At 51.0% G+C, this 57,671-nt stretch carries 46 protein-coding genes, 1 pseudogene and 1 other annotated feature (2 of these 48 running past the window's edge); of the genes and pseudogenes, 28 read left to right on the top strand and 19 right to left on the bottom strand.

The window, feature by feature from the left end; genetic code table 11:
* Positions 1-181 carry the 5' end (the start) of an energy-dependent translational throttle protein EttA gene (gene ettA, locus BIY29_RS00730; protein ID WP_121572826.1) on the bottom strand. The gene continues 1,487 nt to the left of window position 1, outside the view, so the window shows 181 of its 1,668 coding nt (coding positions 1-181); the start codon lies at positions 179-181; its stop codon lies beyond the left edge, outside the window.
* A gap of 403 nt (positions 182-584) precedes the next feature.
* On the opposite strand from ettA, the gene sltY reads away from it, so the two are divergent.
* Positions 585-2,513 carry a murein transglycosylase gene (gene sltY / locus BIY29_RS00725; RefSeq protein ID WP_121572825.1) on the top strand — a complete coding sequence of 643 codons (1,929 nt, stop codon included), beginning with the start codon at positions 585-587 and terminating at the stop codon, positions 2,511-2,513.
* Between the two features lie 72 nt (positions 2,514-2,585).
* Positions 2,586-2,933: a trp operon repressor gene (gene trpR, locus BIY29_RS00720; protein WP_121572823.1), complete on the top strand. Its 348-nt coding sequence runs from the start codon at positions 2,586-2,588 to the stop codon at positions 2,931-2,933.
* Here trpR and yjjX read toward each other — a convergent pair.
* Positions 2,930-3,466: an inosine/xanthosine triphosphatase gene (gene yjjX / locus BIY29_RS00715; protein WP_121572821.1), complete on the bottom strand. Its 537-nt coding sequence runs from the start codon at positions 3,464-3,466 to the stop codon at positions 2,930-2,932. The two genes, trpR and yjjX, sit on opposite strands and share 4 nt — an antisense overlap.
* Positions 3,467-3,517: 51 nt before the next feature.
* Here yjjX and gpmB point away from each other — a divergent pair, with 51 nt between their 5' ends.
* The gene (gpmB, locus tag BIY29_RS00710) at positions 3,518-4,168 is read left to right on the top strand and encodes a 2,3-diphosphoglycerate-dependent phosphoglycerate mutase GpmB (protein WP_121572819.1); all 651 of its coding nucleotides are present in this window, start codon (positions 3,518-3,520) and stop codon (positions 4,166-4,168) included.
* Here gpmB and robA read toward each other — a convergent pair.
* Positions 4,157-5,053: an MDR efflux pump AcrAB transcriptional activator RobA gene (gene robA / locus BIY29_RS00705; RefSeq protein ID WP_121572818.1), complete on the bottom strand. Its 897-nt coding sequence runs from the start codon at positions 5,051-5,053 to the stop codon at positions 4,157-4,159. The two genes, gpmB and robA, sit on opposite strands and share 12 nt — an antisense overlap.
* A gap of 210 nt (positions 5,054-5,263) precedes the next feature.
* On the opposite strand from robA, the gene creA reads away from it, so the two are divergent.
* Entirely contained in the window at positions 5,264-5,752 is a 489-nt protein-coding gene (creA, locus tag BIY29_RS00700) for a protein CreA (protein WP_121572816.1), read from the top strand.
* 69 nt (positions 5,753-5,821) lie between these two features.
* Here the strand turns inward: creA and arcA are convergent, their stop codons facing one another.
* The gene (gene arcA, locus BIY29_RS00695; RefSeq protein ID WP_121572814.1) at positions 5,822-6,538 is read right to left on the bottom strand and encodes a two-component system response regulator ArcA; all 717 of its coding nucleotides are present in this window, start codon (positions 6,536-6,538) and stop codon (positions 5,822-5,824) included.
* A gap of 625 nt (positions 6,539-7,163) precedes the next feature.
* Between arcA and BIY29_RS00690 the strand changes: the two genes are divergently transcribed.
* The 4 genes from BIY29_RS00690 (at position 7,164) to thrC (ending at position 12,895) form a co-directional block, all read left to right on the top strand.
* Positions 7,164-7,850, top strand: coding sequence for a tRNA/rRNA methyltransferase (locus BIY29_RS00690; RefSeq protein WP_121572812.1), 687 nt, complete (start codon positions 7,164-7,166; stop codon positions 7,848-7,850).
* Between the two features lie 218 nt (positions 7,851-8,068).
* Positions 8,069-8,184, top strand: a sequence feature (Thr leader region).
* Between the two features lie 26 nt (positions 8,185-8,210).
* Positions 8,211-10,670: a bifunctional aspartate kinase/homoserine dehydrogenase I gene (gene thrA / locus BIY29_RS00680; protein WP_121572810.1), complete on the top strand. Its 2,460-nt coding sequence runs from the start codon at positions 8,211-8,213 to the stop codon at positions 10,668-10,670.
* A gap of 2 nt (positions 10,671-10,672) precedes the next feature.
* On the top strand, positions 10,673-11,602 hold the full coding sequence (gene thrB, locus BIY29_RS00675) for a homoserine kinase (RefSeq protein WP_121572808.1): 930 nt from the start codon (positions 10,673-10,675) through the stop codon (positions 11,600-11,602).
* A 3-nt stretch (positions 11,603-11,605) separates the two neighbouring features.
* The gene (thrC, locus tag BIY29_RS00670) at positions 11,606-12,895 is read left to right on the top strand and encodes a threonine synthase (protein ID WP_121572806.1); all 1,290 of its coding nucleotides are present in this window, start codon (positions 11,606-11,608) and stop codon (positions 12,893-12,895) included.
* Between the two features lie 34 nt (positions 12,896-12,929).
* On the opposite strand, the gene yaaA is transcribed toward thrC, so the two are convergent.
* Complete coding sequence (yaaA, locus tag BIY29_RS00665) at positions 12,930-13,703, bottom strand: peroxide stress protein YaaA (RefSeq protein ID WP_121572804.1); 774 nt, start codon at positions 13,701-13,703, stop codon at positions 12,930-12,932.
* Positions 13,704-13,962: 259 nt separating this feature from the next.
* On the opposite strand from yaaA, the gene tal reads away from it, so the two are divergent.
* On the top strand, positions 13,963-14,916 hold the full coding sequence (tal, locus tag BIY29_RS00660) for a transaldolase (RefSeq protein WP_121572802.1): 954 nt from the start codon (positions 13,963-13,965) through the stop codon (positions 14,914-14,916).
* Between the two features lie 49 nt (positions 14,917-14,965).
* Here the strand turns inward: tal and BIY29_RS00655 are convergent, their stop codons facing one another.
* Positions 14,966-16,054, bottom strand: a complete 1,089-nt coding sequence (locus BIY29_RS00655) for a GGDEF domain-containing protein (protein ID WP_121572800.1) — start codon at positions 16,052-16,054, stop codon at positions 14,966-14,968.
* Positions 16,055-16,388: 334 nt separating this feature from the next.
* Between BIY29_RS00655 and mog the strand changes: the two genes are divergently transcribed.
* A complete protein-coding gene (mog, locus tag BIY29_RS00650) occupies positions 16,389-16,976 on the top strand; it encodes a molybdopterin adenylyltransferase (RefSeq protein ID WP_121572798.1) in 588 nt (195 codons plus the stop codon).
* Between the two features lie 127 nt (positions 16,977-17,103).
* Positions 17,104-18,450, top strand: a complete 1,347-nt coding sequence (locus BIY29_RS00645; RefSeq protein ID WP_121572796.1) for an MFS transporter — start codon at positions 17,104-17,106, stop codon at positions 18,448-18,450.
* A 78-nt stretch (positions 18,451-18,528) separates the two neighbouring features.
* On the opposite strand, the gene satP is transcribed toward BIY29_RS00645, so the two are convergent.
* Positions 18,529-19,101: an acetate uptake transporter gene (gene satP, locus BIY29_RS00640; RefSeq protein ID WP_121572982.1), complete on the bottom strand. Its 573-nt coding sequence runs from the start codon at positions 19,099-19,101 to the stop codon at positions 18,529-18,531.
* Between the two features lie 489 nt (positions 19,102-19,590).
* Here satP and dnaK point away from each other — a divergent pair, with 489 nt between their 5' ends.
* The 3 genes from dnaK to nhaA all read left to right on the top strand — a co-directional run bounded on the left by dnaK (position 19,591) and on the right by nhaA (position 24,251).
* Positions 19,591-21,504 (top strand): molecular chaperone DnaK, encoded by a 1,914-nt coding sequence (gene dnaK, locus BIY29_RS00635; RefSeq protein WP_121572794.1) that lies wholly within the window; start codon positions 19,591-19,593, stop codon positions 21,502-21,504.
* A 111-nt stretch (positions 21,505-21,615) separates the two neighbouring features.
* Positions 21,616-22,749: a molecular chaperone DnaJ gene (gene dnaJ / locus BIY29_RS00630; RefSeq protein WP_121572792.1), complete on the top strand. Its 1,134-nt coding sequence runs from the start codon at positions 21,616-21,618 to the stop codon at positions 22,747-22,749.
* A gap of 299 nt (positions 22,750-23,048) precedes the next feature.
* On the top strand, positions 23,049-24,251 hold the full coding sequence (gene nhaA / locus BIY29_RS00625) for a Na+/H+ antiporter NhaA (protein WP_121572790.1): 1,203 nt from the start codon (positions 23,049-23,051) through the stop codon (positions 24,249-24,251).
* A 79-nt stretch (positions 24,252-24,330) separates the two neighbouring features.
* Here nhaA and rpsT read toward each other — a convergent pair whose 3' ends face one another.
* The gene (gene rpsT / locus BIY29_RS00620) at positions 24,331-24,594 is read right to left on the bottom strand and encodes a 30S ribosomal protein S20 (protein WP_009111382.1); all 264 of its coding nucleotides are present in this window, start codon (positions 24,592-24,594) and stop codon (positions 24,331-24,333) included.
* Positions 24,595-24,895: 301 nt separating this feature from the next.
* Here rpsT and ribF point away from each other — a divergent pair, with 301 nt between their 5' ends.
* The 9 genes from ribF to BIY29_RS00575 all read left to right on the top strand — a co-directional run bounded on the left by ribF (position 24,896) and on the right by BIY29_RS00575 (position 37,698).
* Entirely contained in the window at positions 24,896-25,837 is a 942-nt protein-coding gene (gene ribF, locus BIY29_RS00615) for a bifunctional riboflavin kinase/FAD synthetase (RefSeq protein ID WP_121572788.1), read from the top strand.
* Between the two features lie 32 nt (positions 25,838-25,869).
* Positions 25,870-28,683, top strand: coding sequence for an isoleucine--tRNA ligase (gene ileS / locus BIY29_RS00610; protein WP_121572786.1), 2,814 nt, complete (start codon positions 25,870-25,872; stop codon positions 28,681-28,683).
* On the top strand, positions 28,683-29,192 hold the full coding sequence (gene lspA / locus BIY29_RS00605) for a signal peptidase II (RefSeq protein ID WP_121572784.1): 510 nt from the start codon (positions 28,683-28,685) through the stop codon (positions 29,190-29,192). The genes ileS and lspA overlap by 1 nt, the downstream gene beginning before the upstream one ends.
* Positions 29,192-29,665, top strand: coding sequence for an FKBP-type peptidyl-prolyl cis-trans isomerase (gene fkpB, locus BIY29_RS00600; protein ID WP_121572782.1), 474 nt, complete (start codon positions 29,192-29,194; stop codon positions 29,663-29,665). Before lspA ends, fkpB begins: the two co-directional genes overlap by 1 nt.
* Positions 29,646-30,596 (top strand): 4-hydroxy-3-methylbut-2-enyl diphosphate reductase, encoded by a 951-nt coding sequence (ispH, locus tag BIY29_RS00595; protein WP_121572780.1) that lies wholly within the window; start codon positions 29,646-29,648, stop codon positions 30,594-30,596. Before fkpB ends, ispH begins: the two co-directional genes overlap by 20 nt.
* A 283-nt stretch (positions 30,597-30,879) precedes the next feature.
* Positions 30,880-31,701 (top strand): 4-hydroxy-tetrahydrodipicolinate reductase, encoded by an 822-nt coding sequence (gene dapB / locus BIY29_RS00590; RefSeq protein ID WP_121572778.1) that lies wholly within the window; start codon positions 30,880-30,882, stop codon positions 31,699-31,701.
* 444 nt (positions 31,702-32,145) lie between these two features.
* Positions 32,146-33,294 (top strand): glutamine-hydrolyzing carbamoyl-phosphate synthase small subunit, encoded by a 1,149-nt coding sequence (gene carA, locus BIY29_RS00585; protein ID WP_420808396.1) that lies wholly within the window; start codon positions 32,146-32,148, stop codon positions 33,292-33,294.
* Positions 33,295-33,308: 14 nt separating this feature from the next.
* Complete coding sequence (gene carB / locus BIY29_RS00580; RefSeq protein ID WP_121572774.1) at positions 33,309-36,536, top strand: carbamoyl-phosphate synthase large subunit; 3,228 nt, start codon at positions 33,309-33,311, stop codon at positions 36,534-36,536.
* A 262-nt stretch (positions 36,537-36,798) separates the two neighbouring features.
* Positions 36,799-37,698 carry an SDR family oxidoreductase gene (locus tag BIY29_RS00575; protein ID WP_121572772.1) on the top strand — a complete coding sequence of 300 codons (900 nt, stop codon included), beginning with the start codon at positions 36,799-36,801 and terminating at the stop codon, positions 37,696-37,698.
* Positions 37,699-37,738: 40 nt separating this feature from the next.
* Here the strand turns inward: BIY29_RS00575 and BIY29_RS00570 are convergent, their stop codons facing one another.
* A complete protein-coding gene (locus BIY29_RS00570) occupies positions 37,739-38,353 on the bottom strand; it encodes a LysE family translocator (RefSeq protein ID WP_121572980.1) in 615 nt (204 codons plus the stop codon).
* Between the two features lie 163 nt (positions 38,354-38,516).
* Between BIY29_RS00570 and BIY29_RS00565 the strand changes: the two genes are divergently transcribed.
* The 3 genes from BIY29_RS00565 to folA all read left to right on the top strand — a co-directional run bounded on the left by BIY29_RS00565 (position 38,517) and on the right by folA (position 40,335).
* Positions 38,517-39,293 carry a threonine/serine exporter family protein gene (locus tag BIY29_RS00565; RefSeq protein WP_121572770.1) on the top strand — a complete coding sequence of 259 codons (777 nt, stop codon included), beginning with the start codon at positions 38,517-38,519 and terminating at the stop codon, positions 39,291-39,293.
* Positions 39,284-39,754 carry a threonine/serine exporter gene (locus tag BIY29_RS00560; RefSeq protein ID WP_121572768.1) on the top strand — a complete coding sequence of 157 codons (471 nt, stop codon included), beginning with the start codon at positions 39,284-39,286 and terminating at the stop codon, positions 39,752-39,754. The genes BIY29_RS00565 and BIY29_RS00560 overlap by 10 nt, the downstream gene beginning before the upstream one ends.
* Positions 39,755-39,852: 98 nt before the next feature.
* A complete protein-coding gene (gene folA / locus BIY29_RS00555) occupies positions 39,853-40,335 on the top strand; it encodes a type 3 dihydrofolate reductase (protein ID WP_121572766.1) in 483 nt (160 codons plus the stop codon).
* Between the two features lie 52 nt (positions 40,336-40,387).
* Here folA and apaH read toward each other — a convergent pair whose 3' ends face one another.
* The 6 genes and pseudogenes from apaH to lptD form a co-directional block, all read right to left on the bottom strand.
* Positions 40,388-41,224: a bis(5'-nucleosyl)-tetraphosphatase (symmetrical) ApaH gene (gene apaH, locus BIY29_RS00550; protein ID WP_121572764.1), complete on the bottom strand. Its 837-nt coding sequence runs from the start codon at positions 41,222-41,224 to the stop codon at positions 40,388-40,390.
* A gap of 8 nt (positions 41,225-41,232) precedes the next feature.
* Positions 41,233-41,610, bottom strand: coding sequence for a Co2+/Mg2+ efflux protein ApaG (gene apaG, locus BIY29_RS00545; RefSeq protein ID WP_121572762.1), 378 nt, complete (start codon positions 41,608-41,610; stop codon positions 41,233-41,235).
* 14 nt (positions 41,611-41,624) lie between these two features.
* On the bottom strand, positions 41,625-42,443 hold the full coding sequence (gene rsmA, locus BIY29_RS00540; RefSeq protein WP_121572760.1) for a 16S rRNA (adenine(1518)-N(6)/adenine(1519)-N(6))-dimethyltransferase RsmA: 819 nt from the start codon (positions 42,441-42,443) through the stop codon (positions 41,625-41,627).
* A gap of 136 nt (positions 42,444-42,579) precedes the next feature.
* Positions 42,580-43,563, bottom strand: a pseudogene (gene pdxA / locus BIY29_RS00535) (4-hydroxythreonine-4-phosphate dehydrogenase PdxA); the annotation flags it as partial.
* Entirely contained in the window at positions 43,563-44,858 is a 1,296-nt protein-coding gene (gene surA / locus BIY29_RS00530) for a peptidylprolyl isomerase SurA (protein WP_121572978.1), read from the bottom strand. The pseudogene pdxA and the gene surA, both read right to left, overlap by 1 nt.
* 97 nt (positions 44,859-44,955) lie before the next feature.
* Positions 44,956-47,352: an LPS assembly protein LptD gene (gene lptD, locus BIY29_RS00525; protein ID WP_205680288.1), complete on the bottom strand. Its 2,397-nt coding sequence runs from the start codon at positions 47,350-47,352 to the stop codon at positions 44,956-44,958.
* Between the two features lie 150 nt (positions 47,353-47,502).
* On the opposite strand from lptD, the gene djlA reads away from it, so the two are divergent.
* Positions 47,503-48,357, top strand: coding sequence for a co-chaperone DjlA (gene djlA / locus BIY29_RS00520; RefSeq protein ID WP_121572756.1), 855 nt, complete (start codon positions 47,503-47,505; stop codon positions 48,355-48,357).
* 85 nt (positions 48,358-48,442) lie between these two features.
* Here the strand turns inward: djlA and rluA are convergent, their stop codons facing one another.
* The 4 genes from rluA to BIY29_RS00500 form a co-directional block, all read right to left on the bottom strand.
* Positions 48,443-49,096, bottom strand: coding sequence for a bifunctional tRNA pseudouridine(32) synthase/23S rRNA pseudouridine(746) synthase RluA (gene rluA, locus BIY29_RS00515; RefSeq protein WP_121572754.1), 654 nt, complete (start codon positions 49,094-49,096; stop codon positions 48,443-48,445).
* A gap of 105 nt (positions 49,097-49,201) precedes the next feature.
* Entirely contained in the window at positions 49,202-52,105 is a 2,904-nt protein-coding gene (gene rapA, locus BIY29_RS00510) for an RNA polymerase-associated protein RapA (RefSeq protein WP_121572752.1), read from the bottom strand.
* 177 nt (positions 52,106-52,282) lie between these two features.
* Entirely contained in the window at positions 52,283-54,649 is a 2,367-nt protein-coding gene (locus BIY29_RS00505) for a DNA polymerase II (protein WP_121572750.1), read from the bottom strand.
* 147 nt (positions 54,650-54,796) lie between these two features.
* Positions 54,797-56,374, bottom strand: a complete 1,578-nt coding sequence (locus BIY29_RS00500; protein WP_121572749.1) for a sensor domain-containing diguanylate cyclase — start codon at positions 56,372-56,374, stop codon at positions 54,797-54,799.
* 744 nt (positions 56,375-57,118) lie between these two features.
* Between BIY29_RS00500 and BIY29_RS00495 the strand changes: the two genes are divergently transcribed.
* A protein-coding gene (locus BIY29_RS00495; RefSeq protein WP_205680289.1) for an ABC transporter substrate-binding protein crosses the window boundary here: on the top strand, positions 57,119-57,671 show its 5' end (the start). The gene runs 563 nt beyond the window's last position; 553 of the gene's 1,116 nt are visible here — the first part of the coding sequence; the start codon lies at positions 57,119-57,121; its stop codon lies beyond the right edge, outside the window.

The following is a 57,671-nucleotide window of genomic DNA, read 5'->3' as shown; positions in this document are numbered from 1 at the left end:
CTTCAATGTCCTTATCAATGCCGGCCATAATGCGCAGCAGGGTAGATTTACCGGCTCCGTTCAGGCCCAGTACGCCAATCTTGGCGCCGGGGAAAAAGCTGAGGGAGATGTTTTTCAGAATATGACGTTTCGGCGGAACGACTTTGCCGACGCGATGCATGGTGTAAACATATTGAGCCACGTTGCGACTTCGCCTCTCTCTGTCTGTGTTGTTATTGATATGATTGTTTATGCGCCACACGCGTGGCGGGCACGTTGGGAACTGATTGCCGCAGAGGATAAACCACCTGCGGCAGATCGATCATTCTGATTCTGGAGTGTAGCTGGTTTCCTTGCCCGATCCCAGCTATCCGGCTATTTGCCGTTACCAGCATGTGGGCAGATACCGTTGTTGAGGAAAAGATGCGCTTGATTCGGCATTCGTCCCGATTGGCATGTCGCTGTCTTGTATCATGTGCCACACTTAATCGATGCATACAGGATCATAATGACGTACATGATGTTCGGCGCGAGTGGTCTGATGGTGTCGGTATTTTGAGTCGTATTGATAAAAAAATTAAAAACGGATGAGGTTAACGCAGGTTATGGTTAAAGCGGGTCATTGGTGGTACGCCCTGGCGGCGGTATGCCTGGCGGGGGCTTCGGGTCATGTGCTGGCGGATTCTCTGGATGAACAGCGTCAGCGCTATCAGCAGGTTAAGCAGGCATGGGATAGTAACCAGTTGGACACCGTGGCGCAGATTATGCCGACGTTGCGTAACTATCCGCTTTATCCTTATCTGGAATATCGTGCGCTGACGCAGGATCTGAGTCAGGTCAGCGCTTCACAGGTTAAACAATTTATTGCCGCACATCCCACGTTGCCGCCGGCACGTAATTTGAATACCAGCTTTGTCAATGAGTTGGCACGGCGGCAGGATTGGCAAGGATTATTAGCTTTCAGCCCACAACCGCCGAAGCCGGTAACGGCACGTTGTAATTTTTATTATGCACAATGGGCTACCGGACAGCGTCAGGGCGTATGGGATGCCACCCGCGATATTTGGCTGACGGGACGTTCACTGCCTTCAGTCTGCGATAAACTGTTTGCCGTTTGGCAACAGGCAGGCGAACAGACCCCATTGACCACGCTGGAGCGGATCCGGCTGGCAATGAAGGAAGGCAGCACCGGGTTGGTGACGTATCTGGCCAGGCAGCTTACCGATGATTACAAAACCATCAGTGATGCGCTGGTAAGGTTACACAGCGAGCCGAATACGCTCGAAAGTTTCGCCCGCTCGGTGGGCCCGACCGACTTTACCCGTAAGGTGACATTGTCTGCATTCAGCCGAGTGGCCCGCCAGGACGCTGATAATGCCCGTTCAATGCTGCCGGTGATTGTCCGTTTGCAAAAGATGAGCGCGGCAGAACGCCAGGAGATGGAAGAAATCATAGCCTGGCGTCTGATGGGCAATGATGCCACCCCGGAACAGGCGAGTTGGCGTGACGGTGTGGTGCAGCGCAGCGCTTCCGCAACATTGCTGGAGCGGAGAGTGCGTATGGCGCTGGGAACGGGGGATCGTCAAGGGCTGGCGACCTGGCTGGCGCGATTGCCGGCAGAGGTTCGGCAGAAAGATGAGTGGCGTTATTGGCGGGCTGCTTTGCTGCTGGATCAAGGAAAACGTCAGGAAGGAGAAGCGTTGTTGCGCGAACTGATGGTAGTGCGTGGTTTTTATCCGATGGCGGCGGCACAGAAGCTGAATGAACCCTATCCGATAACGATAAAAACCGCCGTCAGACCGGACCGTTTATTATCACAACTGCCGGAAGTTGTCCGCGTCCGGGAATTGATGTTCTGGCGGATGGACAATCTGGCGCGCAGTGAGTGGGTCGGTCTGGTGACCAACAGCAGTCCGCCACAGCAGGAAGCACTCGCCCGCTATGCGTTTGAGCAGCGCTGGCCGGACTTAAGCGTTCAGGCCACGATCGTCGCCAAGTTGTGGGATCATCTGGAAGAACGTTTCCCGTTGGCCTGGAATGATGAATTCCTGCGCGCCACACAGGATAAAGGTATCAGCCAGAGTTATGCGATGGCGATAGCGCGGCAGGAGAGCGCCTGGAATCCGCAGGCCCGCTCCCCGGTTGGGGCCTCGGGGCTGATGCAACTGATGCCGGCAACAGCGCAGCATACGGCGCAGATGAGTAATGTCCCTGGATACAGTAATAGCGGCCAACTGTTTGACCCACAGACTAACATCCTCTTGGGAACCCATTATCTGGAGTATGTTTATCAGACGTTTGGCCGTAACCGTATTTTGGCCTCAGCCGCCTATAATGCCGGGCCATCCCGTGTGAATACCTGGCTGAGAAACAGTGCCGGGCGTATTGACGCGGTGGCGTTTATTGAGAGTATTCCGTTCTCTGAAACGCGTGGATACGTGAAAAATGTTTTGGCCTATGACGTTTTTTATCGTCACTTCCTGCATCAGCCCGACAAGGTGCTGACCGATGCAGAATGGCAGCGGCGCTATTGAGGCTGCCCGAGCGATCATTTTTCACAACTTGTGCTATGCTGCTGTACTAGTTAAATAGTATGGCAGCCTGCTATGACCCCGTTATCGCTTATCGATCCCGCGCTCTCCGAGCAGGGTAATAAAGACTGGCTACGCTTTGTGGCGCTGTTGCAACAGTCAGTGAACGAAGATCTTCATCAGCCGTTATTACAACTGCTGCTGACTGCGGATGAACGTACCGCGCTGGGTACTCGGGTACGTATTATTCAGGAACTGATACGTGGTGAAATGAGCCAGCGCGAATTGAAGAACGAATTGGGCGCAGGGATCGCGACCATCACCCGTGGTTCGAATAGCCTGAAAGCCGCGCCTCCCGCACTGAAAAGCTGGCTGGAAGCGCAATTACTGCCCGAAGATAAAGGTCGGGGCAATGAGGGTTAATTTACAATCTGTACCGGCGTCTGGTAGATAGGGTTATGAAAAGGCACGAGCGCCAACAGCAGTGCCTGATGATAGACGCTGGTGCGCGACAGTTTTCCGTCAGTGAAAACACCTATGGCGCCGCCCTGATGCTTAATGTCCTGTATACCTGTCAGTCGTGCCATCTCATCGCCTAATTCTCTCCCTTCACGGATACCTTGTAATATACTTTCTGGTAGAATCAGGCTGGCAGAGCGTGATTCACCGCGCAGGTGAGTGTTTTCAATCACCATCCAGGCGAATGTCATGTGCTCTTCTATTCCTGCTTCAACGCCAACCCAAAAGTCAGCTTCCGGGCGCACTTGACGGGCCATCATCACCCGGTTTCTGGCGCCGGTGCGGGTTTCAACCGATCCGAGCGGTTGGCGTGGAACGCCGCTGTCGACATCAACACCCTCTATGCGGCAATTGTCTGCACCAAAGACATCTGTGAATGCTAAAGTAATAGCCTCAATTTTTGCCGGGTTGGTGGTTGCTGCTACAACGTGATACATAACGGTTTTATACTCTTTAGTTAATTTGACGCAGTATAACGGAAAATAACCATGTTACAGGTATATCTTGTTCGCCACGGCGAAACGGAATGGAATATGACGCGGCGTATTCAAGGGCACTCTGACAGTGCGCTAACGCCTCGGGGTGAACATCAGGCGCATCAGGTTGCGGAGCGCGTAAAAAAATTGGGCATTACACATATCTTTACCAGTGACTTAGGGCGAACACGCCGCACTACGGAAATTATCGCCCAGGCGTGCGGTGATTGTCAGATAATCATTGAGCCAGGTTTACGTGAGCTTAATATGGGGATCCTTGAGAAACGCGATATTGACTTGCTGAGTGTAGAAGAAGAAGGGTGGCGTAAACAACTGGTGGATGGCACGCCTGACGGGAGGATCCCAGAGGGTGAATCGATGGTGGAAATGGCGGCGCGTATGCACGGTGTGCTGGAACGTTGCCTGGCGCTGCCTGAAGGAAGCCGCCCCCTGTTAGTCAGTCATGGTATGGCGCTGGGATGTCTGCTCAGTACGATACTGGGTTTACCTGCCTGGGCCGAGCGCCGCCTGCGGCTGCGCAACTGTTCCCTGTCACGCATTGATTATCAACAGAGTCCGTGGCTGGCTTCCGGATGGGTTGTTGAAACAGCCGGTGATGTATCGCATCTGGATACCCCGGCATTGGATGAGCTACAGCGCTGATTCTTGTTCAGCATGCAGCAGTATGGGAATAAAAAATTCACAGCGGATGGTTTTGGGCATTGTGTCGGAATTAGCAGATTCAGCGTTGGGATGGAAGCGCTCTACGTTAAACCCTTTCCGGCGGGTGAGTTGGAATGTCGGCATACTGGTGTCATATAACGTGATAATGAAATCCTGTAGTCCATCAGACGGTCCTTCATAGATAAACATGGCGTAATCACCGCTTGGTAAGGTGATCGGCTCGCCGGTATGTACGTCATCCGGCAAGTATTGTGTCTCCAGTGCGGTGGTGTAGAGCACCTCATGCTCGTCGTCTTTCTCCTTGCTCGGCTGCGAATGATGCAGTCCATACAGCACTGGCGGGATCGTTTTGGTTTCGCCCAGGAACTGGCGCCAGTAATGAATACGGATTTCAGTCCTGAAATTACAAATCTGTTCCAGACGACAGCTATAGGTTTGTGTCAGTCCGATAAAGTGCATTTCCGGCAACGTAACGAACTGAGGTTGTGGCAATGTGAATTCGCCTAAACGGATAGGCGGATGGATGCCGTAAGTATTCCAGTTATCCGAACGCCGATAAGACGCAGGTGTTTGTGCAAACTGTTTTTTAAAAGCGCGAGTGAAAGTTTGTTGAGAATCGAAGCGATATTGCAGGGCAATATCAAGGATCGGTCTGCTGGTCAGACACAGCGCCACAGCAGCTTTGGTTAGCCGACGAGCGCGAATGTATGAACCAATCGCATGTCCGGTCACCTCCTTGAACATCCTCTGTAAATGCCATTTTGAGTAGCCTGCTTTTGCTGACACATTATCGAGGGATAAAGGCTGATCGAGATGGCTTTCCAGCCAGTCAAGGAGGTCACGTATTATACTGGCTTGATCCATAGATCTTCCTCATAAAACACACTGAGCACTAAGTACATAGATGGGTAGCATCATAGCAATTTTTTTACATTGGTACTGCTTAAGATTTTAAAGATGTTCTGTTCGGTATTCGGATAATACAATGTGGGCACTGTGGCGATTTATCTGACATGACGCTGTCCCCTCACGCAGATGTTAATAATTGGTGATAAATAATTTGAGAGTCGGAATATGAATAAAAAGTTCATGATGAGTGTTGGCTTACTGGTGTTGTCTGTGGGTTCCGTTCAGGCTGAAGAGATTGGTTCCGTCGATACGACGTTTAAGCTATTGGGCCCGGACCATAAAATTGTGGTGGAGGCGTTTGACGATCCTGATGTGGATAACGTGACCTGTTACATCAGCCGGGCGAAAACCGGAGGAATCAAAGGTGGGCTAGGGCTGGCAGAAGATACGTCAGATGCCGCGATTTCTTGTCAGCAGGTTGGGCCAATCGTACTGAACGACAAAATTAAAAATGGCGGCAAAAAAGGGGAAGTGGTATTCCAGAAACGCACATCGTTGGTGTTTAAAAAGTTACAGGTAGTGCGATTCTACGATCAGAAGCGCAATGCGCTTATCTATCTGACCTATTCCGATCGTCTGGTTGAGGGATCGCCAAAAAATGCATTAAGTGCTGTGCCGGTGATGCCATGGGTAAAGGGCAGTAGCGCAGAGTAGAAGGAAAACCATCAGTATGCTGAAAGGTGTGGCCGAAGCAGGGAACTGAGCTGCTTCGGCTGAGTGGAATCAGTCTTCCAGATCGCCACAGAAGCGGTAACCTTCACCGTGAATGGTGGCAATAATTTCAGGGGTATCGGCCGTAGATTCAAAGTGTTTACGGATACGGCGGATGGTAACGTCGACCGTGCGGTCATGAGGCTTCAACTCGCGCCCGGTCATTTTCTTCAACAGTTCCGCACGGGACTGAATCTTGCCGGGGTTTTCACAGAAATGCAGCATGGCGCGGAATTCACTGCGTGGCAGCTTGTATTGCTCACCAGCGGGGCTGATCAATGAACGGCTGTTAATGTCCAGTTCCCAGCCATTAAAGCGATAGCTTTCAACCAAACGACGTTCTTCTGTGCCGCCACCCAGATTCATGGTGCGTGACAGCAGGTTTCGGGCCCGGATGGTTAATTCACGCGGATTGAATGGTTTAGTGATGTAGTCATCGGCGCCAATTTCCAAACCAAGGATCTTGTCCACTTCGTTGTCGCGACCGGTAAGGAACATCAGAGCGACGCTGGCTTGTTCACGCAGCTCACGTGCTAACAGTAAACCATTTTTACCTGGCAGATTGATATCCATGATCACCAGATTAATGTCGTTCTCAGACAGGATGTGATGCATTTCTGCGCCATCTGTGGCTTCGTGAACAAGATATCCTTCCGCCTCAAAAATACTTTTGAGGGTATTGCGAGTTACCAACTCGTCTTCAACAATAAGAATGTGCGGCGTCTGCATGTTTGCTACCTAAGATTGCCAACTAAAATAATAGAGATCGGAAGTACATAAGTCGCTGTTATCATTGGAGTTTCATAGGCAAGTAGCGCCATCTCACTCAACATTGGACTAAAGTACGTAAATGCGTTCTTGATGCATATTTCACCTGCACGCATACGACGACGGCAAATGATAACAGCACTGGTTTAACAGCGCTCAAAGTGGCGCATAGTTTAACCTTATTAACAGCAACATAACAGTAAGCATGGATTTTGCTTACTGATAAATCTACGGTTCCGTTGACATATATCAAATTTCATTGTAGCACGGTAACTATTTTGTGAAAAACACTTACAAGATTGCCAGGTTAAGTCACAATTTAGCACTTTTTATGAACGATTCAGCATAACAAATGTTGATGGTGGAAATATAAAAAGTTGTTGCGGAATATTATTTTAATGTATTGATATTTAATATATTATTTTTATTTTTATGATAAATAATCCCGGCTGATCGACGATTTTTCCATTAGGCTGCATCTCTTTTTACTCATGGTTAACGACGCGATATTTTGTTGTTCTCTTGTTAATTTACAAAATAACATCTGCCTGGCGTTTCCTCTTTTAGTGTTACTTATGGAGTGTTGATGCAGTTTCATATTATTTTGGTTGAACCCGCACGAGCCGAGAATGTGGGAGCCGCCGCGAGGGCGATGAAAACGATGGGTTTTGATGAGTTGCGCATTGTCGGCAGCAACGTTCATCAGGAGCAAGCCGCACGTTGGGTCGCTCATGGTTCAGTGGATATTCTGGATGCGGCAACGACGTTTCCTACGCTGGCGGATGCGTTGGCAGATATTGATTTTACTATTGCAACCACGGCACGCAGCCGTGCCCGATTTCGTTATTATTGCACGCCCGCCGAATTGTTAGGGGTGGTGCAGGAAAAACAGCACTGGGTAGGATCTGCTGCGCTGGTGTTCGGGCGTGAAGACGCTGGCCTGACAAATGAAGAACTCGAACTGGCGGATATTTTAACCGGCGTACCGATGAAAGCTGACTATCCGTCGCTGAATCTTGGTCAGGCAGTGATGGTGTATTGCTATCAACTGGCGGAGTTAATGCGGGTCAAACACGACGAAGCCATACCGCCACAATCCGGGCAGTTGTCGGCGTTACGTCAGCGATTAGAGAGGCTGCTAATCAATTTAGCGGTAGATGATGATGAAAAATTACGCGACTGGATTCATCAACGACTGGGTCGATTAGAGCAGAGGGATACGGCAATGTTGCATATGTTGCTGCATGATGTCGAGAAAGCGATATCAAGATAAAAAATTGATAAGTTATTTATTTTTGGTTAGATATATTGATTTGTTATTTTTGATAAAAAATAATATCATTGATTGAAATTTTTGTGGCTTATTCCACTTTTTTTACTCTCTATCTGACGCCATGAAAAAAAAGAAATCCATTGACTTCAAGGGGCGATTGTCCTAACTAATAGGGCAGTCAGATCTCAATTTAATAAGATAATATTTTATAATGCGCACTGTCAGCCTGATCACCACGATTATTACCATCACCGGTACAACCAGTAACGGTGCGGGCTGACGCATACAGAAGAATCAAAAAAAGCCCGCACCGAACAGTGCGGGTTTTTTTATGACAGAAATTCAGGAGAAAAGAAAAAAATGAGAGTGTTGAAATTTGGCGGGACTTCAGTGGCAAATGCGGAGCGTTTTATGCGCGTTGCCGACATTATTGAAAACAATGCGCGCCAGGGACAGGTTGCCACCGTACTGTCAGCCCCGGCAAAAATTACCAACCATTTGGTCGCGATGATTGATAAAACCGTCGCCGGACAGGATATACTGCCGCATCTACACGATGCTGAAGCTATTTTCTTTTCTTTACTGCAAGGCCTCGTACAGTCTCAGCCAGGATTTGATATTGCCCGGCTGAAAGCGCTGGTGGATCAGGAATTTGCGCAATTAAAACAGGTTCTGCATGGTATCGCTTTGCTGGGGCAATGCCCTGATAGTGTGAATGCATCCATCATCTGCCGTGGTGAAAAACTGTCCATCGCTATTATGGAGGCGGTGTTTCAGGCGCGAGGTTATTCTGTCTCCGTGATTAATCCGGTAGAAAAATTGCTGGCTCAGGGTCATTACCTCGAATCTACCGTAGATATCGCCGAGTCTACCCGCCGTATTGCCGAGAGCGCTATTCCCGCCGAACATATGATCCTGATGGCGGGTTTCACCGCAGGGAATGATAAAGGAGAACTGGTGGTACTGGGTCGTAATGGTTCGGATTACTCCGCCGCCGTGCTGGCAGCCTGCCTGCGTGCGGACTGTTGTGAAATCTGGACGGATGTCGATGGGGTGTATACCTGCGATCCGCGCCAGGTGCCGGATGCCAGGCTATTGAAATCGATGTCCTATCAGGAGGCGATGGAGCTATCCTACTTTGGTGCCAAAGTCCTTCACCCCCGCACCATCGCTCCTATCGCCCAGTTCCAGATCCCCTGCCTTATCAAAAACACCGAAAACCCTCAGGCTCCCGGCACGCTTATCGGGATGGACAGCACCGATACGCAATATCCGGTCAAGGGCATCACCAATCTGAATAACATGGCGATGTTTAACGTCTCCGGCCCCGGTATGAAAGGCATGGTCGGCATGGCGGCCCGTGTGTTTGCCGCCATGTCGCGGGCCGGTATCTCCGTGGTTCTGATTACGCAGTCGTCTTCTGAATACAGTATCAGTTTTTGCGTGTCGCAAAATGAACTGGCTCGCGCCAGAAAAACGCTGGAAGAGGAGTTCTATCTGGAACTAAAAGAAGGCGTGTTGGATCCGCTGGATGTGATGCAGCGCCTGGCCATCATCTCTGTGGTTGGTGACGGTATGCGCACGCTGCGTGGTCTTTCTGCCCGTCTATTCTCCGCACTGGCAAGTGCCAATATCAATATCGTCGCGATTGCTCAGGGTTCCTCTGAGCGTTCAATTTCCGTTGTCGTCAATAATGACGTGGCGACGACCGGCGTTCGTGTGGCGCATCAGATGCTGTTTAATACCGATCAGGTTATTGACGTGTTCGTTATCGGTGTCGGCGGTGTGGGCGGCGCACTGCTGGAGCAGATCCATCGTCAGCAACCGTGGCTTAAGCAGAAGCATATCGATCTGCGGGTGTGTGGTATCGCCAATTCAAAAGCGTTACTGACCAACATAAACGGTATCCCGATGGATAACTGGCGTGATGAGCTGGGGAAAGCCCGTGAGCCTTTTAATCTGGGGCGTTTGATCCGTCTGGTAAAAGAATATCACTTGCTGAATCCGGTGATTGTGGACTGTACGTCAAGCCAGGCCGTTGCCGATCAGTATGCAGATTTCCTGGCCGATGGTTTTCACGTGGTGACGCCGAACAAGAAAGCCAACACCGGATCGATGAACTACTACCAGCAATTGCGTAGTGCGGCTGCGAAATCACGCCGCCGGTTCCTGTATGACACCAACGTAGGTGCTGGTCTGCCGGTTATCGAGAACCTGCAAAATCTGTTGAACGCCGGTGATGAACTGATCCGTTTTACCGGTATTCTGTCCGGTTCGCTGTCCTTTATTTTCGGCAAGCTGGATGAAGGTATGTCATTGTCCGAAGCCACGCTGCAAGCTAAAGAAAAAGGGTATACCGAGCCTGATCCGCGTGATGATCTATCCGGTATGGATGTGGCGCGCAAACTGCTGATTCTGGCCCGTGAAGCCGGTTATCAACTGGAGCTGGATGACATTGACGTGGAATCCGTACTGCCGGTCGGTTTTGATGCCTCAGGCGATGTGGCCAGTTTCATGAGACGTTTGCCGTCAGTGGATGATGAGTTTGCCAGCCGTATCGAGCAGGCGCGTAATCAAGGCAAAGTGCTGCGTTATGTCGGTATGATCGAAGACGGGCGCTGTAAAGTTCACATCAGCGCCGTGGGGGGAAATGACCCGCTGTTTAAAGTCAAAGATGGCGAAAATGCGCTGGCTTTCTACAGTCGTTACTATCAACCATTGCCATTGATATTACGGGGGTATGGCGCGGGTAATGATGTTACCGCCGCAGGTGTATTTGCCGACTTACTGCGTACCCTGTCATGGAAGTTAGGAGCTTAATTATGGTTAAGGTGTATGCACCTGCGTCGATTGGCAACGTCAGCGTCGGGTTTGACGTATTGGGCGCCGCCGTTTCGCCGGTAGACGGCTCACTACTGGGCGACTGTGTCTGTGCTGTTGCGGCGGATCAATTCAGCCTGCGCTGCGAAGGCCGATTTGTCAGTAAGCTGCCGGACGATCCGAAGCAAAATATTGTGTATCAATGCTGGGAGCGTTTCTGTCAGGAAATCGGTAAAACTATTCCGGTGGCAATGACGCTGGAAAAGAACATGCCGATCGGCTCTGGCTTAGGTTCCAGTGCCTGTTCCGTGGTGGCGGGCTTGATGGCGATGAATGAGTTCAGCGGTAAGCCGCTGGATAATACTCGCCTGCTGACGCTGATGGGCGAACTGGAAGGACGTATTTCAGGCAGCGTACATTATGATAATGTGGCGCCCTGTTTTCTTGGTGGCATTCAACTGATGCTGGAAGAAGAGGGGATTATCAGCCAGCCGGTTCCTGCGTTTGAAGACTGGCTGTGGGTGATGGCCTATCCGGGCATTAAGGTGTCGACTGCCGAGGCGCGGGCCATTCTGCCGGCGCAATATCGCCGCCAGGATTGCATCAGTCATGGCCGTTACCTGGCGGGTTTTATTCACGCCTGCCATACCGGGCAAGCCTCGCTGGCGGCTAAACTGATGAAAGATATCATAGCAGAACCTTATCGGACCAAACTGCTGCCCGGCTTTACCGAAGCGCGGAAAGCCGCACAGGATATTGGGGCGCTGGCCTGTGGTATTTCTGGATCAGGTCCGACGTTATTCTCGGTATGCAATGAAATGGGCAGCGCACAGCGCCTGGCCGACTGGCTACGGGATAACTATTTACAGAACGATGAAGGTTTTGTTCATATTTGCCGTCTGGATACGACAGGCGCACGACAACTGGGATAATGCATGAAACTGTACAACCTTAAAGATCATAATGAACAGGTCAGCTTTGCACAGGCTATTCAACGAGGGTTGGGAAGTCAGCAGGGACTGTTCTTTCCTTTGGAACTGCCCGAATTTAACCTGACTGAAATCGACGAACTGCTGGAAATGGATTTTGTTACCCGCAGCAGCCGTATTTTATCCGCCTACATCGGGGATGAAATGCCCGATGAAACGGTATATCAACGAGTCAAAAAGGCATTTGCTTTCCCGGCGCCAGTGGCCTCGGTATCAGAAGATATTGCTGCATTAGAACTGTTCCACGGCCCGACGCTGGCGTTCAAGGATTTCGGCGGACGTTTTATGGCGCAGATGCTGACGGAGGTCGCGGGAGATAATAAAATCACCATTCTTACCGCCACATCAGGTGATACTGGCGCTGCGGTCGCTCACGCGTTTTACGGTCTGGAAAACATTCGTGTGGTGATCCTCTACCCACATGGGAAAATCAGTCCGTTGCAGGAAAAACTGTTTTGTACGCTGGGGGGCAATATTCATACTATTGCCGTCGATAGTGATTTTGATGCCTGTCAGTCACTGGTTAAGCAGGCTTTTGATGATGAAGAGCTGAAAAAGACGATTGGTCTTAACTCGGCTAACTCTATTAATATCAGCCGGTTGCTGGCGCAAATCTGTTACTACTTTGAAGCGGTGGCACAACTGCCGCAGGAAGCGCGTAATCAGCTGGTGGTTTCTGTTCCGAGCGGCAACTTCGGCGATCTGACGGCTGGCCTGTTAGCCAAATCTCTCGGCCTGCCAATTAAACGTTTTATCGCTGCCACCAATGCCAACGACACGGTGCCGCGTTTCCTGAGCAGTGGCGCCTGGGAGCCGAATAAGACGGTCGCCACGCTGTCTAACGCGATGGATGTGAGCCAGCCGAACAACTGGCCGCGTGTGGAAGAGCTGTTCCGCCGTAAAAACTGGCAACTGAAAACTTTGGGCTTTGGGGCGGTAAGTGATGACGCCACCAAAGAGACGATGCATGAACTCGACGCGCTTGGCTATACCTCAGAGCCGCACGCGGCGATTGCCTATCGTTTATTGCGCGATCAGCTACAGCCCGGCGAATTTGGCCTGTTCCTGGGAACGGCGCATCCGGCGAAATTCAAGGAAAGTGTGGAAGACATTCTGGGTAAAACACTGGAACTGCCTGATGCGCTGGCGAAACGCGCCGAACTGGACTTACTGTCGCATCACTTCCCGGCTGATTTCGCACAGTTGCGTCAGTTCCTGATGACGTTGCCGCAATAATCTCTTTTCAGGGGCGGTGAGTTTTCCCGCCCCGTCATTGCTGGTGGCGTTTAAACACCAGTTCGTGAACGGACGATTCCGCCTCGGCAAAGAAATAACCTTCCAGATCAAAATCTTTCAACTGTTCCGGCTGCGTCAGGCGGTTTTTGATAATAAAGCGGCTCATTAATCCACGTGCTTTTTTGGCGTAAAAGCTGATGATTTTAAACTTGCCGTTTTTCTCATCCAGAAATACCGGTTTAATTAGCCGGGCATTCAGTTTTTTGGGTTTAACGGCTTTGAAGTATTCATCCGAAGCCAGATTAACCAGAATGTCGTCACCTTGTTCGCTTATTGCCTGATTCAGCGTTGCAGTGATGATATCGCCCCAAAAGCTATAGAGATCTTTGCCCGCCTTGTTGTCGAGTTTGGTGCCCATTTCCAGCCGGTAAGGCTGCATTAAATCCAGCGGTCGTAAAACGCCGTATAAGCCGGACAGCATACGCAGGTGTTGTTGGGCGAAATCAAAGTCTTCTTCGCTGAAATTTTCGGCGGCCAGGCCAGTGTAGACATCCCCTTTAAAGGCCAGCAGAGCCTGTCGTGCATTATCCGGGGTAAAGTCGGGGTGCCACTCATTAAAGCGAACGGCATTCAAGCTGCCCAGTTTGTCGCTGATGCCCATAAGTGATGAAATCTGCGCTGGCGTCAGTTTCTTACAGATGGAAATTAATTGGCTGGAATAGTCCAGCAATTCCGGCTGGGTAAAGCGTTGTGTCGCTAAAGGACTGGTGTAATCGAGTGTTTTTGCGGGTGAAATAATTATTAACATGCGCCATGTCCTATCGGGCTGATTTAGATGCTTTTACTGTAGCAAAAATCAAGTAAGAAAGCGGCGATGGTTATGACAGGGGGCGGTAATCATCAGGTCGGTTGCCGGATAACAGTAAAATAGTTAATAGTGGAATAATTAACTGACAAAGGCTGTCTTGCGCCGGGTTTCGCGCGTGTTATTATCAGATTCAGGCGACGATAGAATGCCACCAGTTCATGCACTAATAACCCACGCATAAACAATGAGAAATGCCAACATGACGGATAAACTGACTTCCCTACGCCAATTGACAACAGTTGTAGCTGATACCGGCGATATTGCGGCAATGAAATTGTATCAACCGCAAGATGCCACCACTAACCCTTCGCTGATTCTTAATGCTGCTCAAATCCCCGAATACCGCAAACTGATTGACGACGCGGTTGTCTGGGCGCGTACCCAGAGCGATGACCGTGAACAGCAGGTGGCCGCTGCCACGGATAAGCTGGCGGTCAACATTGGTCTTGAGATTCTAAAACTGATCCCTGGCCGTATCTCTACAGAAGTTGATGCCCGTCTTTCTTATGACACCGAAGCCAGTGTCGCGAAAGCAAAACATTTGATTAATCTTTATAACGATGCTGGCATCAGCAATGACCGTATTCTGATCAAATTGGCTTCCACCTGGCAGGGTATTCGTGCTGCGGAGCAACTGGAAAAAGAAGGAATCAACTGTAACCTGACGCTGTTGTTCTCCTTTGCGCAGGCTCGTGCATGTGCCGAAGCTGGCGTATTCCTGATTTCACCGTTTGTTGGTCGTATTCTGGATTGGTACAAAGCCAATGGCGATAAAAAAGAATTTGCCCCTAACGACGATCCTGGCGTGATTTCCGTGACTGAAATCTACAATTATTACAAAGAACACGGTTATGAAACCGTCGTTATGGGTGCGAGCTTCCGTAATCTGGGTGAGATTATTGAGCTGGCTGGGTGTGATCGTCTGACCATCGCTCCGGCCTTGCTGAAAGAGCTGGCTGAAAGTGAAGGGGAAGTGACCCGTAAACTTTCTTATACCGGCGACGTTAAGGCGCGTCCGGCTAAACTGACGGAAGCACAGTTCTACTGGCAGCATAATCAGGATCCAATGGCCGTCGATAAACTGGCCGATGGCATCCGCAAATTTGCGGTCGATCAGGAAAAATTAGAAAAAATGATTGCTGAACTACTGTAAAAACTGGTTCGAAAAATAGCCGGTTCGACAAGCGACATCCGGCTATTTATTATTTCGCCACCGTATTGCGCGTTATTTTGGCGACATAAAGTTTTTCATCCGCGCGTTTCATTACCGTTGCTAGATCTTCTTTTTCAATGAGATATTCGACCAATCCGATGCTGACCGCCAGGCTCACATCATTTCCAAGTATTTCACTATTGGCGTTGCTGACTCCCAATTTGGCCCGCTCTGCAACTATGTAGGCATCTTCCAGATTTATGTTAGGTAAAACAATAGCAAATTCATCACCGCCAATGCGTCCAAAAATATCTTCCCGGCGGAATGATTTTTTTAAAACGTCGGCCACAACTTTCAGTGCCTCATCCCCGGCGCTATGGCCGAAAGTATCATTCACCTTCTTGAAGTGATCGATATCGATGAGGATGACGCAAACAGGGCTTTTGGAAAAATTAGAGATACCCAGCGCTTTATTGGCGGCCATAAAAAACGCATCCCGCCTCAGGTATCCGGTCAAGTCGTCATATCTTGCGGTTATTGGTAATTCTATCAGGTACTTTTTGGCCAGTATGGAAAGTAAACTACCCAGCACGGCACAAAGCAGTGCAATGCACACTATCAAGATGGCTGGCATGGCAGAAGTGAACGTATCGAGTATCGACGGGGGAGGCTGTTCTGAATTGGTTCTTATCCGAATTCCCAGCAGTTCGTCCTTCGAGGATAAAATAGGGAGGATGAACGTTAACGTGCCCTTTCCCGCATACTCTCCGATCGAAGGAAGTTTAGTCTGGCAGATGCGTATGATTGCCATATCATTAAACTTTAACTCTGATGCCGATAATCTATTGATGCATTCACTGCTCACATCACGAGTATTAAATACCAGGGTTCTTATCCGTGCGTAGGTGTAGCGCCCTGTTTTACTTGTGGTATCACTTTCTAAAACGTCTCCGCCGGAATTATGAGATCCATAAGTTTTAATCATCGTATCAAGGTTTTGCCTTTCTATCTGCCAGGCGTTTTTGTTTGATTTATGCATAATAGTAATGGAGATCACAATGGAAATAAGACCGAACAGAATAAATGCGGATATCGGATGGGAAAAAAACTCTAATATCTTATACTTAGTGCTATTCATGAATACTTCCTTGGTGTGACTTTATTTACTTATTATCTTGATCGAGAACACGCTGCTTTATAATTTTATCATATTATCTAAAACCTGTTGAATGTTAATGATAGCCGATACCGTTCTTTTTATTTTTTTTAAAAGGCCTTGATTAATGATGGTCTGATATGCATTTGGTGGCAGGGAAACTCATGGTGGTTGTATCCCTTACTTAGATTCAATTCCAGTGGTTACTGATTAAAATGACCATGTTCCATTTTGAGACGCTTTTTAATGGCGATTACCGGGCATAAATAAGGTAATGTACTGATAATATTGGTTTTTAGTCTATTGGGGTCCTCTTATGAATGTATTGCATGTTGGTTTGATATCCGTTTCAGATAGGGCATCCGGTGGTGTTTATCAAGATCAAGGGATACCCGCACTGGAGAAATGGCTGACGGCTGCATTGACGACGCCTTTTGCAATAGAAACCCGCCTGGTGCCTGATGAGCAGTCATTGATTGAACAAGCGCTGTGTGAACTGGTTGATGAGCGAGGCTGCCATTTGGTACTCACCACTGGCGGCACAGGGCCTGCGCGTCGTGATGTAACACCAGATGCGACGCTGGCCATTGCCGACCGTGAAATGCCGGGATTTGGTGAACAGATGCGCCAAATCAGCCTGCACTTTGTGCCAACGGCGATTCTTTCAAGGCAGGTCGGCGTTATTCGTAAACATGCATTGATTCTTAATCTGCCGGGGCAGCCCAAATCCATCAAAGAGACCCTGGAAGGGTTGAAAGATGTTGACGGCAAAGTCATTGTGGCCGGAATTTTTACCAGTGTTCCGTATTGTATCCAACTGCTGGAAGGCCCTTACATTGAAACCGATCCGAGTGTAGTAGCAGCTTTTCGCCCTAAAAATGCCGTACACGAAATAAAAAACTGAAGTTTGGCTATTTCAAAAATAAGATTCAGCTTGTCTGGTGTATCATAATTTTGCCGCTATAGTAATTTTAGCTTTACATAAGGCGGTAAATTTTATTTCTTCCTACTCTGGCATGGCGCGGTAACTAATGGCCCACGAGCATCATCAATCTCATCAACAGCACCGTCGGTTAAACCGGCAAGATTATAAAACGCTTTCTCTGGCTGCACTGGGTGGCGCGCTGGAGTTCTATGATTTCATCATTTTCGTCTTTTTTGCGGCGGTCATCGGTGATCTCTTTTTCCCGGTAGATATTCCGGAATGGTTACGCCAGGTTCAGACATTCGGCATTTTCGCCGCCGGATATCTGGCTCGCCCATTGGGTGGCATTATCATGGCCCATTTTGGTGACCTGATCGGGCGTAAAAAAATGTTCAGCCTGAGTATATTGCTGATGGCTTTGCCGACGTTGGCGATGGGTATGCTGCCAACCTATGAGTCTATCGGGATCGCCGCGCCATTATTATTGCTGCTGATGCGTGTACTACAAGGGGCGGCGATTGGTGGTGAGGTTCCGGGCGCATGGGTTTTTGTGGCTGAACATGTTCCCCGTTCTCGCATTGGTTTCGCCTGCGGGATATTGACTGCCGGACTGACGATGGGGATTTTACTGGGTTCACTGATTGCAACCTTGCTGAATACCGTATTTACCCCTGAGCAGATGTCAGGCGGCGGCTGGCGTTTACCTTTCTTCATCGGCGGGATTTTCGGTCTGGTTGCGATGTATTTACGCCGCTGGTTGCAGGAAACGCCGATCTTCATGGAAATGCAGGCTCAAAAACAGTTGGCTGAAGAAATGCCGCTGAAATCTGTGGTAGTAAAGCATAAAAGAGCAGTGGTGATTTCCATGCTTCTTACCTGGATGCTATCGGCTTGTATTGTGGTGGTGATTCTGATGGCTCCCACCTATCTGCAAAAAATACATGGCGTTTCTGCCGCATTGGCATTACAGGCAAACTGTCTGGCCACCATTGCCTTGATTTTCGGTTGTATTATTGCCGGCCTGTCGGCTGATCGTTTTGGCGCCAGTAAGGTTTTTATTTGCGGTAGCCTGTTACTGGCGGTATGCAGTTGGTTTTTCTACCGAACGGCGGCAAGTGATATGGAATTGCTGTTTGTTGGATATGCGGTCGCCGGGTTCAGTGTCGGTGTTGTTGGCGCGGTGCCCTACGTGATGGTGCGCGCTTTCCCGGCTGAGGTCCGTTTTTCCGGGATCTCGTTCTCCTATAACGTGGCTTATGCCATTTTTGGTGGCTTGACGCCCATTTTTGTCACTGTGATTATGAAGGCAACACCGCTGGCCCCGGCATGGTATGTGCTGACGCTGGCCGGTGTCGGGGTAATGCTGGGGATTTATTTACACCGTGACCTGAATAGTGAGCAAGACAGTAAGCTTTCCGAGGCAGAGCGTTCCCGTTCACCCGCAGGCATTTAAATTCTCTTTTATGCGCACCAGCAAACAGGCCCTGTCAAATTAACAGGGCCTGTTTTACAACCGGGCTGTATCTTACTTTTAGTGCGCGCTACGCTCGCCAATGGGGAGGACTTTACGGCCAAACTGTTCGTTTAACACTTCTGCCATTGCCAGATAAATGGCGCTTGCTCCACAGATAATGCCTTCAAAACCAGCAAAGGTCAGTAGTGCATGATTACCGGTAAAATTACCGATAGCCAGTAATGCAAATAGAACCGTCAGGCTGGCAAATACAAACTGTAACGCAAGGTTGGCGCGTAATGTTCCGAAGAACATAAACAAGGTGAATACGCCCCATAGACCGAGGAATACACCCAGGAACTGAGGATCGCTGGCTTCAGCCAACCCCATTTTGGGTAACATAATAATGGCGACTAATGTTAGCCAGAAAGCGCCATAAGAGGTGAATGCGGTAACGCCAAAGGTATTCCCTTTTTTATATTCCAGTAAACCAGCCAGGATCTGGGCAATACCGCCGTAAAAGATGCCTGTGCTGAGAATAATAGAAGAAAGCGGGAAAAAGCCTGCATTGTGCAGGTTCAATAAAATAGTCGTCATTCCGAAGCCCATCAGCCCTAGCGGACCGGGATTCGCCAACTTGTTCGTATGCATAAATCCTCTGCAATAACAAATTATCAATAAATTAAGGTGTAATTGCCCGCTATAACGCCGGGAATGTGCCTCTTTTGGTGGCGGTTTATCCTTGCCCGCCACCCCTACGGGCCGTTGTGATGCAACGTCAAAAATTTTTCCTGAAAATTTTTTGGCGGCGAGCGCGGCATCATATCGGGCGGCTGGAATGGACACAATATGGCGAATTAAGAATAGTTTGATCGAACAAGGGATAAAGGCCACTTTTTTTCATCTCCCCCCCTTGATGATAGGATTGTTGACCCCATCTTATTTTCAACCAAAACAGTTTGACCAAATCGAGAAGGTTTATGTCGGGCCGTTAAATTTGCGCGGCGTCGTTGAAACATGAGGCTGGGCGAATGGAAAACGTTGTCGTGAAAATAGGATTCTGTAGTTGAAAAACGACATTTCACCCGCATAGTGGTTGAACTACCACACCGAATATGACTTTTTAGTGGAGATGTTTAGATGGGTAAGATTATTGGTATCGACCTGGGTACGACCAACTCTTGTGTAGCGATTATGGACGGTACGCAGGTTAAAGTACTGGAGAACAGCGAAGGCGATCGCACCACTCCTTCAATTATTGCCTATACGCAAGACGGCGAGATCCTGGTTGGCCAGCCGGCTAAACGTCAGGCGGTGACTAACCCGAAGAATACGTTGTTTGCGATTAAGCGTCTGATTGGCCGTCGTTTCAAAGATGAAGAAGTCCAGCGCGATACCAACATCATGCCGTATAAAATTATTGCGGCTGATAATGGTGATGCCTGGCTGGAAGTGAAAGATCAGAAAATGGCTCCGCCGCAGATTTCAGCGGAAGTGCTGAAAAAGATGAAGAAAACGGCAGAAGACTATTTGGGTGAAACCATCACTGAAGCGGTTATCACTGTTCCTGCTTACTTCAACGATGCTCAACGTCAGGCGACCAAAGATGCCGGTCGTATCGCCGGTCTGGAAGTGAAGCGTATTATTAACGAACCGACCGCAGCAGCGCTGGCGTATGGCTTGGATAAAGAAGTGGGCAACCGCACCATCGCTGTGTATGACCTGGGGGGCGGTACTTTCGATATTTCCATTATCGAAATCGATGAAGTTGATGGTGAAAAAACGTTTGAAGTGCTGGCCACCAACGGTGATACCCACCTGGGTGGTGAAGACTTCGACAGCCGCATGATCAACTATCTGGTTGATGAATTTAAGAAAGAACAGGGTTTCGATCTGCGTAACGATCCACTGGCGATGCAGCGCCTGAAAGAAGCGGCGGAAAAAGCCAAGATTGAACTGTCTTCCGCACAGCAGACGGACGTTAACCTGCCGTATATCACCGCAGATGCGACCGGTCCGAAACACCTGAACATCAAAGTAACTCGCGCCAAACTGGAATCTTTGGTTGAAGATTTGGTTAACCGTTCTCTGGAGCCGCTGAAAGTTGCGCTGAAGGATGCTGGCCTGTCCGTCTCTGAAATTCAGGACGTGATTCTGGTCGGAGGTCAGACCCGTATGCCGCTGGTACAGAAGAAAGTGGCTGACTTCTTCGGTAAAGAACCGCGTAAAGATGTAAACCCGGATGAAGCTGTCGCTATCGGTGCTGCGGTTCAGGGTGGTGTGTTGTCCGGCGATGTGAAAGACGTTCTGTTGCTGGACGTGACCCCGCTGTCACTGGGTATCGAAACGATGGGCGGCGTGATGACGGCGCTAATTGCCAAGAACACCACTATCCCGACTAAACACAGTCAGGTTTTCTCTACAGCGGAAGATAACCAGTCTGCGGTGACGATTCATGTCCTGCAGGGTGAACGTAAACGCGCTCAGGATAATAAATCTTTGGGGCAGTTTAATCTGGACGGTATTCAGGCTGCGCCACGCGGTATGCCGCAGATTGAAGTCACGTTTGACATCGATGCTGATGGTATCCTGCATGTTTCCGCTAAAGATAAAAACAGCGGTCGTGAGCAGAAAATCACTATCAAAGCCTCTTCTGGTTTGAATGAAGAAGAAATCCAGAAAATGGTTCGTGACGCTGAAGCGAACGCGGAATCTGACCGTAAATTTGAAGAGCTGGTTCAGACCCGTAACCAGGGCGATCACCTGTTGCACAGTACGCGTAAGCAACTGGAGGAAGTCGGTGATAATCTGGCCGCTGATGATAAAACTGCCGTTGACGACGCCCTGAAAGCACTGGAAAGTGCGCTGAAGGGTGAAGACAAAGCGGATATCGAAGCGAAGATCCAGGCGCTGGTTCAGGCTTCAGGTAAATTACTGGAAGCCTCTCAGCCGCAGGCTCAGGCGGGCGCCGAAGGCGCTGCCGGGGACGATTCTGCTCGTAAAGACGATGACGTCGTTGATGCCGAATTTGAAGAAGTAAAAGATAAAAAATAATCGCCCTTGAGCGGGCGCAGTAACGGTAACTATTAACTGTTGCTGGCAACCAGCACGGGCGTTGAGGAAACTCTGCGCCCGTGCACGCATGTTGAGGGCAGGAAAAAAAGAATGGCGAAGCAAGACTATTACGAGATTTTAGGCGTTTCTAAAGATGCGGAAGAGCGTGAAATCAAGAAGGCTTATAAGCGTCTGGCGATGAAATATCACCCGGATCGGAATCCTGGTGATAAAGAGGCTGAAGCACGATTTAAAGAGATTAAAGAAGCCTACGAAGTCCTCACTGATTCACAGAAACGTGCCGCCTACGATCAGTACGGCCATGCCGCATTTGAACAAGGCGGCATGGGCGGAGGCGGCGGTTTTGGCGGAGGCGGTGCCGATTTTGGTGATATTTTTGGCGACGTTTTCGGTGATATTTTTGGCGGTGGCCGCCGCCAGCGCGCAAGCCGCGGTGCTGATTTACGCTACAACATGGAGCTGTCACTGGAAGAAGCTGTCCGTGGCGTCACCAAAGAGATCCGTATCCCTACGCTGGAAGAGTGCGATGTCTGTCATGGCAACGGGGCTAAACCGGGGAGTTCACCTGTCAGCTGTCCTACCTGTCATGGTAATGGTCAGGTACAAATGCGCCAGGGCTTCTTTACTGTTCAGCAAGCCTGTCCGCATTGTCATGGGCGCGGGAAAATCATTAAAGATCCCTGCGTTAAATGCCACGGTCATGGCCGGGTAGAGAAGAGCAAAACGCTGTCGGTGAAGATCCCGGCCGGGGTGGATACTGGCGATCGCATCCGCTTGTCCGGTGAAGGGGAGGCCGGGGAGCATGGTGCGCCATCTGGCGATTTGTATGTTCAGGTTCAGGTAAAAGCGCATCCGATTTTCCAGCGCGAAGAAAGTAACCTGTACTGTGAAGTGCCGATTAACTTTGCCATGGCGGCTCTGGGCGGAGAAATTGAAGTGCCGACGCTGGATGGACGTGTGAAGCTGAAAGTGCCTGCTGAAACGCAGACCGGGAAGCTGTTCCGTATGCGCGGCAAAGGCGTGAAGTCGGTGCGCGGCGGCGCGCAGGGCGATCTGTTATGCCGGGTTGTGGTGGAAACGCCGGTCAGCCTGAATGAGCGGCAAAGACAGCTATTGCAAGAGTTGGAAGAGAGTTTTGGCGGTCCTTCTGGCGAAAGAAACAGCCCGCGCTCTAAAAGCTTCTTCGATGGTGTGAAAAAGTTTTTTGACGATCTGACTCGCTGATGTTTTCTTGATAATCCGTGAGATAAGACAGAAAAACCGGCTGGTGAATCATCAGCCGGTTTTTTTATGGCGGGCTATCCCTGCCAGCTACCCTGCGGATCGCCGCAAGCGGCGTTAAAAAACGCTGCCTGTGTTTTTTATGGTATCGTCCCACGCCATAAGGGCGAATTTGCTAATAATATGCTTTAAGATCGCCTTCTTAAATTTAAACGACTTTTAACCAGCATGGGAGTTGCGTAATCTTGCTTTATGGTAAAGAGTACAGCGCGGCTTGACTCCCGGTAATAGAGAGTAGTGACATGATTAATATGCTTCGCCGTTTCGTTGGCCTCGATGCCGCCGCCGGACTAATGCTCATTGGTGCAACATTGTTGGCGATGATTTTAGCCAATATTCCATTCAGTTCAGAAGGTTATCAGCAGTTCTTGATGATACCGGTGCAAATCAAGTTTGGGGCGCTGGAGATCAATAAAAACCTGTTGCTGTGGATTAATGATGGTCTGATGGCAATTTTCTTTCTGATGATAGGGCTTGAGGTAAAGCGTGAGCTGGTGATGGGCGCGCTGGCAAGCCGTCGTCAGGCGATGCTGCCGTTGGTGGCCGCCATCGGCGGTATGTTGTTTCCGGCGTTATTCTTCCTGCTGTTCAATGCTGGCGATGAGGTGACTCGTCATGGCTGGGCGATCCCCACCGCGACAGATATCGCCTTTGCGATTGGCGTACTAATTTTATTGGGCAAACGTGTCCCGCCGGGATTAAAGGTTTTTTTACTGGCGTTGGCAATAATTGATGACCTGGGCGCCATCATTATTATTGCATTGTTTTATACCCAGCAGATTTTCTGGCCCGCGCTACTGGGCGCATTACTGTGTATCGCGGTGCTGGCTTATATGAATAGTCAGCATGTGACAAAGACCTCGGCCTACTTACTGGTGGGAATGGTGCTATGGGTTTGTATTCTTAAATGTGGTGTACATGCCACGCTGGCAGGGGTGATCGTTGGATTCTTTATCCCGCTGCGCACGAGTGACGGGCGCTCTTCTCCTGCGACTACGCTGGAGCAGGGCCTGCATGTTTGGGTTTCCTTCCTGATTATTCCGTTATTTGCATTTGCCAATGCGGGCATTGTTTTACAAGGCATTGAAGCAGATAAACTTTTCTCACCACTGATTGCAGGTATTGCCGCAGGTCTGTTGATTGGTAAGCCGTTGGGGATCACGCTATGCAGTTGGCTGGTTATCAAGATGGGGTTTGCCAAATTGCCGGCAGGCGTCAGTTTTGGCCAGATTATGGCGGTTTCCGTACCATGCGGCATCGGGTTCACCATGTCGATTTTTATCACGTTGCTGGCCTTTACCAACAGCGACGCTGAATTTATTACCTATGCCAAACTGGGTATTTTACTGGCATCAGGGGTGGCGGCTATCTCAGGTTATGTGGTGTTGCGGGTTGTTTTGCCATCACAGCGTGTTGTGTTGCCAGCTTCCACACTTCAGGGCTAGCCGAAGGAGTAAAGTCGACTGCGACAGATGCAAAAAAACCGGCCTAAGCCGGTTTCTTCAACAACACGCGAAAACGCGATTATTGCATGGCGTTGATGCGCGCAACCAGATTGGATTTATGACGTGCAGCTTTATTCTTGTGGATCAGGCCTTTGCTTGCCTGACGATCCACGATCGGTTGCATATCATTAAACGCATTCTGTGCCGCTTCTTTATCGCCAGTAGCGATCGCCGCGTATACTTTCTTAATGAAAGTACGCATCATAGAGCGACGGCTTGCGTTATGCTTGCGGCGCTTCTCAGATTGTACGGCGCGTTTCTTAGCTGATTTGATATTAGCCAAGGTCCAACTCCCAAATATATTCTATCGAGGACAATTCAAAGGCCGAGGAATATGCCCTTTTAGCCTTCGTTTGTCAATGGATTTGTGCAAATAAGCGCCGTTTGTACGTCGACGCTTGTTACGTTGTGATGGCGCAGGATTTTAACAGCTTCACGCGGCGGAATACAGCTTTTCACTTCATAAATTCACGAGTATCTGCAATCGCGGCAACAAAAGGCGCGAATCGCGGGTTAACCTTACTGGCTGTACAAGGTATAATCCGCCGATTTCCATTATTTAACCCATTTGTTCCGAGCCAGCCATGCAGCTAATTCGCGGTATACACAATCTTCGGGCGCACCATTATGGCTGTGTGCTCACTATTGGTAATTTTGACGGCGTGCACCGCGGACACCAGATGCTGCTTGAGCGTTTGAAGCAGGAAGGACGTTCCCGCGGGCTTCCGGTAATGGTGATGATTTTTGAACCTCAGCCGCAGGAGCTATTTTCTGTTAAAAAGGCGCCTGCGCGGTTGACTCGTCTGCGCGATAAAGTGAATTATCTGAGAAAGGCCGGTGTGGATTATCTGCTGTGCGTTAAATTTGACGCCCACTTTGCCGCCAACCATGCTCGAACTTTTGTTTCCACTCTGCTGGTGGAAAAACTGGGCGTCAGGTTTTTAGTCGTGGGGGATGACTTCCGTTTCGGGGCTGGTCGAGAAGGCGATTTCCTGCTATTACAGAAAGCTGGCCTTGATGCGGGGTTTGAGGTTATCAGTACGGCCTCATTTTGTAACGATGGTAAACGAGTGAGCAGCACTGCCATACGTGACGCGCTCAACAATGATGATTTAATGCTGGCGGAAAATCTGCTAGGGCACCCTTACAGCATTTCCGGGCGAGTGATCCACGGTAAGGAACTGGGGCGGACGATAGGTTTCCCCACGGCTAATCTGTCGTTAAAACGTCAGGTATCGCCAGTGAACGGGGTGTATGCCGTCAGCGTCTATGGTCTGGGGGATGAGCCGCTGCCGGGTGTCGCCAATATTGGTACGCGTCCGACGATAACCGGAGACAATCGCCAGCAGCTTGAGGTGCATTTACTGGATACGACGATGGATTTGTATGGTCGTCATATAGAAGTGGTACTGCGTAAAAAGATACGTAATGAACAGCGTTTTGCTTCGCTTGAGGCGTTAAAGCAGCAAATCGCCGATGATGTGGTGACGGCCCGGGTATTTTTTGGGTTAAAGGCACCGGTATAATTTTTCTAGCCGAAAACGAAATCGAGAATCTAATGAGTGACTATAAGACTACCCTGAACTTGCCGGAAACAGGGTTCCCGATGCGTGGCGATTTGGCCAAGCGTGAACCTGACATGCTGAAACGGTGGTATGAACAGGATCTGTACGGGATGATTCGCCATGCTAAAAAGGGCAAAAAAACCTTCATTCTGCACGATGGCCCTCCGTATGCGAATGGCAGTATTCATATTGGTCACTCAGTTAACAAAATTCTTAAAGACATTATCGTTAAGTCTAAAAGCCTGTCTGGTTATGACTCACCGTATATACCTGGCTGGGACTGTCATGGCCTGCCAATTGAGCTGAAAGTTGAACAGCTTATCGGCAAGCCGGGTGAGAAGGTCAGTGCAGCAGAGTTCAGGGCCGAATGCCGCAAATATGCGGCGGAGCAGGTAGCCGGGCAGAAGAAAGATTTCATCCGCCTTGGTGTGTTAGGGGATTGGGATCATCCGTACCTGACGATGGACTTCACGACTGAAGCCAATATTATTCGAGCGCTGGGCAAAGTGATTGAAAACGGCCATCTGCATAAAGGGGCCAAGCCGGTTCACTGGTGCGCCGACTGTGGTTCCGCCCTGGCGGAAGCCGAAGTGGAATACTACGACAAAACCTCGCCTTCCATTGATGTTGCGTTTAACGCTGTCGATGCCGTTGCGGTGTGTGCGAAATTTGGCGTAAGCCAGGTTGATGGCCCGCTTTCTCTGGTTATCTGGACTACTACGCCGTGGACGCTGCCAGCTAACCGTGCGATCTCTCTGAATCCGGAATTTATTTACCAGTTGGTTCAGGTTGAAGGGCAGGCGTTGATTCTTGCCGCCGAGCTGGTTGAAAGCGCGATGAAGCGCATCGGCGTTGACCACTGGCTAGTGCTGGGCGAATGCAAAGGCGGCGATCTCGAACTGTTACGCTTCCGGCATCCGTTTATGGGCTTTGATGTACCGGTTATTCTGGGCGACCATGTGACGCTGGACGCAGGTACCGGCGCGGTGCATACCGCTCCGGGGCATGGCCCGGAAGACTATGTCATCGGTCAGCAATATGGGCTTGAAGTCGCCAACCCGGTCGGGCCGAATGGGTGTTATCTGACGGGAACCTATCCTGAACTGGACGGTAAGTTTGTCTTCAAGGCCAATGACATCGTTGTTGAGATCCTGCGCGAGCGCGGCGCTCTGCTGCATCTGGAAAAACTGCTGCACAGCTATCCGTGTTGCTGGCGTCATAAAACGCCGATTATCTTCCGTGCGACCCCGCAGTGGTTTATCAGCATGGATCAAAAAGGGCTGCGTAAGCAATCACTGGCTGAAATCAAAGGCGTACAGTGGATCCCGGATTGGGGCCAGGCCCGTATTGAGGCGATGGTCGCCAATCGCCCTGACTGGTGTATTTCCCGCCAGCGTACCTGGGGTGTACCGATGTCGCTCTTCGTTCATAAAGACACTGAAGAATTACACCCGCGTACCGGCGAACTGATTGAAGCGGTCGCCAAACGCGTTGAGCAGGATGGTATTCAGGCCTGGTGGGATCTTGATCCGGCTGATGTGCTGGGCGCTGACGCTGCGGATTACGTTAAAGTGCCCGATACGCTGGACGTATGGTTTGATTCAGGATCAACTCATGCATCTGTGGTCGACGTTCGTCCTGAATTCGGTGGCCATTCAGCAGATATGTATCTGGAAGGTTCTGACCAGCACCGCGGCTGGTTCATGTCCTCGCTGATGATTTCAACGGCCATCAAAGGTAAAGCGCCTTACCGTCAGGTGTTGACCCACGGCTTCACCGTTGATGGTCAGGGCCGCAAGATGTCCAAGTCGATCGGCAATACGGTCAGCCCGCAGGATGTGATGAACAAACTGGGCGGTGATATTCTGCGTCTGTGGATCGGTTCAACAGATTATTCTGGTGAAATCGCGGTTTCTGATGAGATTCTGAAACGGTCAGCGGATGCTTATCGCCGTATTCGTAACACCGCACGTTTCCTGTTGGCGAACCTGAACGGGTTTGATCCGCAGAAGCATATGGTGAAGCCGGAAGAGATGGTAGTGCTGGATCGCTGGGCGGTCGGACGCGCCAAAGCCGCGCAGGAAGAGATTACCGAAGCCTACGACAGCTATGATTTCCACCGCGTGGTACAGCGCCTGATGCAGTTCTGCTCCATTGAGATGGGCTCGTTCTATCTTGATATCATCAAGGATCGTCAGTACACCGCGAAAAGTGACAGTGTGGCCCGCCGCAGTTGTCAGACGGCGCTGTATCATATTTCTGAAGCACTGGTACGCTGGATGGCTCCGATCATGTCATTCACCGCTGATGAAATTTGGGCATATTTGCCGGGTGAACGTGCGCAGTACGTGTTTACCGAAGAGTGGTATGACGGTTTGTTCGGCCTGGATACGGCGGAAATCATGAATGACGCATTCTGGGCCGATATCCTTAAAGTGCGCAGTGAAGTGAATAAGGTGATTGAACAGGCGCGTAACGATAAGCGTATTGGCGGATCGCTGGAAGCCTCCGTCACGCTGTACGCTGATGCCAACCTGGCGGATAAGCTGAATCAGTTACATCAGGAACTGCATTTTGCCCTGCTAACCTCGAAAGCGCGGGTGGAGCCTGATGAAAATGCGCCCGCTGATGCGCAGGGCACGGAACTACCCGGATTGAAAATTGCCTTAAGCAAGGCGGAGGGGCATAAGTGTCCGCGTTGCTGGCATTATGAGTCAGATATTGGTACTGACACCGATCATCCTGATATTTGTGGTCGCTGCGCGACCAACGTCGGCGGCAAAGGCGAAGAGCGTGAATTTGTCTGATGAATAAATCGATCTGTTCGAGCGGGTTGCGCTGGCTTTGGCTGGCGCTGGTAGTTTTAGTCGTTGACTTCGGTAGTAAACAGTGGGTTCTCTCTCAATTTGCGCTGGGAGAGACGCTGCCTCTGTTTCCTTCCCTGAATCTGCACTATGCGCGTAATTATGGCGCCGCGTTCAGTTTTCTGGCCGATAAGGGGGGCTGGCAACGCTGGTTCTTTGCCGGTATTGCTATCGCCATTGTGGTTGCCCTGCTGGTGATGATGTATCGCGCCAGTGCGCAGCAAAAGTTGAATAACATTGCTTATGCGCTGATCATCGGCGGCGCATTAGGCAACCTGTTTGACCGGATGTGGCATGGATTTGTCGTGGATATGATCGACTTCTATGTTAGGGACTGGCATTTCGCCACTTTCAATCTGGCGGACACGGCTATCTGCATTGGCGCCGCACTGATTGTACTGGAAGGCTTTTTCAGTACTCATGATGATGCGGTTAAGCAAAAGGGGCACTGATGTCCGAGACTGTACAGAGCAACAGCGCTGTGCTGGTGCACTTTATCCTGACGTTGGAAGATGGCTTTGCGGCGGAGTCCACCCGTGAAAGCGGTAAGCCCGCGCTGTTCCGTCTGGGGGATGGCAGTTTGTCAGATGAATTGGAACAGCATCTGCTGGGGCTCAAGTGCGGCGACAGACGTAAATTTACGCTGCCGCCCGAATCTGCTTTTGGTGCCGCAAATCCTGATCTGATCCAGTTTTTTCTGCGTCGTGATTTTGCCCAAACCGGTGTGCCGGATGTGGGGACCATCATGTTGTTCAACGGTATTGGCGGTAATGATATGCCCGGAATTATCCGTGATGTGGCGGAAGAATCCGTCACGGTGGATTTTAATCATCCGCTGGCAGGGCAGTCTATTACGTTCGATCTGGAAGTTCTGGATATCGATCCTTCACAGCAGGAGGTTCAGCATGCAAATCTTGCTGGCTAACCCACGGGGTTTTTGTGCCGGGGTTGATCGTGCCATCAGTATTGTCGAGCGGGCATTAGAGATATATGGCACACCGATCTATGTGCGTCACGAAGTGGTTCACAACCGTTATGTGGTCAACGGGTTACGTGAGCGCGGCGCGATATTTATTGAACAAATCGATGAGGTGCCGGACGGTTCGATTCTGATTTTCTCTGCGCATGGTGTTTCGCAGGCTGTGCGTGCTGAAGCCAGAAATCGTGATTTAACGGTCTTTGATGCCACCTGTCCGCTGGTGACCAAGGTGCATATGGAAGTGGCAAGGGCCAGCCGGAAAGGCGTTGAGGCTATCTTGATCGGCCACGCCGGGCACCCGGAAGTGGAAGGCACTATGGGGCAGTACAGCAATGCCGATGGCGGGATGTATCTGGTGGAGTCGCCTGAAGATGTCTGGCAACTACAGGTGAAGGACGAAACCAACCTCTGCTTTATGACGCAAACCACGCTGTCAGTTGATGATACTTCTGCTGTTATTGATGCGTTGCGCGAACGCTTTCCGCAGATTATCGGCCCGCGTAAAGATGATATTTGCTACGCCACCACCAATCGCCAGGAGGCGGTACGTTATCTGGCTGCTGAAGCGGATGTGGTGCTGGTGGTTGGTTCAAAGAACTCTTCCAACTCCAATCGTTTGGCAGAACTGGCCCAGCGGGCAGGCAAGGCCGCCTACCTGATTGACGCGGCGGAAGATATTCAGGAGAGCTGGCTGACGGGTATTACTCACATTGGGGTGACGGCGGGTGCTTCCGCACCGGATATTCTGGTACAGCAGGTTATACAGCGTTTAAAGTCGCTGGGCGGAGAGGTGGCACTGGAATTGCAGGGCCGTGAGGAAAATATTGTTTTTGAAGTGCCGAAAGAGCTGCGTGTCGAAGTAAAGCAAATCGATTGAGTGATTTATCATTGGTGGTGAGGAGTGTTTTCTCTTTTCACCGCCTTTTCCCCATTAATCCCCGAACAACCATGATTGCCCATTAATAATAATCTGATAAAAATGCATATTTATGCGTTATCGGGTTTGATTTATTGGGGCAGGCAATACATCGAATAGTCTTTACTGATTTAATTTTTCTTCTGACATAATTTTCTCATCTGGCTATAAATCCACTGGCGGTAGTGCTTCATGCCCGTTAACCTACCGTTATTCATAGCGGAAGCAGAAAGAGAGAGACATTATGAAGGAATCATCAATCCGTATCGCGGTTGCGGGGGCGGGTGGCCGCATGGGGCGTCAGCTTATTCAGGCGGTCGAACAAACTGAAGGCGCCGTTTTGGGCGCCGCGCTGGAGCGTCAAGGTTCGTCCCTGGTGGGGGCAGATGCCGGAGAACTGGCTGGGCTGGGGAAATGCGGCGTGACGGTGAGCGATAGTCTGGACTCTGTTCGTGATGACTTTGATATTTTAATCGATTTTACCCGCCCTGAAGGCACGTTGGCTCATCTGGCATTTTGTCGTCAACACCATAAGGCCATGATTATTGGCACCACGGGGTTTGATGAGCAGGGAAAAGCGGCTATCCGCCAGGCGGCACAGGAGATTGGCATTGTTTTCGCCGCTAACTTCAGCGTTGGCGTAAATGTGATGCTTAAGCTGCTGGAGAAAGCCGCCAAAGTCATGGGTGATTACACCGATATCGAAATTATTGAGGCTCATCACCGGCATAAAGTGGATGCGCCCTCAGGAACGGCGCTGGCGATGGGTGAAGCGATCGCCGGCGCATTGGGGCGGGATCTGAAGACATGCGCCGTTTATGCACGCGAAGGATATACCGGCGAGCGCGATCCGAAAAGCATTGGCTTTGCGACGGTGCGGGCGGGCGATATCGTCGGTGAGCACACGGCAATGTTTGCTGATATTGGCGAACGAGTCGAGATTACTCACAAGGCTTCCAGCCGTATGACCTTTGCCAATGGCGCTGTTAGGGCAGGAATTTGGATTAAGTCCAGAGAAAGTGGTCTTTTCGATATGAAAGATGTGCTTGGATTGGATGATTTATAAATTAAAAATGTAATTTTATAAATATAACTTAATGATAAAAGTGACGATTTAAAATCGTTACTTTTATTTTGTCTCTTTTATTCTATTTTTTATCTTAACCTTATTTTTTACTAACTTTTCTCGATTTTTAAGTCTGTTTTTTTATGTTGAAACCATAAAACAGACAATGTTGGCTGATTATTACACTCATTTTAACCATGTAGATTAGCAACCGTTTACTTTCCTGAGTTAACATGTCCTTTTACGGGTGTGGAGAGGGATTTATGCCATAAAGCATGAAAAGAAGTGAAAAAGTGCGGTTGAAGTGGACAAGTTAGCCGACCATCATTAAAATGCGCCCAATTTGCCAAAAATTTACCTTGAAGGTGGTTTTTGCGTTGATTTAGATCGGTTAATCTGAATTAATATGCAAATAACATGATTTTTTATTCCTTGGAGGGTGTTTTGATTAAGTCAGCGCTATTGGTTCTGGAAGACGGAACCCAATTCCACGGTCGGGCCATCGGGGCAGAAGGGTCGGCAGTGGGGGAAGTGGTCTTCAATACGTCGATGACCGGATATCAAGAAATCCTTACTGATCCATCCTATTCCCGCCAGATTGTCACTCTCACTTATCCCCATATTGGTAATGTCGGCACTAACGCCAGCGACGAAGAATCACTCTCCATACAAGCTCAAGGCCTGGTCATCCGTGACCTGCCGTTGATTGCCAGTAACTACCGCAGCGAAGAAAGCCTGTCTGAATACCTCAAGCGCAACAACATCATTGGTATTGCCGATATCGATACCCGTAAACTGACCCGCTTACTGCGAGAGAAAGGCGCCCAGAACGGCTGCATTATTGCCGGTGACGCGCCAGACGCGGCGCACGCGCTGGAAAAAGCCAAAGCGTTTCCGGGGTTGAAAGGGATGGATCTGGCAAAAGAGGTCACCACTGCTGAAAGCTATAGCTGGTTACAAGGCAGTTGGACGCTGGAGGGGGGCTTACCCCAAGCCAAACAGGAGAGCGAGCTGCCTTACCATGTGGTTGCTTATGACTACGGTGTGAAGCGTAATATTCTGCGTCTGCTGGTGGACAGAGGCTGTCGTCTGACCGTTGTTCCGGCCCAAACCTCTGCTGAAGAGGTATTGAAGCTCAATCCTGATGGGATATTTCTGTCGAACGGCCCCGGCGACCCGGAGCCGTGTGATTATGCGATTCGTGCGATAAAAACCTTTCTGGAAGCGGATATCCCGGTATTCGGCATCTGCCTCGGCCACCAGTTGCTGGCGCTGGCGAGCGGCGCGAAAACCATCAAAATGAAACTTGGCCACCACGGCGGCAACCATCCGGTAAAAGATCTGGATAACAACTGTGTGATGATCACCGCCCAGAACCACGGTTTTGCGGTTGATGAGCATAATTTGCCTGACACACTGCGCGTGACGCATAAATCATTATTTGACCACACGGTGCAGGGGATTCACCGCACCGATAAACCGGCGTTCAGTTTTCAGGGGCACCCGGAAGCCAGCCCCGGCCCGCACGACGCGGCGCCCTTTTTCGACCACTTTATTGAATTGATTAAGACTTACCGTTCTTCAGCCAAATAATCAGGAGCGAGATAATGCCAAAACGTACAGATATTAAAAGCATCCTGATTCTGGGCGCCGGCCCGATTGTTATCGGCCAGGCTTGTGAATTTGACTACTCTGGCGCACAGGCGTGTAAAGCCCTGCGCGAAGAAGGGTATCGCGTCATTCTGGTGAACTCGAATCCGGCAACCATCATGACCGATCCGGAGATGGCGGATGCCACCTACATCGAGCCGATTCACTGGGAAGTGGTGCGCAAAATTATTGAGAAAGAACGCCCGGATGCGGTGCTGCCGACCATGGGCGGCCAGACGGCGCTGAACTGTGCGCTGGAGCTGGAGCGTCAGGGGGTGCTGGCTGAATTCGGCGTCACAATGATTGGCGCCACCGCTGATGCGATTGATAAAGCCGAAGATCGCCGCCGCTTTGATGTGGCGATGAAGAAAATCGGGCTGGATACCGCCCGTTCCGGTATCGCGCATAATATGGAAGAGGCGCTGGCCGTCGCCGCTGACGTGGGCTTCCCCTGTATTATTCGACCTTCCTTCACCATGGGCGGCACGGGTGGCGGGATCGCCTACAACCGCGAAGAGTTTGAAGAAATCTGCGAACGCGGCCTGGATCTTTCCCCCACCAAAGAATTGCTGATCGATGAATCGCTGATTGGCTGGAAAGAGTACGAAATGGAAGTGGTGCGAGACAAAAACGACAACTGCATCATTGTCTGCTCCATCGAAAACTTTGACGCCATGGGGATCCATACCGGTGATTCAATCACCGTTGCGCCAGCGCAAACGCTGACCGACAAAGAGTACCAAATCATGCGTAACGCTTCGATGGCGGTGCTGCGTGAGATCGGTGTGGAAACCGGCGGTTCGAATGTGCAGTTTTCGGTGAATCCGAAAAATGGCCGTCTGATTGTGATTGAAATGAACCCGCGCGTTTCCCGCTCTTCAGCATTGGCCTCCAAAGCAACGGGGTTCCCGATTGCGAAAATCGCCGCCAAGCTGGCTGTCGGTTATACGCTGGATGAACTGATGAACGACATTACCGGCGGTCGCACGCCTGCGTCGTTTGAACCCTCCATCGACTATGTTGTGACCAAGATCCCGCGCTTCAATTTCGAGAAATTTGCCGGCGCCAACGACCGTCTGACCACGCAGATGAAATCTGTGGGCGAAGTGATGGCGATTGGCCGTACTCAGCAGGAATCGTTGCAGAAAGCGTTGCGTGGTCTGGAAGTGGGGGCGACGGGTTTTGATCCGCAAGTGGATCTGGACGATCCTGAAGCGCTGACCAAAATCCGCCGTGAGCTGAAAGACGCGGGCGCCGAGCGTGTCTGGTACATTGCCGATGCGTTTCGTGCGGGTATGTCAGTGGACGGCATCTTTAACCTGACCAATATTGACCGCTGGTTCCTGGTACAAATCGAAGAACTGGTGTGTCTGGAAGAACAGGTGGCGGAAAAAGGCGTTACCGCGCTGGACGCCGACTTCCTGCGCTTGCTGAAGCGTAAAGGCTTTGCCGATGCGCGCCTGGCTACGCTGGCAGGCGTGGCGGAAAGTGAAATCCGCAAGCTGCGTGATAAATTTGACCTGCACCCGGTTTATAAGCGTGTGGATACCTGCGCGGCAGAGTTTGCAACCGATACGGCCTATCTGTATTCCACCTATGAAGAGGAGTGCGAGGCCAATCCGAATCAGGATCGTGATAAAATCATGGTGCTGGGCGGCGGGCCAAACCGTATTGGTCAGGGGATCGAGTTTGACTATTGTTGCGTTCATGCTTCGCTGGCGCTGCGTGAAGACGGTTATGAAACCATCATGGTGAACTGTAACCCTGAAACCGTTTCGACCGACTACGACACCTCTGATCGCCTGTATTTCGAACCGGTTACGTTGGAAGACGTGCTGGAAATCGTGCGTATCGAGAAGCCGAAAGGCGTCATTGTGCAGTATGGCGGACAGACGCCGTTGAAGCTGGCGCGAGCGCTGGAAGCGGCGGGCGTGCCGGTAATTGGCACCAGCCCGGATGCCATTGATCGTGCTGAAGATCGCGAACGTTTCCAACAGGCGGTAGACCGTCTGGGCCTGAAGCAACCGGCTAACGCCACCGTGACGGCGATTGAGCAAGCGGTGGAAAAAGCGTGTGATATCGGCTATCCGCTGGTGGTTCGCCCTTCTTATGTACTTGGCGGGCGGGCGATGGAGATCGTTTACGACGAAATCGATCTGCGCCGGTACTTCCAGAATGCGGTGGTGGTGTCAAACGATGCGCCGGTGCTGCTGGACCGCTTCCTGGACGATGCCATTGAAGTCGATGTGGATGCCATCTGTGATGGTGAGCGCGTGCTGATTGGCGGCATTATGGAGCACATCGAACAGGCGGGCGTTCACTCCGGCGACTCGGCCTGTTCTTTGCCGGCTTATACGTTGAGCAAAGAGATTCAGGACGTGATGCGTCGGCAGGTGGAAAAGCTGGCGTTTGAGCTTGGCGTTCGCGGCCTGATGAATGTGCAGTTTGCCGTCAAGAACAACGAGGTTTATCTGATCGAAGTTAACCCGCGTGCGGCGCGTACCGTTCCGTTTGTTTCCAAAGCGACCGGCGTACCTTTGGCGAAAGTGGCCGCCCGGGTGATGGTGGGGCAGACGCTGGCTCAACAAGGGGTGACGAAAGAAGTCATTCCGCCTTATTACTCGGTGAAAGAAGTGGTGTTGCCGTTTAACAAGTTCCCCGGCGTTGACCCGATTCTGGGGCCGGAAATGCGCTCAACCGGTGAAGTGATGGGCGTGGGGCGGACATTCGCTGAAGCCTTTGCCAAAGCCATGCTGGGCAGCAATTCACAGATGAAGAAATCAGGCCGTGCGCTATTGTCGGTTCGTGAGGGCGACAAAGCCCGCGTGGTGGATCTGGCGGCCAAACTTCTGAAGCACGGCTTTGAGCTGGATGCGACGCACGGCACCGCCATTGAACTGGGTGAAGCGGGGATTAATCCGCGTCTGGTGAACAAGGTGCATGAAGGTCGTCCGCACATCCAGGATCGGATCAAAAACGGCGAGTACACCTATATCGTCAATACCACGGCAGGACGCCAGGCTATTGAGGACTCTAAGCTGATTCGCCGGAGCGCATTGCAGTACAAGGTTCACTACGATACGACCATGAACGGCGGGTTTGCCACGGCCATGTCGTTAAACGCCGATCCTACTGAGAAAGTCACTTCGGTGCAGGAAATGCACGCGTTGATTAAAGTTAATTAATCAGCAACAGCGAAAGCCAGCGTTTTGATCAACGCTGGCTTTTTTTATACTACTCATCCAATTTTCAATCTTTGCCGATGTGGTTTGATATCGTCCCCTTTCTTTTTTCCGTTTGGTATGTATGTGTTCTCCGCTCTTTATGAAGAATCCCGGATAATCGTCTATTCTTATCGATATTGTTTGAAATTTTATGCCGTAGTAATTTATTTCAACAATTAAGAGGCGAAAGATGAGTGTGAAAAAGAGAAATCAATCTGTAGACATGGAAACCGTATCACCGCAGACAGGCAAGCATCCGTCGGAGTTATATCCAAAACCCCCCTTTGAAAGTCAGCCGCAAGATCCGCCAGGACTCGCCAGTAAAATGAAACCCCTCCCCGATCATGGTGAAAAAAGTTATCGGGGAAACGGGCGGCTGAATGGCCGTAAAGCATTAATCACCGGAGGAGATTCGGGGATCGGTCGTGCCGTCGCCATTGCCTACGCCAGAGAAGGGGCGGACGTGGCGATTAATTACCTGCCGGAAGAGGAGTCGGATGCGCAAGAAGTGATTGCGCTGATTCGCGCCGAAGGACGTATTGCGGTGGCGATATCCGGTGATATCCGCACCGAGGATTTCTGTAAGCAACTGGTCAATGAAGCCGTTGAAAAACTGGGGGGATTGGATATTCTGGTGAACAATGCCGGTCGGCAGCAGTATGCCGAATCCATTGACGATCTCACCACGGAAGCCTTTGATGCGACGTTTAAGACCAATGTGTATGCGCCGTTTTGGATCTCGAAAGCCGCGTTGGCGCATTTGCAGCCGGGTTCTGTGATCATTAACACCTCATCCGTGCAGGCATTCAAGCCTAGCGCGATCCTGCTGGATTATGCCCAGACCAAAGCCTGTAATGTCGCCTTTACCAAAGCGCTGGCCAAACAGGTAGCGGAAAAAGGCATTCGTGTTAATGCGGTAGCGCCGGGGCCTTACTGGACGCCGCTACAGCCGAGCGGCGGGCAACCAATGGACAAAGTGATCGAGTTTGGCGCGGATGCGCCGATGGGGCGCCCTGGTCAGCCGGTGGAGATAGCACCTTTGTATGTGACGCTGGCGTCGGCGGAGTGCAGTTTCACATCGGGGCAGGTATGGTGTTCAGATGGCGGAACAGGAACCCTCTGACCGCAAGGGAAAAGGCCCGTTCAGCGGGCCATAAAACATGTCAGCCCAGCGCCACCTTGATACCGAGGGCGATCAAAACCGTACCCAGCAGTTTATCCGCCAGCTTTTGCGTCTTTTGCAGGCCGCGGCGTACCGGCCCGCTTTGAAAAAGCACCACCAGCAGCGGCCACCAGATTGCAGCCAGAATCCAGATAATCATGGCATACCACAGCTTCTCACCGACGCCGGAATCAATACTCAGTACCTGAGTAAATACCGCAAGGAAAAACAAGGTTGCTTTTGGGTTAAGCAGGTTGCATAAATAACCTTGTAAAAATGCTTTTTTCAGGCTGACGCGTTGCACCGGCAGATGAGAGGGATTCATTTTACTCTCGCCACGGGACAGCAGAGCCTGAATACCGACCCATATCAGATAAACAGCGCCAGCGTATCTCAGTAAATTAAACAACCAGGGGGTAGTGGTGATGACCACGGCCAGCCCCGCGACGCAGTACGTCATATGGGTCGCTACGCCACAAATCACCCCCAATGAAGTCATCAATGCCGCAGCCCGTGGATAGCGGGCGGCATTTTTGATGACCAGAAAAAAATCAGGGCCGGGTGAAAGCATTCCCAACGTGGCAATAGTGGCGACAAACAGCGACGTTTCGAACATGATGTGTTCCAGGTGGCGAAAATAGAAAAATAAAACAGGTAGAATGATAGCGCCACGGCAATTAATTAGCATCACCATTATTGGCTAGTGGTCTGCAATATGTTAACAAATCTCCTTGCTTTATTTAGGGTTATTTTCTGTGGGTCAGGATCGGGATAAAAACATGGTCAGTGTAATATCACAGCAAAGGGAAATTACCCGGCTGTGCATTCAGTGTGCGCTTTTACTGTTACAGCATGGCGCGGAAAGTATGGTTGTAGAGCAGTTGTCTTCCCGGCTGGGGGTGGCATTGGGGGCTGACAGCGTTGAGAGTTCAATCTCGGCGAATGCTATCGTCCTGACCACCATTATGCAGGGACATTGCCTGACCTCTACACGTAAGAATGCCGATCGCGGCATCAATATGCATGTGGTTACCGAGGTGCAGCACGCGGTGATTATGGCTGAACATAAATTGCTGGATACGGCAGGTGTTGAGAAACGATTTGCCCACATTAAGCCACTGCGCTATCCGCGCTGGATGATGGTGTCTATCGTGGCGCTTTCCTGCGGTTGTTTTAGTCGGCTGAATGGCGGCGGGTGGGATGCCTTTATCGTAACGATGATTGCCAGTGGCCTGGCGATGTACGCCCGGCAGGTATTCACTGCGCATCACTTTAATCCGTTGATTAACTTTTGTATTACGGCATTCGTGGCGACGTCGACCTCAGGGTTATTGATGAAGCTGCCTGTTTTTCAACAGACTTCAACCGTGGCGATGGCGGCCAGTGTGCTGCTGCTGGTGCCTGGTTTTCCGCTGATTAACGCGGTGGCGGATATGTTTAAAGGACACGTCAATACGGGACTGGCCCGTTGGACGGTAGCCAGCCTGCTGACGCTGACTACCTGTATCGGGGTAGTGATGGCGCTGGCGCTGTGGGGGTTACGCGGATGGGCTTAAATCTGCTGTGGGCGCTGTTACAGGATATGGCATTAGCGGCCGTGCCGGCGTTAGGGTTTGCAATGGTATTCAATGTTCCTGTCAAAGCGCTGCGCTATTGCGCTGCACTGGGGGCGCTGGGGCATGGTGTGCGATTTATCGCGATGCATTTGGGGTTAAACATCGAATGGGCCTCATTTCTGGCGGCGATTACCATAGGGATCATCGGTATTCACTGGTCGCGCTGGTTACTTGCGCATCCCAAGGTGTTTACCGTTGCCGCGGTTATTCCCATGTTCCCCGGGATTTCGGCCTATACCGCGATGATTTCCTTAGTGAAAATTTCTCATCTTGGCTACAGCGAAGAATTGATGAGCGTCATGATGACCAATTTCCTGAAGGCCAGCTTTATTGTCGGGGCGTTGTCCATAGGCCTGTCGCTGCCGGGGATATGGCTGTATCGTAAGCGGCCTGGCGTGTAGACATTGTCTTATATTGCGGTTTGACCGTGTGTCCTTATCGACGAGTGCGGGGGCTTTCCGTATAGTGTCAGCAATTTTCTGACCTACAGGGTTTTACCATGGTTATTAGTTTGATTGCTGCATTGGCTGTGGATCGTGTTATCGGTATGGAAAATGCCATGCCGTGGCATTTACCGGCGGATTTGGCGTGGTTTAAACGTAATACGTTAGATAAGCCGATTATCATGGGGCGCAATACCTTCCGCTCTATCGGCCAGCCATTACCGGGCAGACTGAATATTGTTGTCAGCAGTCATCCTGGGGATGATGACCGCGTTACCTGGGTTTCCTCACTGGAAGACGCACTGGCTGCTGTCGGTGATGTGGAAGAAGTGATGGTGATCGGAGGAGGAAGCATCTACCAGCAGATGTTGCCTAGAGCTAACCGCCTGTATCTGACCCACATTGATGCGGAAGTGGAAGGCGATACCCATTTTCCGGATTATGAACCTGATGAGTGGCAGTCCACTTTCAGTGAGTTTCATGATGCGGATGAGCGCAACTCGCACAGTTATTGTTTCGAAATTTTAGAACGACACTAGTTTATTTTCTTTATATCTGAGCCTGCTATCCATTACAGGCTCAGATTGTACGCTACCGGGCATTACCCGTATTGAGGCATGCCAGCGATTTTTGCGTAAAATAGCGCTTATCTTCCCAGCGCAGCATAGTCAGCTCCCCACCCCAGCAGCAGCCCGTATCCAGCGCGTAGATATTTTCCGGCGTGCCTTTGCCGTCCAGCGACGCCCAATGCCCGAAAGCAATGGCGTACTCGTCGGTGATCTTACTCGGTAAGTTGAACCACGGTTTCAGCAAAGACGGCGCCTGCGTCGGCGGCTCCTTGCAAATCATATCCAACTGACCGCCAGAGAAGCAGTAGCGCATACGGGTAAACACATTGGCGCTGAAACGCAAACGGGGAAGGCCGCTGAGTTCAGGACTCCAGTGATTCGGCATATCGCCGTACATCGCATCGAGAAACAAAGGATAGCTATCACTACCCAGAATTGACTCTACTTCACGGGCGCACATTTTAGCCGTTGCCAAATCCCACTGTGGCGTAATACCGGCATGTGCCATCACCAGCTTTAAATCGTTATCAATCTGCAATAGTGGTTGTCGGCGCAGCCAGTTAATCAGTTTATCGACATCTGGCGCTTCCAGCAGTGTGGTGAGCCGATCTTTGGGCTTACTGCGGCTGATCCCTGCGTAGACGGCGAGCAAATGCAAATCGTGATTTCCCAAAACCATACGTACGGATGGGCCGAGAGAGCGGACAAAGCGCAGCACCTGGAGTGAATCCGGGCCGCGGGCCACCAGATCGCCTGTCAGCCACAGGGTGTCTTGTTCCGGGTTAAAGGAAACCTGCGCCAAGAGCGCTTCGAGTTCAACTAAACAGCCGTGAACATCGCCAATTAAATAAGTAGACATAGTTATCGTCAATGTATCAGTGAGGGGATTGCCAGGCGGAATACAGGAATACTGACCTGAAAAGCATCACCTTGATGATCGATCATCTGGTAGTGCCCTTCCATCGTGCCTAATGGGGTTTCCAATACTGTACCGCTGGTGTACTGAAATTCGCTTCCGGGCTGTATTACTGGCTGTTCTCCGACTACGCCTTCTCCCTGAACTTCCGTCTGACGCCCATTAGCATTAGTGATCAACCAGTAACGGCCCTGGAGCTGTACTTCATGCCGCCCCAGATTGCGAACCGTGACCGTATAAGCGAATACGAAACGCTCTTCATCAGGTTGTGACTGAGACTCGACGTAGAAACTCTGAACCTGTACACAAACACGGGGCGCATTAATCATCACGACAACTCCAGTTATTCCTGTGCTGTAGGATGCGCGGTCAGCCAGTTGGCTAACCGGCAGTATTGCTCAACCGTCACATTTTCGGCACGACAGCCTGAGTCGATGCCCAGTTCAGCCAGTTGTTCCAGGGTAAAGAGACTACCCAGACTGTTGCGCAGTGTTTTACGACGCTGATTAAACGCTTCGGTAGTAATCCGGCTCAACATGCGGATGTCATTCACCGGATACGGAACCTGTGCATGAGGAACCAGACGGACAACGGCAGAATCGACTTTCGGCGCCGGTTTAAACGCTGTGGGCGGTACTTCCAGCACCGGAATCACCTGGCAGTAATACTGGGCCATCACGCTTAAACGGCCATAGGCTTTGCTGTCGGGGCCAGCAACCATACGGTTAACCACTTCTTTTTGCAGCATAAAGTGCATGTCGCGGATAGCCTCAGTATAACTGAACAAGTGGAACATCAGCGGTGTTGAAATATTATAAGGCAGATTACCAAACACTCGCAGGGGTTGCCCGGCTTGTTCGGCCAAAGCCGAAAAATCCACCATCATGGCATCCTGCTGAATAATGGTCAGCTTATCTTTCAGCGTTGGATGGGTTTCCAGCCGGGCGGCCAGATCGCGATCCAGTTCGATTACGGTAAAGCGATCCATACGTTCACCGACTGGCGCTGTCAACGCGCCCAGACCAGGGCCGATCTCGACGATTGCCTGACCGGGTTGCGGATAAATGGCGGAAACGATGCTGTCGATCACGAAATGATCGCTTAAAAAGTTTTGCCCAAAGCGTTTACGGGCGAAATGACCTTGGTGTACTCGATTATTCATTAATGTGTTTTATACTCTTCATCTTTCAAATTGCAGATGCGTTGACTGCCCTTACTCACCCCAGTCGCTTACTTAATGTAAGCTCCTGAGGATTCCCTCGGTTGCCGCCTTCCTGCAACTCGAAATCTATTGAGTGTATCATTTTAATGGCAAGGTTTAATGCCGTGGTAAAACTGCCGGGATCGGCGTTACCGGTGGCTGCCAGCTCCAACGCCGTACCGTGATCGACCGAGGTGCGGATAAAGGGCAAGCCCAGAGTAATGTTTACCGCACGACCAAACCCTTGATATTTCAGAACCGGCAGACCTTGATCGTGATACATCGCCAGCACCGCATCGGCATGTTGCAGATACTTCGGCTGGAACAGTGTGTCCGCAGGTAACGGGCCAATAAGGCAGATGCCTTGCTGGCGCAGTTCCTCCAGCGCGGGGATGATGACATCCAGCTCTTCACGGCCCATATGGCCGCCTTCACCAGCGTGGGGATTTAAACCGCAAACGTAAATTTGTGGCTGCCCTATGCCAAATCTCTTTTGTAGATCATGATGCACGATGGTGATGACTTCATGCAGACTTTGCCGGGTAATGGCGCCGGAAACGTCAGAAAGCGGCAGATGAGTGGTGGCTAACGCTACCCGTAATTCTTCGGTCGCCAGCATCATGACAACGCGTTCACAGTGACTGCGGTCGGCAAAAAATTCGGTATGTCCGCTGAACGGAACACCTGCATCGTTAATGATGCCTTTATGTACCGGCCCGGTAATCAGTGCGGCAAATTCTCCGCTCAGACAGCCATCACAGGCCCGTGCCAGCGTATCGACGACATAGGCGCTATTACTGACGTTAAGCTGGCCTGCCAACACGGTCGCCGGGGTAGCGTGCGCCAAAATCGTTAAGGTTCCCGCCTGCTGTGGCTGTGCCGGTTGCCCTGGCTGATAGTGCTGCAATGTTAACGGTAAGTGCAGTTGCAACGCACGGCTCAACAGCAGGTCGGGGTCGGCGCAGACCACCAGTTCAACCGGCCATGACCGCTGCGCCAGGGCGATAACCAGATCGGGACCAATCCCGGCAGGTTCACCGGGGGTAATCACTACACGTTGCGTTCCGATCTCAGTTTGCATTAATTATCCGCGCCGTTAACAATTTTGACGTAAGCCGCCGCCCGCTGTTCCTGCATCCAGGTTTGCGCTTCTTCGGAGAATTTCCGGTTAAACAGCATCCGGTATGCTCGTTCTTTCTGTGCCGCATCAGTTTTATCAACCTGTCGGATATCCAGTAGTTGAATCAGGTGCCAGCCAAAAGAGGAGTGAACCGGTTGACTGATTTCGCCTTTTCTCAATTTCAGCAAGGCATCGCGGAAAGCCGGATCGTACATGTCAGGAGAAGCCCAACCCAGATCGCCGCCCTGATTGGCCGAACCGGGGTCTTGTGATAGTTGTTTTGCCTGAGCGGCAAAGTCGGTGCTGCCATTTTTAATCTGTTGTGCGACCTCTTCCAGTTTCTCCCGCGCCTGGCTGTCCGTCATTACGACAGAAGGTTTAAGGAGAATATGGCGGGCATGGGTTTCGGTGACTGACACGGTTTTGTCGCTGCCGCGAATATCGTTAACGCGCAGAATGTGGAAGCCGACACCGGAACGGATAGGGCCGACGATCTGCCCTTTCTGAGTCTGAGCCAGCCTTTCAGCAAACAGCGTCGGGAGCTCTTGCAACTTGCCCCATCCCATTTGCCCGCCTTTCAATGCCTGAGGATCGGCGGAATAGGTGATGGCCAGTTTACCGAAATCAGCGCCTTCGTTTATTTGTTTCACCAAAGAGGACGCCAGATTTTCGGCTTCATCAACCTGTTGCTGACTTGGATTTTCCGGTAACGGAATGAGGATATGACTTAAATTCAGTTCGGCATCTTCACCTGTCTGATTGGCAATCTGTTTTGCCAGCGCATCGACTTCCTGCGGCAAAACGCTGACGCGACGGCGAACTTCGTTATTGCGTACCTCGGCGATCAGCATCTCTTTACGAATCTGGTTGCGATAGGTGTTGTAGTTAAGCCCCTCATAAGCCAACTGACTTTTTAACTGATCAACTGATAGACGGTTCTGGGCAGCGATGTTGGCGATGGAGCGATCCAATTGCTCATCTGTAACCTGGATGCCCATTTTTTGCGCCATTTGCAGGATAATGTTATCCATGATCAGGCGCTCGGTTATTTGATGGCGTAATGTGGCGTCATCCGGCAATTGCTGACCTGCCTGTTGAGCATTCAGTTTTACCGATTGCAAAAGAGTGTTTACGTCACTTTCCAATACGACGCTGTTATCTACCACTGCTGCGACTTTATCAACAACCTGTGGTGCTGCGAACGCAGTAGAAGCACTCAGTGCCAATCCGAGAATAAGCGTTCTCCAGTTATTCATACCTTTCCCATTTATCTCATCCGCATGACGGATTAAAAGTTTCATTGACACAGCCTGTCTGCCGCATTCGCCTCGTTACTGCCTTCCGCACGCGAGATCAGAAGGCACGCTGGTATGGTAAAATACCTGAACGCAGCATTTTTTCGGAGCCAAGACTGTAATTATTGCTTAAACCGCGTAATTCAATATTAAACGACACTTTATTATCATACTCACTGCTGCTTCTGGCGCTGTCCCAGTCGGTGATTTTACGTTCATATCCGACGCTGACGGCCCAGCAGCAGGTATTATATTGCAGCCCAATCAACTGACTGGCAGGCTGATTGGCTTTGGTATCATAGTAGTAAGCGCCGACGACGGCCCAGCGGTCGACAATCGGCCAACTTGCCGTGATGCCCACCTGTGAAATACCCTGCTGAAATCCGGGGTTTTGCACATTTGGCAACATGGCCTGAATATATTGAGGGCTGGCATAGCGGTAGTTCAACTGTACCAGGCGTTCAGCATCTTTACGGTATTCCAGCACGGCATCACCCAGCGCAACTCTGTTGATACGGGCGTCGTACTGCAATCCTCCCCGCATACCCCAGTTATCGTCGGCCTTCAGATAGACGTCGCCAGCCCATAACATGCTGCCGTTATCATCGCTTTGATCGAGTGACATATTGCTGTCACCGGTACGCGGACGATCAAAGTAATAGATTTGACCTACCGAGGCATTAAAACGTTCAACCAGCGTGTCATCATAAATACGCGATGTCACCCCGGTCGCCAGTTGGTTGGCGGAAGCGATACGATCCAGACCGCCATAGCTGCGGTCGCGGAATAGCCCGGAGTAGTCGGATTGCAGCAACGTTGAATCGTAAGTATGGATGTCGCTCTGGTTGCGATACGGCACATACAGGTACTGTACCCGCGGCTCCAGCGTTTGGGTATACCCTTGCGACCAGTCCATTCCGCGTTCGAACACCATTTTGCCATCCACCTTGTACTGCGGCATCACGCGGTTTACCGAGTCTTTCAGATCATTCTTCGCACTGTCGTTTACCGCCGGGTCAGCACGGTAACGATCGAGATTTTCCTGCTGGTAATGGGTAGCCAATAGTCTGGCTTCGGTATTCAGACTACCCCAGCGGTTGGCCAGGGGCAGGCTCAATGTTGGTTCAATATGCAGCCGCGTGGCTTCCGGCCGGTTATCGTTAACGTTGGTGAATTTTACTGCCTGACCATAAACATGCATATCAACCGGCCCGATATCATTCTGATAATAATTGATATCAAGCTGTGGTTCGGCACGGTAGACGTCCCGGTTGTTTGCAGTAGAAAATACCTGGAACTGTTTGGTGGAGAGCGTGGTATTCCAGTTTTGGTTAGCATAGCCCACGCTGAATTTTTGTGTGACGTAGCCATCGGTACTCGAACCGTATTCTGAGTCCAGATCGGTGAAATAGCGATCGTCGCTGACTTTGGTATAGTCAGCATTGAAACGCCAGACCTGATCCATCACGCCCTGGTGATTCCAGTAAAACAGCCATCGGGTGTCGTTGTCGTCCTGCGGGACGTCTTTGGCGTATTGGTTGTCACTGGGAAGCCAGTCGAACTGAATCGTGCCGATACCGGGCGTAGTCAGATAACGGAATTCGTTCTGCCATTGCATACCGCGTTTGGTTTGCAGATGTGGTGTGATCGTGGCATCAAAATTGGGGGCGATATTCCAGTAGTAGGGCGTAATAAGCTCAAAGCCGTTACTGCTGCCGTATTTTGCATTGGGGATCAGAAAGCCTGAGCGCCGTTTATCACCGATGGGTAATTGCAGGTAAGGGCTGTAGAATACGGGGACGTTACCAATCTTGAAGCGTGCGTTCCAGATTTCAGCAACCTGTTCTTCGCGGTCTTGAATCACTTCCGAACCGACGACGCTCCAGCTATTATCCCCCGGCAGGCAAGAGGTGAAGGAGCCGTTTTCCAAAATGGTGTAGCGATTATTGTCGCGCATCTTCATTTTGTCGGCAGTACCGCGCCCCTGACGACCAACCATTTGATAGTCGCCTTCATACACGTCAGTATCTTTGGTATTAATGTTTGACCAGGCTTTAGGGCCTTTCATGATGACCTGGTTATCGTCGTAATGCACATTTCCTGTGGCGGTAATGGTGCGTATGGGTTCGCCCTGAGTGGTGGATTCAATCTGGTTGAGTTCCACCTGCTCGGCGGTCAGCACGCTGTTGCCTTGTTCGATGTTGACACCACCGGTGAACCGGGCGCTGTGGGGATAGTTGGCTTCAGTTTTGTCAGCCTGAATGCTTACCGGCAATTGATTGGGATCGCCTGTTACCAGCGGTCTGTTGTACGTAGGCACGCCCAGCATACACTGTTCGGCAAGATCGGCCAGCGATTGCTGGCTGTATAGCGCCGACCAAATCAGAGTGGCCAGCAGGGTTGGGAAGCTTTTTTTCATAAGCGGTATCAGGTGTTCCGTCATCAGAGGCATCATGCCGGCAAACGGTCAGAGACTATATCACTCGCCAGCGTTGCGCCAGTGTTAAATCCCCACTGTTTTATACGCACTGCCGTTAGGTGCAAAGATAAATGACGGGTATGATAAAGCAATTTTTGGCTGACGGCATGAGGATTTAAGGAGTATATGCGGTATTGGGGAAAGTTGCTGGGGCTTGTGCTGGGGATTATGTCCAGCGGCGGCATCTGGGGAATGATTATGGGACTGCTGATGGGGCACTTGATTGACAGGGCCAGAGCATCGCGTCGCCGTCACTTTTTTTCATCCCAATCCACCCGCCAGTCACTGTTTTTCCTGACCACCTTTCAGGCGATGGGGCACCTTACTAAGTCCAAAGGGCGGGTAACGGAAGCGGATATCCAGATAGCGACCAAAATGATGGATCGCCTTGAACTGTTTGGCGAAGAGCGAACTGCGGCGCAGCAGGCGTTTCGTGAAGGCAAAGCCAACCATTTTCCACTGCGCATTAAACTACGAAAACTGCGTGATGCCTGCCTCGGGCGTTTTGATTTAATTAAGATGTTTCTGGAAATTCAGCTTCAGGTGGCTTTTGTTGATGGTGTATTGCATCCGAACGAAAGACGTTTGCTTTATGTGATTGCTGATGAACTGGGGGTTACCCGCGAACAGTTCGAGTTTTTTCTGCGCAATATGGAAAGCACGGCCTACCAGTCGAGGCAAGGCGGCAAGTCTTACCAGCGTCGCAGCCAGTCGTCCAACGGCCATTCTTATGGCGGTCAGCGGCAACCTGCGCCGCCGCGCGGGCCGACGCTGGAAAGCGCCTACCGGACGCTGGGTGTGCGCCGCAATGATGATGCGGCGACGATTAAGCGGGCCTATCGTAAGCTGATGAGCGAACATCACCCGGATAAACTGGTGGCGAAAAGGTTATCGCCCAGGATGATGGAAATGGCGAAGCGAAAAGCGCAGGATATTCAGGCGGCCTATGAATTACTGAAAAGCGCTAATCAATTGAAATAATTACCGGTATATCTTTTTCCCGTTTTTGCGCCTGCCTTACCATTTCCCTCATCCGCGCACCACGCTGATTCGATTGAAAACACGTTCAGAAGTCCGCCTCACAGCGGAAGTGCATGGGCGTTTTGAATTCGGGGTGCATGATGCACAGCTCCTGCGCGTGCAGCAGCAGGCGGGGCGCTCTGTCTTTGGCCTGTGGGTGGGCATAAAAACCATCGCCAAGAATGGGATGACCCAATGCCAGCAGATGGACACGCAACTGGTGAGAGCGACCGGTGATGGGCATCAGTTTGACACGCGTGGTGCCATCGCTGTCACGCGACAGAACCTGATAGCTGGTTTGCGCCGCTTTGCCTTGCTCAAAACACACTTTCTGTTTGGGGCGGTTCGGCCAGTCACAAATCAGCGGCAGGTCAATCAATCCTTCATCGTGGGCCATCAACCCCCAGACGCGGGCGATGTAGGATTTTTTGGGTTCGCGTTCGCGAAACTGACGTTTTAACTCACGTTCGGCGATTTTTGTCAGTGCAATAACCATCACGCCGCTGGTGGCCATATCTAAACGATGGACGGACTGGGCATCGGGGTGGTTCGTCTGGATGCGGCTCATCACGCTATCTTTGTGTTCCGGGGCGCGACCAGGAACCGAGAGTAATCCGCTGGGCTTATTCACCACGATGATGTGCCGATCCTGATACAAGATGTGCAACCAGGGATCAGTCGGGGGATTGTAGGGTTCCATCGATAATGTCTTTCTCCAGACTATTATTTATTAAAGAACGACGAGCGTGATACCCCCGCCCGACTTGCTTGTTTAGGCCGAGGTGGGGGTAATAATAAAAGACGACTATTGGTGAGTCACCACCACCAGACGAATGGCATCCAGACGCCAGTTTGCCTGATGTAAGTTACTCAATACCTGCTCGCGCTGATTCTCCAACGCGCTCAATTCATCTTCACGAATGTTAGGGTTTACGGCTTTGAGCGCTTCCAGACGTTCCAGTTCACGACGTAATTGCTGGTCGGCCTGATGTTGAGCGTCATTAATGAGCTGGCGGGCCAGTTCCGCCACCAGCGGTTCCGCCTGCTGTAGCATGACATGCACATCAGCCTGTACGGCATTGACCAGTTTGCTCGATGTGTGGCGGTTAACTGCACTGAGCTGGCGGTTGAAGCTTTCAAACTCCACCTGTCCGGCCAGATTGGTTCCTTTGCGATCCATCAGCAGACGAACGGGCGTCGGCGGCAGGAAGCGCGTCAGTTGCAAGTGTTTCGGCGCCTGTGCTTCCACCACATAAATGAGTTCCGCCAGCAGCGTACCGACCGGCAGGGCTTTGTTTTTCAACAGCGATACGGCGCAGCTACCGGTATCGCCGGACAGAATCAAGTCCAGTCCATTGCGGATGAGCGGATGTTCCCAACTGATGAACTGTGCGTCTTCGCGGGATAAAGCCTGTTCACGATCGAAGGTGATGGTACAGCCGTCCTGTGGCAAGCCTGGGAAATCCGGCACCAGCATATGGTCGGATGGGGTGAGAATAATCAGGTTGTCGCTGCGATCTTCCTGATTGATGCCCACGATATCAAACAGATTAAAAGCAAAGGTAACCAGGTTAACGTCGTTATCCTGGTCAGCAATGGCCTGCGCCAGCATTTGCGCCTGTTCACCGCCGTTCGAATGCATTTCCAACAGGCGGTCGCGGCCTTGTTCAAGCTGCTGTTTTAGCTGTTCATGCTGCTGGCGGCAGACGCGGATAAAGTCATCCAGACCCTGCTGTTCGCCCGGCGTGGTCAGCCGTTCAATCAATTGCGTATAATGGGCGTCGTAGATGGTGCGGCCTGTCGGACAGGTGTGCTCAAAGGCATCCAGACCCTCATGATACCAATGAACCAGCAGTGCCTGGGCGGTATTTTCCAGATAAGGGATCAGGATCTGGATTTGCTGTGTCTGGCCGATACGATCCAATCGGCCGATACGCTGTTCCAGCAGATCGGGGTTGAACGGCAGATCAAACATGATCAGATGGCTGGCAAACTGGAAGTTACGGCCTTCTGAACCGATCTCCGAGCAAATCAGCACCTGCGCCCCTTCTTCTTCAGAAGCGAAATAGGCGGCGGCACGGTCGCGCTCAAGAATAGATAGCCCTTCGTGGAAAACGGCGGCCCGGATGGCTTCACGGGTGCGCAGCACCTGTTCCAGTTGCAGGGCAGTCACGGCCTGCGCACAGATCACCAGCACTTTTTTGTCACGATGGGCCGTCAGATAATTGAGCAACCAGTCAACACGTGGATCGAAATTCCACCAGGTGGCGTCGTTTCCTTCCAGTTGTTGATAAATCTGCTCTGGATACAGCATGTCGCGTGCGCGTGCTTCAGGCAGTTTGTTGGCGCCCATGATTTCAGACACTTTGATTGCCGTCTGATACTGGGCAGGCAACGGCAAACGGATTTGGTGCAGAATACGCTGTGGGAACCCCTTTACCCCTTGACGGGTATTACGGAACAATACGCGACTGGTGCCATGACGATCCATCAGCATGGTGATCAGTTCCTGGCGTGCTCGCGGGTTGTCTTCGCTGTCGCTGTTAATCGCTTTCAGCAAAGGCTCGATATCCTGTTCGCCCAGTAATTCACTCAGAACATTAAGCTCAGAAGTTTTGGCCTTTTCTCCCGCCAGCAGCAATGTCACTGCATCGGCAACCGGACGGTATTGCCGCTGTTCGGCAACAAATTCATGGTAGTCATGGAAGCGATTCGGATCGAGCAGACGCAGACGGGCAAAATGGCTCTGCTGACCCAACTGTTCCGGGGTGGCGGTCAGCAGCAGCACCGCCGGAATATTTCTGGCCAACTGTTCAACCGCCTGGTACTCAGGGCTGGGCGCATCTTCGCTCCAGGCCAGATGATGCGCCTCATCCACTACCAGTAAGCCCCAGTCGGCATTGACCAACTGTTCAAAACGTTGCGCGTTACGCTGTACAAAACCCAGTGAACAGATGACCAGTTGCTCGGTTTCAAACGGATTGCTGCTGTCCAGTTTTGCTTCGGCATAGCGTTCATCATCAAACAGCGAGAACAGCAGGTTGAAACGGCGCAGCATTTCTACCAGCCATTGGTGCTGCAAGGTTTCCGGTACAATGATCAGTACGCGTTCGGCGCGGCCGGCCAATAGTTGCTGGTGGATAATCATCCCGGCTTCAATGGTTTTGCCGAGGCCGACCTCATCGGCCAGCAACACCCGCGGCGCGTGGCGTTGCCCGACTTCGTAGGCAATGTGCAACTGATGCGGGATCAGGCTGGCGCGCATACCACGCAGACCACCCCACTGTTGCAGCGCCTGTTCGTTCTGATGTTTACGCGCACGGTAGCGCAGGGCAAAACGATCCATACGGTCAATCTGACCGGCGAATAGCCGATCCTGCGGTTTGTTGAAAGTCAGCTTGCTGTCCAGCAGAACTTCACGCATTTCGGCCTGAGAGTCATCATCCAGACGCTGGCCGCTATAGACCAGCAGACCATGCTCATCGCGTACGCTATCCACCTTAAGCTGCCAGCCTTCGTGGCTGGTAACGGTATCACCGGGGTTAAACATCACGCGGGTGATGGGGGCATCGCTGCGGGAATAGAGTCGGTTTTCACCGCTGGCAGGGAAAAGCAGGGTTATCATGCGGGTATCGACTGCAACCACAGTACCCAATCCAAGTTCGCTTTCCGTATCGCTGATCCAGCGCTGACCAAGTGTAAAAGGCATAAATTCTTAGCTCGATTTTTGTCTGTGTCGGGATAGTGTCAGGCCATACTTTGCTATTTGCGCGGTTTATCCGGCGCGAATAGGTCATGGTGGTATTGATGTCTGAGAAAGGGCGTTATGGTAATGGAAGGCGGCGCGTTCGTCACCTGCTCAGAAGCCGTGAGTTGACGCCGATAATTAAAATAATCCCATCTGACCGGTAACCAGAGTAGCAAAATCATCGTGCAGGAAGGGAAGAATGGCCTCCGCCACCGGCTGTAGCTGACGTTCAACATAGTGTTGATAGTCCAGCGGAGAATGCCGGGTTTCCAGCGGCTCCGGCCCATTAGTGGTGATGACGTAGCTAATCCAGCCGCCATTCTGGTATTGCAGCGGTCGTCCGTGTTGGCGATTGTACTCATCGGCTATCCTGGCTGCCCGCGCATGGGGGGGCACGTTACGCTGATAGTCGTCAAGACGGCGGCGCAACCTCTTGCGGTAAATTAACAGCTCATCAAATTCACCGTTCAGGGTTTTACCAACATACTCCCGCAACCATTGCTGATAAGGCTGTCGCTGAAAGATGCGCAGATAAAGCTGCTGCTGAAACTGTTGCGCCAGCGGCGTCCAGTCTGTTCGTACCGTTTCCAGCCCTTTAAACACCATTTTTTCGCCCTGATCAGTCTCAATCAGTCCGGCGTAGCGTTTTTTGCTGCCTTGTTCAGCGCCGCGAATAGTGGGCATCAGAAAACGGCGAAAGTGGGTTTCAAATTCCAGCTCCAGTGCGCTGGTCAGCCCATGTGTTTGCAGCAGATGCGTTTGCCACCACTGGTTGACTTGTTGCACCAGCATGTTGCCGATGCGGGCGGCGGCTTCTTCTGTATGGGCGTGTTTCAGCCACACAAAGGTTGAGTCGGTATCGCCATAGATCACCTGATAACCCTGAGTTTCGATCAACTCACGGGTTTTAAGCATAATTTCATGACCGCGCAGGGTGATAGAAGACGCCAGACGGGGGTCGAAGAACCGGCAACCGCTGGCGCCCAGCACGCCATAAAAGGCATTCATGATGATTTTCAGCGCCTGTGACAGCGGTTTGTTGCCGGTGCGTTTGGCGGCTTCCCGTTCTTGCCAGATGTGCTCGACAATGGCTGGCAGACAGTGCTGCTCCCGGGAAAACCAGGCGCCGAGAAAACCGGCGATGGCGTGCTGTTCGTCTGGATGCTGCATTCCCACCGCCAGACCAACCGGGTCGATGAGGAAGGTACGGATGATCGACGGATACAGACTTTTATAATCCAGCACCAGTACCGAATCGTATAAACCGGGACGGGAATCCATCACGAACCCGCCTGGGCTGGCTTGTGGCGCGACGTCTCCCAGATTCGGCGCCACATATCCCATCCGGTGCATACGAGGCAGGTAGAGGTGCGTAAAGGCGGCGACGGAACCGCCGCTGCGATCGGCGGCCAGACCGGTTACGTTTGCGCGTTCCAGTAAAAAACGCATCAGTTCTGTTTTGGCGAAAATGCGGGTGACCAGTTCGCAGTCTTGCAGATTATAGCGGGCGAGGGCCGGTTTATCCTCTGCGAAACGGCGATCAATTTCGTCCATCCGCTGGTAGGGGGTATCAATGGCTTTTCCCTCACCCAGTAGCGCCTGAGCGACAAATTCCAGGCTGAAGGACGCGAAATTCCAGGTGGCGGATTTCAGCGCTTCGATACCATCAATAATCAGGCGGCCTGTTGCGCTGGCAAAAAAATGCCCCTGTTTGAAGCCGTGTTCACGCCACTCAAGCTGATTGCCATTACGGCCCAGCAGCAAAGGGATACGGTAGCGCTCGGCATGTTTTTGCAATACCCGCAGGTCGAACTGCACCAGATTCCAGCCGATAATGGCATCAGGATCGTGCAGTTGCAGCCAATGGTTCAGTTTTTCCAGCAGTTGCGGACGGCTGGCGACATACTCCAGCCTGAAGTTATCCGTACTGGCCGGTATACCGTTAGCCGGGCCAAGCATATAAACCTGCCGCTGGCCGCAGCCTTCCAGACCAATGCAGTAAAGCTCGCCATGACGGTTGGTTTCGATATCCAGCGAAACAAGCCTGAGATCGGGACGGTAATCTGGGCTGGGCTTCATGCGAACCTGGGTCAACAGGCCGGATGAGGCAGGTTCACCGCTCAACCAGACGGAGGCGGTAATAAAACGCTCCATCAGAAAACGGTCGGGGGGACGGATATCCGCTTCATAGACCTGAACCCCCCCTTCCCTCAGCAGCTTTTCAAGTCGCAGAAGCTGACGGTATTGCGGGCAATACAGCCCCAGCAAAGGCTGGTGATGAAAGTCTTGCAGGGCCAGTGGCCGTAGCTGCCAGTGCTTTTCCTTGCTTAACAACGCCGAAGCCTGGGCCTGCTGTGATTCAGGAATGAACGCGATAGCCTGTTGTACGGGCAGACGAGCTTGCAGCGGGCCATCATCGGTTGCCAGCCAGAATTCCACCTGTGTGCCGGCAGGGGTGTCATGCCAGTGGCGGGTAAGGAGAAAGCCCTGACGAGTCTGGGTCACTAAGGCCGCCTCTAGGTTGATTAATGTGGAAAAAAAGATGTTTAAGTATGGTTATTTATACAGTTAATGTCCAGCCGTTTGCGAGCATTACCGCTTGGCAAAGAGGTAAAGAAGAGGACGGGCAATTGATGAGGTTATCTGGGTTGGTCAGGATTCGATCGGGGCGACAATAACCCGATTGCGGCCTTCATGCTTGGCTTTATACAACGCTTTGTCCGCCATTTTAAAGGCCCGTTCTATGGTGACTTCCTTAATGCCTGGCGACCACCGCGATACGCCCAACGAGATAGTAATATTGCCGACTAACGGAATCGCGGTTTCCTGCGCCGTGTTACGCAGCCGCTCTGCGATAGCAATTGCGATTTTTATGGTGGTTTCAGGCAATAAAATCAGAAACTCCTCCCCCCCGCTGCGGCATAAAATATCGGTCTCACGAGAGCTGGAGCGAATGAGCTGGGCGAGATATTTAATCACGCTATCGCCGATGTCATGGCCATGTGTGTCGTTAACGCGTTTGAAATGGTCAATATCCAGCGCGATAATGGCGAAACTTTTCTGACCGATCAGCCAATATTTCAGAATGCTTTCCAGCCCCCGTCGATTGAAAAGGCCGGTCAAGGGATCGGTTTGCGCTTCATAGCGAAGTTTGCCAATTTTTTTCTGTAGCAGATTGATGCCGATTAACATGGCCTGCTTGAGCTGCGTCGCCTCAAAATACCAGGAGTGAATTTTACTGATGCTGTCGGAAACATCGAGCGAGTCCATTTTATTGGCGCTGCGGGCCAGCCGCCATAGCGGCTGGGCGATCAGCCGGGCTAGCAGCCAAACGCAGAATATCGTCAGAATAGCCAACGGCAGGGTATGTCGTAACACATCGAACATCAGGCTATCCAAAGGTTTTAGTGTGTCGCTGGTTGGGCGTAGCACCACCACCTCCCAGCGGTTGGCGGGAACAACGCCGTATCCGGCGAGCATTTCATTACCCTGATTATCTGCCATTATCCGGCTGCCGTTGTTGTCTGTGCTGCTATCGATTATCGGGCTTTGGTGGACGACTTCTCCAATCTGTTTGGGATCTTTGTGGTACAAAATTTTTCTATAGTGGTCGGTAACATAGATATAAGAAGTGTCCCGGTAATAGTGACGGTCAAGCAATTCATTCAGAATACTGGGCTTTTCCAGGTGAATGGCGCCACAGATAAACCCTTTGTAGCGCCCGTCCAGGGTAAATATCGGAGCTGAAACCAGTACGATCAGGTTATTGGCCACGGACACATAAGGCGAACTGATCAGCAATTGCTTTTCCTGTAAGGCCTGACGTACGCCAGCCGAAGTGACCTTTTGTCCTATAAATTGGGGCATAGCGGGAAAGGTGGACTTGACCACGCCATGTTCATCGACAACAGATACCGTGTTAAAACTAAGGCTCTGTAACCCAATGCGACTGGTTTCCTCATTCAGATTGTCGCGATCATCCATTTGGTTCGCTATTTTGCCAGCGCTGTAAGCTAATTGTTGCAAAGAAGTTTTGAAGAAAATATCGGTTATGGCTGCCATCTTTGTGGCATAAACGCGGTTGGCTTCCAATGTGTTATCGATCAGCAACTGGCGCTGTACACGGTAACTGGCGTAAAAACTGTTGATTAACGTAATCAGAATGCTGGCGATGGCCAAAAGCAGGATCAACTGTCGTAATCCTATGTTATTGAACAGTTTTAACAACATATTTTTTGCAGATTGACGCAATGGGGGAAAAGGGTCGCTATCATAGGCGCAGATTAATAACCTGTATAATAATTATCCTGAAAATCATTATCAACGTAATTATATCGCCTGATATTACATGCCATACGATGGATAACGTTGTGTATCGAGTTCAGAATCTGTGACGCGGTTAAAACGTGCGATTGAGAGATCTGAAGCCAGCAGCGGTCTATTATAGACGGCTTACGCCAGTATTATAAGTTTTTCCACAATCTCTTAAATTATACAGGTATCTTGCGAGACTGTTTTTAGCATAAAAATTTGCAAATACTATATTTAAAGAAATTTTCACTATAAAAATGAGTTTTAAGGCGGTATGGATAGAATATAAATAATATCTCACCTTTATAAAGGGGGGGGGCTAGTCAACCAGCGATGGGTGACTGATTTACCTATAGAATCTTGTCATTAACGGCAACGCACTTTTTAAAAGCAACCGCGAAACAAATTGGTGCATTCCGCTTCATCACATCTTTATTCTGTGGTTTTTTTGGCTGTAATAAATCGATTTTTCTATTGTTTATTAACCTGTTAATAATGATTTAATCCTTCTGGCACATTTATTGCTGTTTTCAATTCCGCCAGCAGAATATATCCCTGCGGCATTTTTCAGACTCTCACAGCCGGGCTTACGGCTTTATTCCATTACTGGGATTTGAATCTCTCATTATTAAAGAGGCGATCATGAATAACAATTTTGTCAGAATGACTGTAGCAGCTGCATTGGTTTCTTCCGTCATCGGCGCCGGTAACGCGGTGGCGGCTGAAGTGAAAATCGGGGTGGTTCTGCCGTTGAGCGGGCCGTTGAGCGGTTTTGGGCAACCGTCCCAAAAAGGCGTTGAACTGATTAATAGCATGGAGCCGACGCTGAAAAATGGCGATACAATTAAACTTGTCATCATTGACGACAAGAGCGACAAGGTTGAAGCGGCCAACGCCATGCAGCGCCTGGTTTCCAGTGATAAAGTCGATGCGGTGATTGGCGAGGTGACGTCGACCAATACAATGGCGATGACTAAAATGGCCGAAGACACCAAAACGCCGCTGGTTTCCCCGACCGCCACTAACGACCGTGTAACCCGTAATCGCCAGTATGTCAGCCGCGTGTGCTTTTCCGATAGTTTCCAGGGGGTGGTGGGGGCTAATCTGGCATCGCGCGATTTAGGGGCGAAAACCGCCGCCATCATGTTTGACAGCAGCAATGACTATTCCGTCGGCCTGGCAAAATCCTTCCGCTCACAGTTTCTCAAAAACGGCG

It is taken from the genome of Brenneria alni, from assembly GCF_003666245.1.
Taxonomy (GTDB): domain Bacteria; phylum Pseudomonadota; class Gammaproteobacteria; order Enterobacterales; family Enterobacteriaceae; genus Brenneria; species Brenneria alni.
This window is presented reverse-complemented; position numbering and strand designations above follow the sequence as displayed.

Coding starts and splice junctions, on each gene's coding strand:
- BIY29_RS00690 (WP_121572812.1), top strand. CDS start 7,164: ATGCAGTTTCATATTATTTTGGTTGAACCCGCACGAGCCGAGAATGTG.
- yjjX (WP_121572821.1), bottom strand. CDS start 3,466: ATGTATCACGTTGTAGCAGCAACCACCAACCCGGCAAAAATTGAGGCT.
- creA (WP_121572816.1), top strand. CDS start 5,264: ATGAATAAAAAGTTCATGATGAGTGTTGGCTTACTGGTGTTGTCTGTG.
- thrB (WP_121572808.1), top strand. CDS start 10,673: ATGGTTAAGGTGTATGCACCTGCGTCGATTGGCAACGTCAGCGTCGGG.
- mog (WP_121572798.1), top strand. CDS start 16,389: ATGAATGTATTGCATGTTGGTTTGATATCCGTTTCAGATAGGGCATCC.
- lptD (WP_205680288.1), bottom strand. CDS start 47,352: ATGATGCCTCTGATGACGGAACACCTGATACCGCTTATGAAAAAAAGC.
- ileS (WP_121572786.1), top strand. CDS start 25,870: ATGAGTGACTATAAGACTACCCTGAACTTGCCGGAAACAGGGTTCCCG.
- nhaA (WP_121572790.1), top strand. CDS start 23,049: ATGATTAATATGCTTCGCCGTTTCGTTGGCCTCGATGCCGCCGCCGGA.
- fkpB (WP_121572782.1), top strand. CDS start 29,192: ATGTCCGAGACTGTACAGAGCAACAGCGCTGTGCTGGTGCACTTTATC.
- folA (WP_121572766.1), top strand. CDS start 39,853: ATGGTTATTAGTTTGATTGCTGCATTGGCTGTGGATCGTGTTATCGGT.
- dnaK (WP_121572794.1), top strand. CDS start 19,591: ATGGGTAAGATTATTGGTATCGACCTGGGTACGACCAACTCTTGTGTA.
- djlA (WP_121572756.1), top strand. CDS start 47,503: ATGCGGTATTGGGGAAAGTTGCTGGGGCTTGTGCTGGGGATTATGTCC.
- BIY29_RS00500 (WP_121572749.1), bottom strand. CDS start 56,374: ATGTTGTTAAAACTGTTCAATAACATAGGATTACGACAGTTGATCCTG.
- sltY (WP_121572825.1), top strand. CDS start 585: ATGGTTAAAGCGGGTCATTGGTGGTACGCCCTGGCGGCGGTATGCCTG.
- rluA (WP_121572754.1), bottom strand. CDS start 49,096: ATGGAACCCTACAATCCCCCGACTGATCCCTGGTTGCACATCTTGTAT.
- tal (WP_121572802.1), top strand. CDS start 13,963: ATGACGGATAAACTGACTTCCCTACGCCAATTGACAACAGTTGTAGCT.
- ribF (WP_121572788.1), top strand. CDS start 24,896: ATGCAGCTAATTCGCGGTATACACAATCTTCGGGCGCACCATTATGGC.
- BIY29_RS00565 (WP_121572770.1), top strand. CDS start 38,517: ATGGTCAGTGTAATATCACAGCAAAGGGAAATTACCCGGCTGTGCATT.
- rapA (WP_121572752.1), bottom strand. CDS start 52,105: ATGCCTTTTACACTTGGTCAGCGCTGGATCAGCGATACGGAAAGCGAA.
- robA (WP_121572818.1), bottom strand. CDS start 5,053: ATGGATCAAGCCAGTATAATACGTGACCTCCTTGACTGGCTGGAAAGC.
- surA (WP_121572978.1), bottom strand. CDS start 44,858: ATGAATAACTGGAGAACGCTTATTCTCGGATTGGCACTGAGTGCTTCT.
- BIY29_RS00645 (WP_121572796.1), top strand. CDS start 17,104: ATGGCCCACGAGCATCATCAATCTCATCAACAGCACCGTCGGTTAAAC.
- arcA (WP_121572814.1), bottom strand. CDS start 6,538: ATGCAGACGCCGCACATTCTTATTGTTGAAGACGAGTTGGTAACTCGC.
- dnaJ (WP_121572792.1), top strand. CDS start 21,616: ATGGCGAAGCAAGACTATTACGAGATTTTAGGCGTTTCTAAAGATGCG.
- yaaA (WP_121572804.1), bottom strand. CDS start 13,703: ATGTTAATAATTATTTCACCCGCAAAAACACTCGATTACACCAGTCCT.
- BIY29_RS00560 (WP_121572768.1), top strand. CDS start 39,284: ATGGGCTTAAATCTGCTGTGGGCGCTGTTACAGGATATGGCATTAGCG.
- BIY29_RS00570 (WP_121572980.1), bottom strand. CDS start 38,353: ATGTTCGAAACGTCGCTGTTTGTCGCCACTATTGCCACGTTGGGAATG.
- gpmB (WP_121572819.1), top strand. CDS start 3,518: ATGTTACAGGTATATCTTGTTCGCCACGGCGAAACGGAATGGAATATG.
- thrA (WP_121572810.1), top strand. CDS start 8,211: ATGAGAGTGTTGAAATTTGGCGGGACTTCAGTGGCAAATGCGGAGCGT.
- trpR (WP_121572823.1), top strand. CDS start 2,586: ATGACCCCGTTATCGCTTATCGATCCCGCGCTCTCCGAGCAGGGTAAT.
- thrC (WP_121572806.1), top strand. CDS start 11,606: ATGAAACTGTACAACCTTAAAGATCATAATGAACAGGTCAGCTTTGCA.
- carB (WP_121572774.1), top strand. CDS start 33,309: ATGCCAAAACGTACAGATATTAAAAGCATCCTGATTCTGGGCGCCGGC.
- rsmA (WP_121572760.1), bottom strand. CDS start 42,443: ATGAATAATCGAGTACACCAAGGTCATTTCGCCCGTAAACGCTTTGGG.
- apaG (WP_121572762.1), bottom strand. CDS start 41,610: ATGATTAATGCGCCCCGTGTTTGTGTACAGGTTCAGAGTTTCTACGTC.
- ispH (WP_121572780.1), top strand. CDS start 29,646: ATGCAAATCTTGCTGGCTAACCCACGGGGTTTTTGTGCCGGGGTTGAT.
- satP (WP_121572982.1), bottom strand. CDS start 19,101: ATGCATACGAACAAGTTGGCGAATCCCGGTCCGCTAGGGCTGATGGGC.
- BIY29_RS00655 (WP_121572800.1), bottom strand. CDS start 16,054: ATGAATAGCACTAAGTATAAGATATTAGAGTTTTTTTCCCATCCGATA.
- BIY29_RS00575 (WP_121572772.1), top strand. CDS start 36,799: ATGGAAACCGTATCACCGCAGACAGGCAAGCATCCGTCGGAGTTATAT.
- lspA (WP_121572784.1), top strand. CDS start 28,683: ATGAATAAATCGATCTGTTCGAGCGGGTTGCGCTGGCTTTGGCTGGCG.
- dapB (WP_121572778.1), top strand. CDS start 30,880: ATGAAGGAATCATCAATCCGTATCGCGGTTGCGGGGGCGGGTGGCCGC.
- apaH (WP_121572764.1), bottom strand. CDS start 41,224: ATGTCTACTTATTTAATTGGCGATGTTCACGGCTGTTTAGTTGAACTC.